Origin of the sequence: Pseudomonas sp. RV120224-01b (genome assembly GCF_003208145.1) — a bacterium.
Lineage (GTDB): Bacteria > Pseudomonadota > Gammaproteobacteria > Pseudomonadales > Pseudomonadaceae > Aquipseudomonas > Aquipseudomonas monteilii.
This window is the reverse complement of sequence record NZ_QKMQ01000019.1, coordinates 1-57,303: the sequence shown is the minus strand read 5'-3', so window position 1 is coordinate 57,303 and position 57,303 is coordinate 1. Positions and strand designations below refer to the sequence as shown.

At 62.8% G+C, this 57,303-nt stretch carries 50 protein-coding genes, 1 pseudogene and 1 riboswitch (1 of these 52 only partly in view); of the genes and pseudogenes, 26 read left to right on the top strand and 25 right to left on the bottom strand.

Features of this window, described 5'->3' with window-relative positions:
* The 4 genes from N436_RS23815 to gspG form a co-directional block, all read right to left on the bottom strand.
* Positions 1-1,170, bottom strand: the start of a protein-coding gene (locus N436_RS23815) for an efflux RND transporter permease subunit (RefSeq protein WP_105947621.1). 2,010 nt of this gene lie to the left of the window's left edge; 1,170 of the gene's 3,180 nt are visible here — the first part of the coding sequence; it begins with the start codon at positions 1,168-1,170; the stop codon falls past the left edge of the window.
* 12 nt (positions 1,171-1,182) lie between these two features.
* On the bottom strand, positions 1,183-2,424 hold the full coding sequence (mexE, locus tag N436_RS23810; protein ID WP_105947622.1) for a multidrug efflux RND transporter periplasmic adaptor subunit MexE: 1,242 nt from the start codon (positions 2,422-2,424) through the stop codon (positions 1,183-1,185).
* Positions 2,425-2,655: 231 nt separating this feature from the next.
* Complete coding sequence (locus N436_RS23805; RefSeq protein ID WP_110742094.1) at positions 2,656-3,846, bottom strand: type II secretion system F family protein; 1,191 nt, start codon at positions 3,844-3,846, stop codon at positions 2,656-2,658.
* Between the two features lie 11 nt (positions 3,847-3,857).
* Complete coding sequence (gene gspG / locus N436_RS23800) at positions 3,858-4,283, bottom strand: type II secretion system major pseudopilin GspG (RefSeq protein WP_003253843.1); 426 nt, start codon at positions 4,281-4,283, stop codon at positions 3,858-3,860.
* Positions 4,284-4,468: 185 nt separating this feature from the next.
* On the opposite strand from gspG, the gene N436_RS23795 reads away from it, so the two are divergent.
* From N436_RS23795 to N436_RS23775, 4 genes are all read left to right on the top strand, one after another.
* Entirely contained in the window at positions 4,469-5,062 is a 594-nt protein-coding gene (locus N436_RS23795) for a lytic transglycosylase domain-containing protein (protein ID WP_105947673.1), read from the top strand.
* Positions 5,063-5,294: 232 nt separating this feature from the next.
* Positions 5,295-6,755 carry a HAMP domain-containing sensor histidine kinase gene (locus N436_RS23785; RefSeq protein WP_105947625.1) on the top strand — a complete coding sequence of 487 codons (1,461 nt, stop codon included), beginning with the start codon at positions 5,295-5,297 and terminating at the stop codon, positions 6,753-6,755.
* A gap of 284 nt (positions 6,756-7,039) precedes the next feature.
* Complete coding sequence (locus N436_RS23780; RefSeq protein WP_110742093.1) at positions 7,040-8,533, top strand: HAMP domain-containing sensor histidine kinase; 1,494 nt, start codon at positions 7,040-7,042, stop codon at positions 8,531-8,533.
* Positions 8,502-9,929: a sigma-54 dependent transcriptional regulator gene (locus tag N436_RS23775; RefSeq protein ID WP_105947626.1), complete on the top strand. Its 1,428-nt coding sequence runs from the start codon at positions 8,502-8,504 to the stop codon at positions 9,927-9,929. The genes N436_RS23780 and N436_RS23775 overlap by 32 nt, the downstream gene beginning before the upstream one ends.
* Before the next feature lie 75 nt (positions 9,930-10,004).
* On the opposite strand, the gene N436_RS23770 is transcribed toward N436_RS23775, so the two are convergent.
* Both N436_RS23770 and N436_RS23765 read right to left on the bottom strand, forming a co-directional pair.
* The gene (locus N436_RS23770; protein WP_028698893.1) at positions 10,005-11,357 is read right to left on the bottom strand and encodes a GntP family permease; all 1,353 of its coding nucleotides are present in this window, start codon (positions 11,355-11,357) and stop codon (positions 10,005-10,007) included.
* Between the two features lie 110 nt (positions 11,358-11,467).
* Entirely contained in the window at positions 11,468-12,007 is a 540-nt protein-coding gene (locus tag N436_RS23765) for a gluconokinase (RefSeq protein ID WP_060499881.1), read from the bottom strand.
* A 207-nt stretch (positions 12,008-12,214) separates the two neighbouring features.
* Between N436_RS23765 and N436_RS23760 the strand changes: the two genes are divergently transcribed.
* The 3 genes and pseudogenes from N436_RS23760 (at position 12,215) to N436_RS29025 (ending at position 14,689) form a co-directional block, all read left to right on the top strand.
* Positions 12,215-13,234: a LacI family DNA-binding transcriptional regulator gene (locus N436_RS23760; protein WP_105947627.1), complete on the top strand. Its 1,020-nt coding sequence runs from the start codon at positions 12,215-12,217 to the stop codon at positions 13,232-13,234.
* A 99-nt stretch (positions 13,235-13,333) separates the two neighbouring features.
* Positions 13,334-14,155, top strand: a pseudogene (locus N436_RS29030) (PAS domain-containing protein); the annotation flags it as partial.
* Between the two features lie 39 nt (positions 14,156-14,194).
* Complete coding sequence (locus N436_RS29025; protein WP_371105382.1) at positions 14,195-14,689, top strand: methyl-accepting chemotaxis protein; 495 nt, start codon at positions 14,195-14,197, stop codon at positions 14,687-14,689.
* Here N436_RS29025 and N436_RS23750 read toward each other — a convergent pair.
* The 8 genes from N436_RS23750 to N436_RS23715 all read right to left on the bottom strand — a co-directional run bounded on the left by N436_RS23750 (position 14,664) and on the right by N436_RS23715 (position 22,571).
* Positions 14,664-17,939 carry a transporter substrate-binding domain-containing protein gene (locus tag N436_RS23750; RefSeq protein ID WP_110742092.1) on the bottom strand — a complete coding sequence of 1,092 codons (3,276 nt, stop codon included), beginning with the start codon at positions 17,937-17,939 and terminating at the stop codon, positions 14,664-14,666. The two genes, N436_RS29025 and N436_RS23750, sit on opposite strands and share 26 nt — an antisense overlap.
* A gap of 13 nt (positions 17,940-17,952) precedes the next feature.
* Complete coding sequence (locus N436_RS23745) at positions 17,953-18,567, bottom strand: response regulator transcription factor (protein ID WP_060499885.1); 615 nt, start codon at positions 18,565-18,567, stop codon at positions 17,953-17,955.
* Positions 18,568-18,788: 221 nt separating this feature from the next.
* Positions 18,789-19,031, bottom strand: coding sequence for a DUF1272 domain-containing protein (locus tag N436_RS23740; protein ID WP_105947629.1), 243 nt, complete (start codon positions 19,029-19,031; stop codon positions 18,789-18,791).
* 66 nt (positions 19,032-19,097) lie between these two features.
* A complete protein-coding gene (gene cobM, locus N436_RS23735; RefSeq protein WP_110742091.1) occupies positions 19,098-19,850 on the bottom strand; it encodes a precorrin-4 C(11)-methyltransferase in 753 nt (250 codons plus the stop codon).
* Positions 19,851-19,882: 32 nt separating this feature from the next.
* On the bottom strand, positions 19,883-20,269 hold the full coding sequence (locus N436_RS23730; RefSeq protein WP_110742090.1) for a cobalamin biosynthesis protein: 387 nt from the start codon (positions 20,267-20,269) through the stop codon (positions 19,883-19,885).
* Positions 20,269-20,955, bottom strand: a complete 687-nt coding sequence (locus N436_RS23725) for a CbtA family protein (protein WP_060499889.1) — start codon at positions 20,953-20,955, stop codon at positions 20,269-20,271. The genes N436_RS23730 and N436_RS23725 overlap by 1 nt, the downstream gene beginning before the upstream one ends.
* A gap of 9 nt (positions 20,956-20,964) precedes the next feature.
* On the bottom strand, positions 20,965-21,153 hold the full coding sequence (locus N436_RS23720) for a CbtB domain-containing protein (RefSeq protein WP_105947632.1): 189 nt from the start codon (positions 21,151-21,153) through the stop codon (positions 20,965-20,967).
* 92 nt (positions 21,154-21,245) lie between these two features.
* Positions 21,246-21,471, bottom strand: a riboswitch (cobalamin riboswitch).
* A gap of 53 nt (positions 21,472-21,524) precedes the next feature.
* Complete coding sequence (locus N436_RS23715) at positions 21,525-22,571, bottom strand: LacI family DNA-binding transcriptional regulator (protein WP_110742089.1); 1,047 nt, start codon at positions 22,569-22,571, stop codon at positions 21,525-21,527.
* 261 nt (positions 22,572-22,832) lie between these two features.
* Here N436_RS23715 and N436_RS23710 point away from each other — a divergent pair, with 261 nt between their 5' ends.
* From N436_RS23710 to N436_RS23685, 6 genes are all read left to right on the top strand, one after another.
* Positions 22,833-25,049, top strand: coding sequence for a TonB-dependent receptor (locus N436_RS23710; RefSeq protein ID WP_110742088.1), 2,217 nt, complete (start codon positions 22,833-22,835; stop codon positions 25,047-25,049).
* Between the two features lie 167 nt (positions 25,050-25,216).
* Entirely contained in the window at positions 25,217-26,551 is a 1,335-nt protein-coding gene (locus N436_RS23705; protein WP_110742087.1) for an LLM class flavin-dependent oxidoreductase, read from the top strand.
* Positions 26,548-27,591 (top strand): L-glyceraldehyde 3-phosphate reductase, encoded by a 1,044-nt coding sequence (gene mgrA, locus N436_RS23700; RefSeq protein WP_110742086.1) that lies wholly within the window; start codon positions 26,548-26,550, stop codon positions 27,589-27,591. Before N436_RS23705 ends, mgrA begins: the two co-directional genes overlap by 4 nt.
* Positions 27,592-27,594: 3 nt before the next feature.
* On the top strand, positions 27,595-28,524 hold the full coding sequence (locus N436_RS23695) for an aliphatic sulfonate ABC transporter substrate-binding protein (RefSeq protein WP_105947639.1): 930 nt from the start codon (positions 27,595-27,597) through the stop codon (positions 28,522-28,524).
* 157 nt (positions 28,525-28,681) lie between these two features.
* Entirely contained in the window at positions 28,682-29,809 is a 1,128-nt protein-coding gene (locus N436_RS23690) for a hypothetical protein (protein WP_110742085.1), read from the top strand.
* Between the two features lie 126 nt (positions 29,810-29,935).
* On the top strand, positions 29,936-30,319 hold the full coding sequence (locus tag N436_RS23685; RefSeq protein WP_025753817.1) for a YkgJ family cysteine cluster protein: 384 nt from the start codon (positions 29,936-29,938) through the stop codon (positions 30,317-30,319).
* Positions 30,320-30,413: 94 nt separating this feature from the next.
* Here the strand turns inward: N436_RS23685 and N436_RS23680 are convergent, their stop codons facing one another.
* Positions 30,414-30,893: a GNAT family N-acetyltransferase gene (locus N436_RS23680; protein ID WP_110742084.1), complete on the bottom strand. Its 480-nt coding sequence runs from the start codon at positions 30,891-30,893 to the stop codon at positions 30,414-30,416.
* Between the two features lie 124 nt (positions 30,894-31,017).
* Between N436_RS23680 and N436_RS23675 the strand changes: the two genes are divergently transcribed.
* The 4 genes from N436_RS23675 (at position 31,018) to N436_RS23660 (ending at position 34,018) form a co-directional block, all read left to right on the top strand.
* Positions 31,018-31,647, top strand: coding sequence for a LysE family translocator (locus tag N436_RS23675; protein ID WP_177410297.1), 630 nt, complete (start codon positions 31,018-31,020; stop codon positions 31,645-31,647).
* Positions 31,648-31,668: 21 nt separating this feature from the next.
* Positions 31,669-32,541, top strand: coding sequence for an alpha/beta fold hydrolase (locus tag N436_RS23670; protein WP_110742083.1), 873 nt, complete (start codon positions 31,669-31,671; stop codon positions 32,539-32,541).
* 96 nt (positions 32,542-32,637) lie between these two features.
* Positions 32,638-33,525: a pirin family protein gene (locus tag N436_RS23665; protein ID WP_105947643.1), complete on the top strand. Its 888-nt coding sequence runs from the start codon at positions 32,638-32,640 to the stop codon at positions 33,523-33,525.
* 232 nt (positions 33,526-33,757) lie between these two features.
* Entirely contained in the window at positions 33,758-34,018 is a 261-nt protein-coding gene (locus tag N436_RS23660) for a DUF1652 domain-containing protein (RefSeq protein WP_016714039.1), read from the top strand.
* Between the two features lie 59 nt (positions 34,019-34,077).
* On the opposite strand, the gene N436_RS23655 is transcribed toward N436_RS23660, so the two are convergent.
* The 6 genes from N436_RS23655 to N436_RS23630 all read right to left on the bottom strand — a co-directional run bounded on the left by N436_RS23655 (position 34,078) and on the right by N436_RS23630 (position 40,812).
* Positions 34,078-34,365 (bottom strand): hypothetical protein, encoded by a 288-nt coding sequence (locus N436_RS23655; RefSeq protein ID WP_016714040.1) that lies wholly within the window; start codon positions 34,363-34,365, stop codon positions 34,078-34,080.
* 146 nt (positions 34,366-34,511) lie between these two features.
* Entirely contained in the window at positions 34,512-35,159 is a 648-nt protein-coding gene (gene alkB, locus N436_RS23650) for a DNA oxidative demethylase AlkB (RefSeq protein WP_110742131.1), read from the bottom strand.
* Positions 35,160-35,268: 109 nt separating this feature from the next.
* A complete protein-coding gene (locus tag N436_RS23645) occupies positions 35,269-36,714 on the bottom strand; it encodes a curlin (RefSeq protein WP_105947644.1) in 1,446 nt (481 codons plus the stop codon).
* Between the two features lie 16 nt (positions 36,715-36,730).
* Positions 36,731-37,204, bottom strand: coding sequence for a curlin (locus N436_RS23640; RefSeq protein WP_105947645.1), 474 nt, complete (start codon positions 37,202-37,204; stop codon positions 36,731-36,733).
* Positions 37,205-37,219: 15 nt separating this feature from the next.
* On the bottom strand, positions 37,220-39,451 hold the full coding sequence (locus tag N436_RS23635; RefSeq protein WP_105947646.1) for an Ig-like domain-containing protein: 2,232 nt from the start codon (positions 39,449-39,451) through the stop codon (positions 37,220-37,222).
* 32 nt (positions 39,452-39,483) lie between these two features.
* Complete coding sequence (locus N436_RS23630; protein WP_110742082.1) at positions 39,484-40,812, bottom strand: hypothetical protein; 1,329 nt, start codon at positions 40,810-40,812, stop codon at positions 39,484-39,486.
* A 294-nt stretch (positions 40,813-41,106) separates the two neighbouring features.
* Between N436_RS23630 and N436_RS23625 the strand changes: the two genes are divergently transcribed.
* The 9 genes from N436_RS23625 to N436_RS23585 all read left to right on the top strand — a co-directional run bounded on the left by N436_RS23625 (position 41,107) and on the right by N436_RS23585 (position 51,721).
* On the top strand, positions 41,107-41,634 hold the full coding sequence (locus N436_RS23625; protein WP_105947648.1) for a sigma-70 family RNA polymerase sigma factor: 528 nt from the start codon (positions 41,107-41,109) through the stop codon (positions 41,632-41,634).
* A complete protein-coding gene (locus tag N436_RS23620; RefSeq protein ID WP_256589726.1) occupies positions 41,631-42,599 on the top strand; it encodes a FecR domain-containing protein in 969 nt (322 codons plus the stop codon). The genes N436_RS23625 and N436_RS23620 overlap by 4 nt, the downstream gene beginning before the upstream one ends.
* A gap of 95 nt (positions 42,600-42,694) precedes the next feature.
* Entirely contained in the window at positions 42,695-45,118 is a 2,424-nt protein-coding gene (locus N436_RS23615; RefSeq protein WP_105947649.1) for a TonB-dependent siderophore receptor, read from the top strand.
* 204 nt (positions 45,119-45,322) lie between these two features.
* A complete protein-coding gene (locus N436_RS23610) occupies positions 45,323-46,234 on the top strand; it encodes a LysR family transcriptional regulator (protein ID WP_110742130.1) in 912 nt (303 codons plus the stop codon).
* Positions 46,235-46,332: 98 nt separating this feature from the next.
* Positions 46,333-47,262, top strand: coding sequence for a hydroxymethylglutaryl-CoA lyase (locus N436_RS23605; protein WP_110742081.1), 930 nt, complete (start codon positions 46,333-46,335; stop codon positions 47,260-47,262).
* A gap of 24 nt (positions 47,263-47,286) precedes the next feature.
* Positions 47,287-48,477 carry a CaiB/BaiF CoA-transferase family protein gene (locus N436_RS23600; RefSeq protein WP_105947651.1) on the top strand — a complete coding sequence of 397 codons (1,191 nt, stop codon included), beginning with the start codon at positions 47,287-47,289 and terminating at the stop codon, positions 48,475-48,477.
* 12 nt (positions 48,478-48,489) lie between these two features.
* A complete protein-coding gene (locus tag N436_RS23595) occupies positions 48,490-49,014 on the top strand; it encodes a gamma carbonic anhydrase family protein (RefSeq protein ID WP_105947652.1) in 525 nt (174 codons plus the stop codon).
* 66 nt (positions 49,015-49,080) lie between these two features.
* The gene (locus N436_RS23590) at positions 49,081-50,397 is read left to right on the top strand and encodes an MFS transporter (RefSeq protein ID WP_105947653.1); all 1,317 of its coding nucleotides are present in this window, start codon (positions 49,081-49,083) and stop codon (positions 50,395-50,397) included.
* 43 nt (positions 50,398-50,440) lie between these two features.
* Complete coding sequence (locus N436_RS23585) at positions 50,441-51,721, top strand: OprD family porin (protein ID WP_110742080.1); 1,281 nt, start codon at positions 50,441-50,443, stop codon at positions 51,719-51,721.
* Between the two features lie 3 nt (positions 51,722-51,724).
* On the opposite strand, the gene N436_RS23580 is transcribed toward N436_RS23585, so the two are convergent.
* The 4 genes from N436_RS23580 to N436_RS23565 form a co-directional block, all read right to left on the bottom strand.
* A complete protein-coding gene (locus N436_RS23580; protein ID WP_110742079.1) occupies positions 51,725-52,864 on the bottom strand; it encodes a DUF6708 domain-containing protein in 1,140 nt (379 codons plus the stop codon).
* On the bottom strand, positions 52,864-55,542 hold the full coding sequence (locus N436_RS23575; RefSeq protein ID WP_110742078.1) for a T6SS effector BTH_I2691 family protein: 2,679 nt from the start codon (positions 55,540-55,542) through the stop codon (positions 52,864-52,866). Before N436_RS23575 ends, N436_RS23580 begins: the two co-directional genes overlap by 1 nt.
* 10 nt (positions 55,543-55,552) lie before the next feature.
* Positions 55,553-56,431, bottom strand: coding sequence for a DUF4123 domain-containing protein (locus N436_RS23570; protein WP_110742077.1), 879 nt, complete (start codon positions 56,429-56,431; stop codon positions 55,553-55,555).
* Positions 56,431-57,303 (bottom strand): type VI secretion system Vgr family protein (locus N436_RS23565; RefSeq protein ID WP_256590021.1); only part of this gene is annotated, 873 nt, incomplete at its 5' end. The genes N436_RS23565 and N436_RS23570, both read right to left, overlap by 1 nt.

Sequence of the window (57,303 nt, the reverse complement as noted above, 5' to 3'; positions counted from 1 at the left end):
GCCGAACAGGTGCATGACTGCAAAGGTACCGATCAGCGACACCGGCACAGCCAGCAGCGGGATGATCGAGGCACGCCAGGTTTGCAGGAACAGGATCACCACCAGTACCACCAGCACCAGTGCTTCGAACAGGGTGTGTACCACTGCTTCGATGGAACCGCGCACGAAGATGGTCGGGTCATAGACGATGCTGTAGTCCATCCCTTCCGGGAAGTCCTTCTTCAGCTCGGCCATTTTTGCCCGCACTTCGTCGGAGATCTCGATGGCGTTGGAACCGGGGCGCTGGAAGATCGGGATGGCCACGGCCGGCTGGTTGTTCAGCAGCGAACGCAGGGCGTACTGGCTGGAGCCGAGTTCGACCCGGGCGATGTCCTTCAGGCGTGTGATTTCGCCATCGGCACCGGCACGGATGATGATGTTTTCGAACTCTTCCTCGTTGACCAGACGGCCCTGGGTGTTGATCGACAGCTGGAAGCTGGTGGAGCCGGGGGCGGGCGGTGCACCCAGCTGGCCTGCGGCCACCTGGCGGTTCTGCTCGCGGATTGCAGCGACCACATCACTGGCGGTGAGGTTGCGCGAAGCGGTCTTGTTCGGGTCCAGCCACACGCGCAGCGAGTAGTCGCCCATGCCGAACAGCTGCACATCGCCCACGCCGCCCAGGCGCGCCAGCTCGTCCTTGATGTTGAGGATGGCGTAGTTGGACAGGTAGAGCATGTCGTAGCGGTTGTCCGGCGAGGTCAGGTGCACGACCATGGTCAGGTCGGGCGAGGCCTTGTCGACGGTGATACCGATGCGGGTCACTTCCTCGGGCAGCTTGGGCTGGGTGCGGGTGACGCGGTTCTGCACCTGTACCTGAGCGTTGTCCAGGTCGGTGCCCAGGGCGAAGGTGATGGTCAGCGTCAGCTTGCCGTCAGCGGTGGACTGGGAGGACATGTACAGCATGTTCTCCACACCGGTAATGGCCTGCTCCAGCGGCGCGGCGACGGTTTCGCCGATGACCTTGGGGTTGGCACCGGGGAAGTTGGCGCGCACCACCACGGTGGGTGGCACCACTTCGGGGTATTCGCTGATCGGCAGCTGGAACAGCGAGATGGAGCCCGCGATCAGCAGCACCAGCGACAGCACCGCGGCGAAGATTGGCCGAGTAATGAAGAATTTCGAGAAGTTCATCGGTGTGGTCCCTTAACCGCGTGGCGCCTGGGCGCTGGCGACTTTCACGTTATTGCCCGCCACCTTCGGCGCCGGGTTGCTGGCCTCCAGGGCCTGGCGCTGCTGGGCGAGGGCGGCGAGGGTCTGTTCGCTGGCCATCTGGGTATCGATAGGGGTGACCGGCGAACCAGGGCGTACGCGTTGCAGGCCCTTGACCACGATGCGGTCGTCCTTGCCCAGGCCGCTGCGCACGATGCGCAGGCCTTCCAGCTTCGGCCCCAGCTCCACGGCGCGGTAGGCAGCCTTGTTGTCCTTGTCCATGACCAGCACGAACTTCTTGCCAAGGTCGGTGCCCACGGCTTCGTCGTTGATCAGCACGGCGTCGTACTGGGCGCTGCCCACCAGCTTCAGGCGTGCATACAGACCCGGGGTGAACTGGCCGTTGCTGTTGTCGAACACCGCACGGCCACGGATGGTGCCGGTGCGCGGGTTGACCTGGTTGTCGACGAAGTTCATCTGGCCCAGATGCGGGTTGCCGCTTTCGTTGGTCAGGCCCAGGTACACCGGGGTGCTCTGGCCACGCTGGCCTTCGCGTGCCAGCTGGGTGTACTTGAGGTACACGCGCTCGTCGGCGTCGAAGTAGGCGTAGACCTTGTCGGTGGACACCACGCTGGTCAGCGGGGTGACATCGGCGCTGACGATGTTGCCGGCGGTGAACTCGGCGCGGCTGACACGGCCACTGATAGGCGCGGTGACGCGGGTAAAGCTGAGGTTAAGGCGTGCCAGGTCGAGCTGGGCCTGAATGGCATCGACCCCGGCACGGGCTTCGGCGGCAGCGCTGCTGCGCGACTCGGCCAGCTCGGCGGAGATGGCGTTGCTATCACGCAGGCGTTCGCCACGGCGGGCCTCGTTGGCACTGCGAATGGCAGTGGCCTTGGCCTGTTGCAGCTGGGCTTCAAGGCGGCGGACTTCAGCCTGGAACGGGCGTGGGTCGATCTGGAACAGCAGGTCGCCTTTCTTGACCTGAGCGCCTTCGGTGAAGGCCACCTGATCGATCTGGCCGGAAACCCGTGGGCGTACTTCGACGGTTTCCGGGGCTTCGAGGCGGCCGGTGAACTCGTCCCATTCGTTGATCGGTTGCTCGATCACCTTGGCCACACTGACCTTTGGCGCGGCGGGAGCCTGCACGGCGTCTGGGGTTCGACCGCAAGCGCTGATCACCACCACTGCCAGGGCAGCGAGGGGAAAGCGCAAGGGTTTGAGTGATTGTTCCATGGAGAACTCCGCCAATGTATTAGTAGTGGGCGGAGTGTGAGTGTGTTGCGCGTGAGGCACGAATCGAACGGGGCGAAGGTTATTATCACGCTGAATGATATGTGTGGGGCATTCATCGATTTGCGGCATGGTTGGGGGCAGTGGGTGCTTGTCACGACATTTTCGGCGCCTGTGAGACCGAGCGCCAAAAATGTCGTGACAAGCGCGGCAGCCTAGCCTGGGCTTGGTGTCTCAATGAATGCTTGAAGCCAACTCGAAGATCGGCATGTACATAAGAATCACGATCAGGCCGATCAGCAGGCCGATGAACGTCATCAGCAGCGGTTCGAACAGTTTGACGAACCATTCCACCCAGCGGCCGATTTCCTGGTCGTGGAAATCGGCGCAGCGCTCCAGCATCTCGCCCAGGTTGCCGGACTGTTCGCCGGCCCGCAGCAAGCGCAGCGACACCGGGGTAACCAGGTGTCCGGCCTCCAGCGCATCGGACAGTGGCAGCCCTTCGCCCACCCGCTGGCTGGCCTGTGCCAGGCCTTGGCCTGCGGCACTGCCGAGCAGGCCGCGCGCCATGCCCATGGCGGTGAGGATGGGAATGCCACCTTGCAGCAGAATGCCCAGCGAGCGATAGAAGCGCGCCAGTTCGTACATCATCAAACGTTGATGCAGCGCTGGCAGCCGGCGCAACTGACAGGATGCCCAGCGTCGTACCCGAGGGTGGCGGCGCAGCAGCCACAGCGCGGTGAAGCCACCTGCAGTGCCCAGCGCCAGTGGCAGTTGCTGCGCGTGCAGGAACAGACCGACCTGCATCAATACCCGTGACAGCCAGGGCAACTCGGTGCCCATGCCTTCGAACACCTGGCTGAAACGTGGCACCACGTAGCCGAGCAGGAACAGCACCACGCCGCCGCCTACCAGCAACAGCAGCAAGGGGTAAACCGATGCGCCCACCAGCTTTTGCCGGACCAGGTCCAGGCGCTGGCGATAGCTGATGTAGCGGGCGAGGGCGTCGCCCAGCGCACCGGTGCGTTCGCTGGACTGCACCAGCGCCACATACAGTGGCGGGAACACCCGGGGTTGCTGGCCCAGCGCCTGGGACAGCGAGCGGCCTTCGTACAGCTGGCGCACCAGCTCGCCCAGCACCTTGCGTGTGGCCGCAGCGGGGGCTTTTTCGGCCAGGCTTTCCAGTGCATCGATCAACGGCAGGCCGGCATTGAGCAGGGTCGACAGCTCCTGGCTGAACAGCACCAGGTCAAACGCCGCCTCGCGGCGCCAGGCCATGCCGCGCAAGGCGCCACCGTTGCTGCGCAGGCTGAGCACGCGCAGGCCTTGGTCCTCGGCCTGGCGGCGGGCCTGGTCGGCGTCCTCGGCGTCGATCTGCAACTGCACCACACCCTGTCTGCCCAGGGCCTTGAGGCTGTAGCGCATGGCCGCTCTCCTTACTGCCAGCTGGTAATTTCGGCGTTTTCCCCGTCACCACCCGGCTGGCCGTCCTTGCCCATCGACAGCAGGTCGTATTCACCGCCGTTCTCGCCGGGCTGCCGGTAGATGTATGGGCGGCCCCATGGGTCTTGCGGCACGGCCTTTTGCAGATACGGGCCGGTCCAGCGAGCCTCGCCACTGGGGGCGACCACCAGCGCCTGCAAGCCTTGCTCACTGTTGGGGTAGTGGCCGACTTCCAGGCGGTACAGGTCCAGGGCCTTGCTCAGCCCCTCTATCTGCGCCCGTGCCACCTTGGCCTCGGAGCGGCCGAGCTGGCTGAAGTACTTGGGCGCGACGATGCCGGCCAACAGGCCGAGCACCACCAGTACCACCAGGAGTTCAAGCAGGGTGAAGCCACGTTGCGGGTTGGTTCTGCGCTGCATGGTGAAGCCCTCCACTGCATGGGAACACGCGTTGACAGGCACCATGCAACAGCCATGCACGTCTGCCTCGGGGCCTTGCGCCATGCGGCACAGGAAGCGGCACAGTGCTTGCGTCGTGGTCATTGACCTCGGGTTTTCCGGGGCATTTCCCCCACATCGGGGGCCACGACGAAGAGGCGACCGACATGCGTGGACTCATCCTCGGTTTGATCTGGCTGACGGCAGGGGCTGCCCAGGCTGATGTGTACATCTCAATCGATGCCAAGGGTGGCTACGTACTGACCAACGTTCATCGGCCCGGACGCCACTATGAAAAGGTGATCAACGAACCGCTGGCCCAGGCTGGCCCGGCCAACGCGCAGATGATCACTGGCCGCCCCTATGCCGAGGTGGTCGCCACTGCGGCACGCATCCACAATGTGCCCCCGGCGTTGTTGCACGCGCTGATCAAGGCCGAGTCCGGCTATAACCCCAAGGCCCGGTCGCCGGCGGGTGCGGTGGGGTTGATGCAATTGATGCCCGATACCGCTCGCGAAATGGGCGTGGAAGACCGCCTGGACCCGGAAGACAACGTGCAGGGCGGGGCCCGCTACCTGAAGCGCATGCTGACCCTGTTTGACAACGACATCACCCTGGCCGTGGCGGCTTACAACGCGGGTCCGGATGCCGTGTTGCGGCGCGGTGCGGTGCCGCCGTATGCCGAAACCCGCCGTTATGTACCTGCGGTGCTGCGCGAATACCGCAAATTGCAAGGGTTGGCAGATGATTCACCTTTCTAGAGCTGCCTTTCAGGTCCATGCGATCTCTGTGGGAGCGGGCAAGCCCGCGAAGCAGGCGACGCGGTAGATGGCACCGGCTTCGCCGGTGTTCGCGGGCATGCCCGCTCCCACAGGGACCGCGTGTACGAAGTGAAAAAAACGTTACCCTTCGGCGGATGCCATCAATTTAACACTATGGTTTCCCCAACTCTGGGCTATAACCTTCTGAAGGTGCCCAGATGTGGAGTCCGCCATGGACATCGCCCCTCGTTCCGACGCCATCGAAGTGCCTGCCGGTAACGAGCTGGCTGCTCCACGCAAGCCGTTCAACCTTTTACGCTGGTATGCCTGGGTCAGCCTGGCCATCATCCTGTCGGTGGCTGCCGGGCTGGGGCTGATTTCCAGCCGTTTCATCATCGATGAGAGCGTGGAGCGCGATGCCTTGCTCACCGCGCAGTTCATCACCTCCATCGCCGACGCCGAAGTACGCCATGTGTCGATCCCCAACGTGCGCACCATGGGCGAGTTGCTAGACCCGCGCACCGACCGCAGCAACCTGCCCGATGTCGACCCGGATGCCCGGCGCAAGGCGCGCGGCGAGTTTCTCGACCATATCGCCCACCTGCCCGACATGCTGCTGGCCAATATCTATGCCCCGGACCGTACGGTGATCTGGTCCAGCAACCCGGCGCTGATCGGCAAGCTGATCAATGGCGACGACGACCTGGAGCGGGCCTTCGAGTACAAGATGCGGGTCTCGGCCAGCTACCATAACTTCGAACAGGCCCGCGCCGAGCAGAAATTCGTTACCCCGCCCGAGCAGTTGTTCATCGAGAACTACATTCCGCTGTTCGATGCCGATGGCGAGAACGTCACGGCGATGGTCGAAATCTACAAAGAGCCCCATGACCTGATCGTGCGCATCGAGCATGGCCTGATCCTGATATGGCTGGCTATTACCGTGGGGGCCGCGCTGGTCTACATCGGCCTGTACGGCATCATGCACCGTGCCGCGCGGTTGCTGGCAGTGCAGCAGAAGCGGCTGATCAACAACGAGACCTATGTTGCACTGGGCGAGGTGTCGTCGGCGGTGGCCCACAGCCTGCGCAACCCGCTGGCGAGTATCCGCTCAAGTGCCGAACTGGCCCAGGCGTTCGACGACGGCCCGGCGCAACGCCAGGTCAACGATATCATCAGCCAGGTCGATCGCATGTCGCAATGGATCCGCCAGATGCTGCAGTCATTGCGCCCGCTGAACGACGAGGCCGTGGCGGTGGACTTGCCACAGGCGTTGCAGGAAAGCTTGCAGACCTATGCCGTACCGTTGGCACGCAGTGGGGTAAGCCTTGACCTGCAACCGTTACCGGCAGTGCAGGTATTGGGGCACCCGGCGTTACTGCGGCAGGTGTTCAGCAGCCTGGTTGCTAATGCCCTGGAGTCGATGGAGCAGGGCGGGCGTCTGCGTATCGAGGTGGTGCGCCAGAACCGGCGCTGCCTGACACTGCGCCTGTCCGACAATGGCAAGGGCATGAGCGAAGAGCAGCAGCGCATGGCCTTCCGGCCGTTCTTCACCACCAAACAGGGTGGGCTAGGGGTGGGGCTGGTGCTGGTGAAACGCATCATGGAGCGCTTCGGCGGTTCGGTTCGGCTCAGCAGCAGCGAGGGCCATGGTACGCGGGTATCGTTGACGTTCCGCTTGGTAGCAAGCTTATAAAAAGCATTAGGTAAAATCTTTAACTTATTGATATTTAAATTTTTTATAAGGTTTGGGTGATAATTACCCAAATGTGGGGGTTTTTCCTTAGGCCGTATTTGTAAATGCGTTCTAAATTATTGATTTTTATTGATTTGTTTTTGGCTGGCTGAGTTCTTGCTACGTGATTTGCAGAGCGCAACACGCAACACAAGGCAGCTATCAGGCTGCCCAGGCGGGGTGCTTTCAATTGGCTGTTGGCCTTGAGGCATTTCTGAACGGACGCCCTGTGCGGGAACCACGCGATGCAGATGCTGGAAAACGAAGTTCGCGACAAGCCCGGTGCGACCGCCAGCGGTCTGGCTGTGCCATTGCGTGAGTTCAACCTGCTGCGGTGGTTTTCGGTCATCAGCCTGTTGATCATCACCGCCGTGGCGGGCGGGTTGGGTTATGTGTCAACGCGGTTTGTGGTTCGCGACAGCGTGCAGCGCGATGCCATGCTTACCGCGCAGTTCATTCAGGCCATGGCCCAGGCCGAGGTGCGCCATTCGCAGTTGCCGCCAGGCACCACCATGGGTGAGCTGCTTGACCCGCGTCTGGACCTGCAGCACCTGCAGTTCACCCCCGCACTGGCCGAGTCGACCCGGGTCGAGTTCCTGGACCATGTCGAGCACTTGCCAGATACCTTGCTGGCCAATGTCTACGCTCGCGACCGCACCATCGTCTGGTCCACCAACGTCGAGCTGATCGGCAAGCGGATAGAAGCCGATGGCGACCTCGACCGTGCCTTCCGGTCGCGCAAGGCAGTGTCGGCCAGCTACCACAAGGCCGAGGAAGATCGCGAAGAACAGAAGTTTCAGCGTGAACCGCGCTACCTGTTTATCGAGAACTACATTCCGCTGTTCGACAGCCAGGGCGAGCAGGTATTGGCCATGGTGGAAATCTACAAAGAGCCACAAGACCTGGTGCGGCGCATCCAGCGGGGTTATGTGCTGATCTGGGCCTCGACGCTGGTGGGCGGGGCGCTCATCTATTTCGGGCTGTTCTGGATCGTGCGCCGGGCGGCGCAGATGCTGCATCTGCAACAGGACCGGCTGGTGGCCAGCGAAACCTACGTGGCACTGGGCGAAATGTCGTCGGCGGTAGCCCACAGCTTGCGCAACCCACTGGCCAACATCCGCTCAAGCGCCGAGCTGGCCCAGGAAACCGCCAACGCTGCCGCGCAGAAGAACATCACCGATATCATCGGCCAGGTCGACCGTATGTCGCGCTGGGTACGCGACCTGCTGGTGTCGTTGCGCCCAACCAGCGACGAACCCGAAGCCGTGGACCTGGTGGCAGCCATCGAAGACACCCACCTGGCTTTCGCCCAGCAGATTGAACGAAACGGCGTGCGCTTTCATTTCGAGGGGCCTGACGTGCAGTGGGTAGTCAGCCAGCCGTTGCAGCTGACGCAAATTCTCAACAGCCTGTTTTCCAACGCCTTGGAGGCCATGCCCTCCGGCGGTATGTTGAATGCCCAGGTCAATGTGCAGGGTGGCCTGCGTGCCGAATTCGTGCTCACCGACACAGGCAAGGGCATGAGCCAACAGCAGGAACGGATGGTGTTCAAGCCGTTCTTCACGACCAAACAGGGTGGCCTCGGTGTAGGCCTGGCCCTGGTCAAACGCATCATGGAACGTTTTGGCGGCTCGGTCAGCCTGAGCAGCCGCGAAGAGGAAGGAACCCGCGTCAGCCTTACATTCAATATCGCAGCGGGAGGGGACCATGGAGCACAGCATCCTGGTAGTCGAGGATGATGAAATTCTCGCCGACAACATTCGCACCTACCTCAGCCTCAAGGGCTACGAGGTCACCGTATGCCATAGCGCGGAGCTGGCGCTGGAGCAGATCAAGCGGGCCCAGCCCGACGCGGTGCTGACCGACAACTCGCTGCCTGGCATGAGCGGGCACGACCTGCTGCGGACCTTGGTGGCACAGGTGCCGGACCTGAAAGTGATCATGATGACCGGCTATGGCAATGTCGAAGATGCCGTGCAGGCGATGAAGGAGGGCGCCTTCCATTACCTGAGCAAGCCCGTGGTGCTGGCCGAACTCAAACTGACCCTGGACAAGGCCCTGGCTGCCGAGCGCATGGAGCGCACGCTGTCGTTCTACCAGGAGCGAGAGGCGCAGAAGTCCGGGTTGCAGGCGTTGATCGGCGAGTCGCCAACGATGCTGACCCTCAAGCACACCCTGCGCCAGGTGCTGGATGCCGAACGGCGGATGGCCAGTGACGACCTGCCACCAGTGCTGGTCGAAGGCGAAACCGGCACCGGCAAGGAACTGGTGGCCCGCGCCCTGCATTTCGATGGCACGCGCAGCAAGGGGCCGTTCATCGAGTTCAACTGCGCCTCGATCCCGGCCAACCTGCTGGAGGCCGAACTGTTCGGCCACGAGAAGGGTGCATTCACCGACGCCAAGGAGCGCCGGGTAGGCTTGGTGGAGGCGGCCGATGGCGGCACCTTGTTCCTCGACGAGATTGGCGAGATGGACCTGGTGCTGCAGGCCAAGCTGCTCAAGCTGCTGGAAGACCGCAGCATCCGCCGGATTGGTGCGGTGAAGGAGCGCAAGGTTGACCTGCGGGTGATCAGTGCCACCAACTGCAACCTGGAGCAGATGGTGCAGCAGGGCAAGTTCCGCCGCGACCTGTTCTTCCGCCTGCGCATCATTGCCCTGAAGGTGCCGCGCCTGTATGCCCGTGGGCAGGACATTCTGCTGCTGGCCCGGCATTTCCTGGCCCACCATGGCCGGCGTTATGGCAAACCGAACCTGCGTTTTTCAGCCGAAGCCGAGAGCCTGATGTTGGGCTACAGCTGGCCAGGCAATGTGCGCGAACTGCGTAACATGCTGGAGCAGACCGTGCTGCTGGCACCGAACGAAGTGGTGCAGGCGCACCAGCTGAACCTGTGCATGACGTTGATCGACGAGCCATTGGCCGCTCAGCAGGCGCCGGCAATGTTCGAGATGCCACGGCACGAGCCGGAGCCGGGCACCAGCCTGCCCGACATGGAACGCGACCTGGTGTGCAAGACCCTGGACCGGACGGACTGGAACGTGACCAAGTCGGCGCGGATGCTGGGGCTGTCGCGGGACATGCTGCGGTACCGCATCGAAAAGCTGGGGCTGACGCGGCCAGACAAGCGCCAGTGGTGACCTTCGGCCATATGGGCGTGAGCCGGTCAGGGTTGCCAATGCGGGTTTCGCGTTGGCAACCCACGCCCACGGCAGTTACACCACCAGCGACAACAACATGATGAAGATGATGCCGACCACCGAGAGAATGGTCTCCATCATGCTCCAGGTCTTGAAGGTTTCTGCCACGGTCATGTTGAAGTATTGCTTCACCAGCCAGAAGCCGGCGTCGTTCACATGCGACAGGATCAGCGAGCCGGCACCGGTGGCCAGTACCAACAGCTCACGGTTCACCCCCGGCACCAGGTCGATCACCGGCGCAACGATGCCCGCACCGGTAATGGTGGCCACCGTGGCGGACCCGGTAGCGATGCGGATCACCGCAGCCACCAGCCAGGCCAGCATGATGGGTGAAATTTCCGCCTGCACGGCCATCTGCCCGATCACGTTGCCCACGCCGGTATCCACCAGCATCTGCTTGAAGCCACCGCCGGCACCGACGATCAGCACGATGGCTGCGGTGGGGGCCAGGCTCTGGTCGAGCATCTTCATGATCTGCTGGCGGTTGAAGCCGCGAGCCGAACCAAAGGTGTAGAAGGCCAGCAGCAGGGCGGCGAGCAGGGCGGTGATCGGGTGGCCGATCAGGTCCATCCACTGGCGCACGATGTGCTCGGCCGGCAGCACCACGTCGGCGAAGGTTTTCAGCAGCATCAACGCGACTGGCAGCAGTACGGTGATGAGGGTGATGCTGAAACTGGGCAGGTTGCCCTGGTCGGACTCCTTGGCGATCTGGTCCATCAGTTCCTGCGACGGGTTGCCCGGGATGTAGCGGGAAATGAAGTTACCAAACAGAGGGCCAGCGATGATTGCGGTGGGCAGTGCGACGATCAGGCCGTAGAAGATGGTCTTGCCGATGTCAGCGTGGAAAATGCCGATCGCCAGCAGCGGGCCCGGGTGTGGCGGGACCAGGCCGTGCACCACGGAAAGGCCGGCCAGCAGCGGAATGCCGATCTTCACCAGCGACACCCCGGAGCGGCGGGCAACGATGAACACCAGCGGAATCAGCAACACGAAGCCGATTTCGAAGAACAGCGGTATGCCCACCAGGAACGCGGCGAACATCATGGCCCAGTGCACGTTCTTCTTGCCGAAGGCGCGGATGAGGGTTTGCGCGATCTGGTCGGCGCCCCCGGAGTCGGCCATCAGCTTGCCGAGCATGGTGCCCAGGGCAAGCACGATACCGACAAAGCCCAGCACGCCGCCAAAACCGTCCTGGAACGATTTCATGACCTTGGCCACCGGCATGCCGGAGGTCAGGCCCAGGAAGCCGGCCGCGAGGGTAAGGGCGACGAAGGGGTGCACTTTGAAGTGGGTGATCAGCAGGATCAGCCCGACGATGGTAACCAGCGCGTCGAGCAGCAGGAAGGTATCAGTAGCCAGTCCGAACATGGTTTGAAGGCCTCGGTCTTATCGTTGTTTTGGGCGTAGCTTTTTGGAACTTTTCCCGCGTTTGCGGGTTGGGGTAGCGCTGTCTTTGGTGAGCCGGAAAACCGCCAGGGTCAGGCGGTTTGCGCCAGCCCCTGCTCACCGCAGCGCTTTAGCCAGCGGTCCACCGCTTCGGCCAGCGCTTCGACGGGTTGGGTCGCATCCAGTGGCAGGGTCAGTGGCTCGCCGCGTGGCGACTCCAGGGCAGCGAACTGGCTGTCGATCAGGCTGGCCGGCATGAAGTGACCGGGGCGGGCCCGCACGCGTTTTTCCGCTTCGGCAGGTGACAGTTCGAGGAACACGAACACCAGCCCGGGCATGGCATCGCGCAGGGTGTCGCGGTAGCGGCGCTTGAGTGCCGAGCAGGTCAGGATCGGGCGCTCCCCAGCCTGGGTGGTGGCCTGCAGCTCCTGACCGAGGCGTACCAGCCAGCCGGCGCGGTCGCCATCGTCCAGCGGGATGCCAGCGCTCATCTTGCGGATGTTTTCGGCAGGGTGGAAAGCGTCGCCTTCGATCAGGCGGCCGCCGCTTCTGGCAGCGATGGCGGCGCCGATGCAGCTTTTGCCGCAACCGGCCACGCCCATCACCACGATGGCGGACAGGGGAGAATTCATCAGTACCTCCTGCGGGGTGAGATAGCGCTGTCTCGTCATCGACGAACAGCCACCTCCCCGGTGTTATTGGTCTTGTCCCTACGCAGTATGGACGCCTGGTGGCGAGCGCGTGATGGCTGCTACCAAAGATTACATTGCCTGCGTCCTGAGACAGCGCTACCTTAGTGGCCGTTCCCTCTCCTTGCAAGTAGTAAAATTACAACATCCATGTCCCGCACCGGCTCCCGCACTACAGGTCGTCCCACCCTGGCAGAAGTTGCCAGGCTTTCCGGGGTTTCCCCGATTACCGCTTCGCGTGCCTTGCGCGGGGTCAGCACGGTTGCGCCGGAGCTGGTGGAAAAGGTTGTCGCCGCAGCGGCAACCCTTGGCTATGTCGCCAACCCGGCGGCCCGGGCGCTGGCCTCGGCGCGTAGCCAGTCGGTGGTGGTGTTGATCCCGTCACTGTCCAACCAGCTGTTCATCGATACCCTGGAAGCCATCCACGAGGTCATGCGCCCGCGTGGGCTTGAGGTGTTGATCGGCAACTATCACTACGACCTTGCCGAAGAAGAGAACCTGATCCGCAACTACCTGGCCTATCAGCCTTGCGGCATGCTGCTGACCGGCTTCGAGCGCAGCGATGCGGCGCGCCAGATGCTGGCCGCCAGTGGTGTGCCTTGTGTGCACATGATGGAGCTCAATGGCGAGCCTGGGGCATTGTCGGTTGGTTTCTCGCAACAGCAGGCCGGGCGTGCTGCTGCCCGGCACCTGATCGAGCGCGGGCGCAAGCGCCTGGCATTCATTGCCGCGCAGCTTGACCCACGGGTGATGCAGCGGGCCGAAGGTTTCCGCCAGGCGCTGGCCGAGGCCGGTTTGCAGGCGACCGAGCTGGAGGTACTGGCGCCGGAACCTTCATCGATTGCACTGGGCAGTGCACTGTTCAGCCAACTGATGCAACAGGCGCCGGATGTCGACGGTATTTTCTTCTGCAACGACGACCTGGCTCAGGGGGCGGTGCTGCAGGCCTTGCGCCAGGGGGTGGAGGTACCACGCCAGGTGGCAATGGTCGGGTTCAACGATTTGCCAGCCTCGGCGCACATGGTGCCGCGGCTGACATCGATTCGCACGCCCCGGGCTGCCGTGGGGCGTGGGGCGGCGCAGGCATTGCTGGCGTTGCTCGATGGCAAGCGGGTGCCGAACGCGCAGCAGGACTTGGGCTTCGAGTTGATGGTGCGGGAGAGCTCCTGAGTTTCACGCTAGGGCGGTAGGCGTGTCAGGACGCTGGTAATGAAAATGCAGTAATTACAAAGTGATAGCATTGTGCTTGCATGCTAATGATGGCGATCTATGCTCATGAAACCGCGCATAAAGGAGCCCGGCGTCATGTTCGATTTCCACCGCAAGTCCGATTTGGTCGAGATCCAGCGCAGCCAACAGGCTTTGGCCACCGCACAGGCCAAACTCGCCGCTATCAGCCGCTCCATGGCGATGATCGAATTCGCTCCCGATGGCACCATTCTCGATGCCAATGAGCGTTTCTGCCAGGCCATGGGTTACAGCGTTGACGAGTTGCGTGGCAAGCACCACCGGTTGTTCTGCGAGCCAGACTACGCAAAAAGTGCCGAATACCAACAGCTGTGGCGTGAACTGGGGCAGGGCAAGGCTATCAGCGGTACCTTCGAGCGCCTCGACAAGGCCGGGCGCGAGGTGTGGCTGGAGGCCAGCTACATGCCGGTGCTGGACGAGCAGCGTCAGGTCACCAGCGTGATCAAGGTGGCCGCCGACATCAGCCAGCGGGTGGTGCAGGAGCATGAAAGCGAAAACCTGCTCAAGGCCATCAGCCGCTCCATGGCGGTGATCGAATTCACCCCCCAGGGCCGGGTGATCAAAGCCAACCAGAACTTCCTCGACACCATGGGCTATCGCCTCGACGAGGTGGTGGGCCGGCATCATGGCCTGTTCTGCCTGCCGCATGAGCGCGAGTCGGCCGAGTACCGAGAGTTCTGGGCTTCGCTTAACCGTGGCGAATACCATTCGCACCGTTTCGAGCGTATCAACAAGCAGGGGCAAATGGTCTATCTGGAAGCCTCCTACAACCCCATTTTCGACAGCAAGGGGCGCTTGAACAAGGTCGTGAAGTTCGCCAGTGACATTACCCGCCAGGTCTGCACCCAGCAGAACGCCGCCGATGCCGCCCATGCCAGTTCCATGCAGACCGACGCCTGCGCGCGCAAGGGCACAGAAGTGGTGCAGCAGACGGTGCAGGTGATCGAACAGATTTCCCAGGAGCTTAACGACGCCGCACGCAGCATCGATGCGGTCAGCAAGCAATCGGATGTGATCGGGCAGATCGTGCTGACCATTCGCGGCATCGCCGACCAGACCAACCTGCTGGCCCTGAATGCCGCGATCGAAGCCGCCCGTGCCGGCGAGCACGGGCGAGGCTTTGCGGTGGTGGCCGATGAGGTGCGTAACCTGGCGGCGCGAACCAGTAAGGCCACCCTGGAGATTGTCGATGTGGTGCGGCAAAACCACGACCTGTCGCTACTGGCGGTAGCCAGCATGCAGTCGAGCCTGAACCGCACCGGTCACGGCGTGGCGCTGGCCAACGAAGCGGGTACGGTGATCATGGAAATCCAGCAAGGCTCACGGCATGTGGTGGATGCCATCAGCCAGATCAGCTCGACGCTGCAATTGCATTGAGCGCATCGCGCATTTCGTCAAGCAGGGCTTGCAGGCTGGTTTGCAGCAGCGCGCGCTGCTCGACCGTCGGCAGCCCCTGTGCGTGAGCCAGCTCGATGGCTTCGCAGTCCTTGACCACGGCGCGCACCCTGATCATCTTGGCGCCACCCTTGATGCGATGGGCCAGGGCCCGCACGGCCTCGTCGGCGGCGTCTGGTGCCAGGGCACGCAAGGCGGCCAGGTCTTCGGCGACGCTTACCGACAGTTGTTCGAGCAAATGCCGCGTCAGCTGTTCGTCGTCCTGGGTCAGGTGGCGCAGTTCAGCCAGGTCGAACCCGCTATGGCGTGTTGTCGGTGTTTTCTGTTTCTGAGGGCGGACCTGGGGCAGATGGGCCTTTAGCGAACGTAGGCCAATCGGCTTGAACAGGCATTCGTCCATGCCGCTGGCCAGGCAGCGGGCGCGTTCCTCGGCCTGGGCATTGGCGGTCACGCCGAGAATCCTGCACGCTGGCAGGCCGCGCTCACTCTCCAGGCTGCGAATGCGCCGGGTCAGTTCGTGGCCGTCCATGACCGGCATGCTGCAATCGGTAATCACCAGGTCGAAGCGCGCTGCCTGCCAGCGTGCCAGGGCGACTTCGCCATTTTCCGCCAGGGTCACGCGGTGCTCCAGGGTATGCAGTTGCCGCTCCAGCAACAACAGGTTGGCGGGGTAGTCGTCGACCACCAGAATGTTGAGCGGGCCGCTACTGCTTTCATGTGCTGGCGGGTCCTGCTCGGCCTGTACCGGTGCCGCACAGGTGGGCAGCTGCAGGCAGACTTGCACCCGGGTGCCGACGCCTTCCACGCTCTGCAGGCTCAAGGCGCCGCCCATCAATTCGGCGAGGGTACGGCTGATGACCAACCCCAGGCCTGCACCTTGGCGGGCCCTTGGGCCATCGGCCTGAACAAATGCATTGAACAGCCGGGCCTGGTCGGCAGGGCTGATGCCGATACCGGTGTCGCGCACATTCAGCTCGATTGCCAGAATGCCCTGGCCGGCAACCTTGGGCAGCAGCAGGCTCGCCTGCACTTCACCACGGTCGGTGAACTTGATGGCGTTGCTGACCAGGTTGGACAGAATTTGCTTGCATCGCAGCGGGTCAGCCAGCACCCAGACCGGTTCTGCCGGCAGTTCGCCGTGCAGGTGCAGGCCTTTGGCCCGTGCATTGCCCTCGAATACCCGCAGAGTGGCGCGCACCAGCTCTACCAGGTCGGTGGGCACTGGCTGCAGGCTGATGTGGCCGGATTCTATGCGGGAAATGTCGAGAATGTCGCCAATCAGCTCAAGCAGGCCGATTGCCGAGTCGTAAGCGGTCTGCAGGGTCTGGGTGTCGCAGCGGCCACCACGGCTGTCCTCCAGTGCCAGTTCCAGCAGGCCGATCACGGCATTCATCGGGGTACGGATTTCGTGGCTCATGGTGGCCAGGAACGTGCTTTTGGTCTGGCTGGCCTGTTCGGCGTCGTCCTTGGCCTGGCGCAATTGCTCAAGCAGCCCACGGCTCAACGCCAACTGTGCCTGCAGCGCGTGCTGCGCCTCTGTACGCTGGTTGATCAGCTTGCGCAGGTAGCTGTTCCAGAAAATGACGCCAGCCAGCAGCAGGGCCGACAGCACCAGCACCTGCAAGGCCAAGGTGCGGTAGTCGCGCCAGGGGCTGTCGCTGACCAGCGTGCTGGTACGCCAGCGGTTGATCAGTTGATCGAGCTCTTCGGGCGGAATGCTCAGTAGCGCCTTGTCGAGAATGGCCTGTAGCTGGGGCTGGTCGGCGGCCACGGCGAAGGCGGCGACGGCCGGTTCGTCGTCGAGCACGCTGGCGATGCGCAAGCGGTCCTTGAACACATGGCTGATGTAGTAGGCGGCATTGATATGGCTGCTAAGGGCAACGTCGGCGGTACCGTTGGCCACGGCCTCCATCTGACCGAGCGGGTTGTCCACTTCGACTATCTTCGCCTGCGGGTAGCGCTGTTGCAGCAGGGCCCGTTGCGGAGAACCACGCACCAGGGCGATGCGCTTGCCGTTCATGGCCTTGGCTTGTGCGGGAGATTCGACGTCGCTGCGGGTGACAAACACGCGCGGGCTGACCAGATAGGGGCGGGTGAAGCGCAGCTGCTTCAAACGGTCAGCACCATAGCCCAGGGCCCCGATCATTTGTGCCTCACCGCGGGCCAGGCGGTCCACCATGGCCTGTGCTGAGGCACTTTCGACGGGGGTGAACTGCAGCCCCGTGCGCAGCGAGATCTGCTTGAGCAGGTCGAGGGTTATGCCACTGGGGCGATGCTGAGCGTCGTTGAAGGTCAAGGGGGCCAGCGAGGTATTGACCAGCACGCGGATGGTGGGGTTGGCGGCGATCCAGGCCTCTTCTTCTGCGCTCAAGGCAGTGAGATGGCGCTGCAGCAGCAGGCTGGTGTTACCACTGCTCCAGCGGCGCAGGATGTTCAGGCGTTCGCTTTCGCTGATGCGCGCCAGCGCTTTGTCGACCAGCCGATGCATCCGTGGGTTGTCATCGGCCAGGGCAAAGGCGAAAGCCCCGGGGGCTACCTGGCAGAAGTGGTCAATCTTGAGCGTGCCCTGGTAACTCCTGCCAATCAGGAAGTCAGTGCTGATGGCATCGCCCAGGTACGCATCCGCCTCACCCAGCTCGACGGCTGCCAGCCCGGCTTGGGTCGAGCGGTACAGGCTCAGTTGCGCTTTGGGGTACAGCGTTCGAACGGCAGCGGCGGGCAGATAATGATCGACCATGGCCAGGCGCAGGCCGGCGAGGTCAGGTGTGCCCTTCAGGCTGTGCCCCTTGCGGGTGACGATGACCGGGAGGTCGTCAGCATAGGGGGTGCTGAGGCTAAGCTGAGCGTCAGCCGCCTCGAAGGCATTGGAACTGCCCAGCAGGTCGATGCTGCCCTCACGCAAGGCGGTGATCGCCTCGTGGCGGCTGTCGTAGCGCCGTACCTCGACGGGAATGCCCAATTGCTCGGCGATTATCCCGGCGTAATCGGCGCTAAGGCCTTCGTATTCGTGCTGACTGACGTTGATTTCAAACGGTGGATAGTCGGGCCGAGAGCTGCCCAGTACCAGGTGCTGGCGGCGCTGCAGCCATTGCCGGTCTTCGCTGGACAACGCCAGGGGGGCGGCGGCACTGGCCGAGCGCGCCAGCAACTGGCGAGGTTCGCTGCTGGCCAACAGATCGGCCGAGGCGAGTAAGCCGGTAGCCAGAAAGACGCTCGCCAGCAGGCGCTTCATGGTGTGCAAACGCTCAATACACGCTGTTGCGTTTGGCCAGGTCGACCATTTCCACCAGTGATTCAGTCTTGAGTTTTTCCATGATACGGCCCCGGTAGGTGCTGATGGTCTTGGCGCTGAGGTTCATGCAAGTGCCGATATTCTTGTTGTTCTCGCCGCGCGCCAGGCGTCGCAGTACCTCCATCTCCCGGTTGGAGAGGCTGGCCAGGCGCACGGGCTCGCTTTCCAGCGAATTGCTGTTGACCGACATCTGCGGAAAGGTCGAATAACCTTTGGTCAGGGCCTTGAGGGCAAACAGCAGCGCCTCGTGGTCTTCTTCTTTGGTGACGAAAGCGCCGATACCGGCATCCAGGCAGCGACGCACGTACAGGTCGGTGGCCTGGCCGGTCAATACCATGATCTTCGGCACCGGTTCCAGGCACTGCAGGCGCTTGATGACTTCCATGCCGTCCAGCCCCGGCAGGCCGATGTCGAGTATGACCACGTCCGGGCGCAGGTCGCGGGCCACCTGCGCCACTTCACTGCCATTGCCGACTTCGCCGACGACGTGGAAGCGCTCGCGTTCGAGCAGCATGCGCAAGGACAGCCGGACGATAGGGTGGTCGTCGACGATCAGCACGGTTGTCATGAGAAAAACTCCTGTCAGGATGTGGTCCGCTTCCTGGATCACTCAGGAATACGTCTGCAAGTGGGTTAATCGGAAGCGCTGCAAGATACGACCAATCCCGAAGTTTGGTAATGGCGAGTATAGAAGTGTTGAAAGTCCCTGCTCTTGTTGTTGAAAAATCCTACAAAAAACAGGAAAGACATCACCCTGTCCAAGCGGTGATGCCGGTTTTCTCCGGTCGGTCAGGCGCAGGCAGTGTGCGCTTTGTTCACGCGCTTGGCCGAGGCGGGGTTGTTGGCCAATGCCTTGCCGACCCGCGTCGGGCGGGCTACCAGCTGGCCCGAGCAGTTCGGGCAAAGGCCCTGCAAGCGGGTTTCGGCACAGGCGCGGCAGAAGGTGCATTCAAAGGAGCAGATCAGCGCATCGGGGCTGTCGCCGGGCAGGTCGGTATCGCAGCACTCGCAGTTGGGGCGTAATTCCAGCATGGGCGTAACTCCTGTTCGCAGGCGGGAACCTGGAGTCTGCTACGCCCACGGCAAGGCTGGCAATGCTCAGTCGGCAGGGCGATACAGGTGGGCGTGCCCAGCACGGTACAAGGCCGACTCGGCGAATGGCGTATCCCCCAGCACATGACCCACCAGGATCAGTGCCGTGCGCCGGAAATCCTTGGCCGCGACGCGTTCGACAATGTTGCCGAGGTTGCCACGTACCCAGTCCTGGTCAGGCCAGGTGGCCCGGTGTACCACCGCTACCGGGCAGTGCGCGCCGTAGTGCGGCAGCAGCTCTTCGACAATGCGCGAGAGGTGCTTGACCCCCAGGTGAATCGCCAAGGTGCTGCCATGGCGCGCCAGGTCACCCAGTTGCTCGCCGGGCGGCATGGGCGAGCTGTCGCCGTAACGGGTGAGGATCACCGTTTGCGCCACCTGCGGCAGGGTCAGTTCGCAGCCGAGCAGGGCGGCGCTGGCTGCTGTGGCGGTGACCCCAGGGATGATCTGGTAATCGATGCCCAGCGCCTGCAGGTGGCGAATCTGCTCGCCGATGGCGCCGTATAGGCCAGGGTCGCCGCTGTGCACACGGGCTACATCCTTACCTTGTTCGTGGGCGGTGCGCATGGCGCTGACAATCTGTTCCAGATGCAGTTCGGCGCTGTTGATCACGGTCTCGGCCTGGTGGCCTTCGAGTACGGCGGCGGGTACCAGTGAGCCGGCATAGATAATCACCGGGCACTGGCGAATCAGCCGTTGGCCCTTGACCGTGATCAGTTCCGGGTCGCCGGGACCGGCGCCGATGAAATAGACCGTCATGGAAAGTCCTTGCAGGAAAGAGGGGGAAGCGCTCAGCCGGCCAGGGCGAGGGTCGCCGGGCCCAGTACCTGGCGGGTCAGCAGCAACCTGGCCGTGCCAAGGTGCTGGCTGGCCATGGCCAGTGCTGCGCTCTCGGCCACACCCCAGCAGCCGCTGTGGGCATGGGCGGCGGCGGAGCGGTGGCTGAGCTGAGGTTCGTAAGGTTGCAGTTGCACGCTATGGTACAGCACCAAGGGCAAACCGAGGCGATCGGCCAGCTGTAGCAAGCCAGGTTCGTCGGCCTTCAGGCTGATGCTGGCGATACCGCGCAGGTCGGCCAATGCCAGGCCCTGGTTGTCCAGGGCCTGGTCCAGCAAGCGTTGCAGGGTATCCGCCGGGCAACCCCGGCGGCAGCCGAAGCCGGCGTAGAAGGGCGGCATCAGGCCCGGCTGGAACGGCGGAACAGCCAGGCGCTGAGCAGGCCCAAGGCCAGCCAGAAGGCGGCGTTGGTCAGCCAGGAGGCCACTTTGAACTGGGTTTCCAGTGCTTCGGGGGCCAGGCTTTCATGCACGTCGGGTTGTGGTGCGCCAATCACATGGGGGATTACCAGCAGCACGGCGCCCAGCGCTTTCAGCAGCCAGTGACGAGCGAACACCAGCAAGGCCAGGCCCAGTGCGGTGGCACTGGCTGTGCCGATCCACCAGGCCTGGCGTTGCCCCAGGTCGGCGGCTGCCGTACCGGGCAGTTCGGGTGGCAGGCCCAAGGTCGGGGCAAGGCAGAACACGGCGAAGCCGGCCAGCCCCCACCATGCACCCGTGCCGGCGCGCGTCGGTTCACGCAGGCTGTACAGGGCGGCGAGGATCAGGGCGAAGCCGACCGCGACCACCAGGTTGCCGCCCGTAGTGGACAGCACACGTTGCCAGCCGTCTTCCGGTGACCAGGCTTCGGCGCTGTGCTCATGGGCGGGCACATCGCTGCCATGCTCGTGGTGGGCGGCAGGGGCCGAGGACTCGTAGGTTTCCGCCTCAAGAATCAGCGGGGCGACCCAGAAACTTTGCAGCAAAGTCAGCAACAGGGCCGCAAGCAGCCCGCTGAAGCCCGCGGTACGGGCAATGCGCGTGATCATCAGGCGTACTCAGTGGCAGGGGAAGGCGGCGCTGTGGCGGGTGTCGTGGGCGGCGTTATGCACGGCCTCGATGTGCGAGAAGCCGGCAAAGTACACCAGGCACAGGCCCAGCAGGCTGGCGCCGACGGCGGTGACGATACGTTGGCTGAGGGTGACAGGAGTGGCAAGGCTGTGTTGCTTGGCGCTGGTGACGGGCATGACGCGTTCCTCTGCTTTTTGTGGGCAATGGGCAAGCGCGGCAGCCCCGAGCGTAGTCGCCCAGGGGAATGCAACAGCGCCCGCCCACCGCGGGGTGTTCATGAACGCCAGGCCGGTCTCCGGGCTTGCGAGGAAGAGCAGGGCTCCTGGAAAGCGTCACCTTCCCATGCCGCATTACAAGGGCACAGTGGTACAGACGCTTCGCTCGCTTACCGTTGCGGGGGCAGCACCGGGATTGTCCGGCCCTGTTGGAGGGCCTGCGACGCACCGGTTTCCCGTTTCACCCCCCAAGGGGGCACCTGAACGTGAGGCATAAGGAGAGCATGGGGCGGCCTTGGCGTCAATGCCACCCTCAGTGGCCGCACCCTGAATCACGCGCTCTCGCGGGCAATCAGCTCGCACGCCAACAGGTTCAGCCGCTGGACCTCACCGTCACACGCCAGCACACCCAGGTGCTGCAGCACCCGCAGCGCCGCGACTTCGCCAATCTCCCGGGAGGGCGGGCGCAGGGTGGTGAGGCTGGGCAGCAGCATGTCGGCAAAGGGGTAGTCTCCAAAGCCGACAATGGCCATGTCTTCAGGCAGGCGCAAGCCGGCACGCTGGCCGGCCAACAAGGCGCCGGCCGCCAGGTTGTCATTGGCGAAGATGATCGCCTCGGGCCGTAGATTGCGGCGGATCAATGCTTCCATCGCCTGCTTGCCCGCCTCGAACGGCGCGCAGTCTGCCGATGGCACGAACACCCAAGGCTCCAGCCCGGCTTCACCCAGTGCCTCGACATAGCCGTCGCGCCGCTCCAGCGCGCTCAGGTCGCCGGCTGCACTGTTTTGCACGAACGCGATGCGCCGATGGCCCTTGTCCAGCAGGTATCGGCAGGCCTGTACACCCACTTGGTGATGAAGGAAGCCCACCTGCAAGGGCACCCGCTCCGGGCGGTAATCCCAGATTTCCACCACAGGCACATCTGCGTCGGCCAGCATCTTTTCCGTGGTCGGGCTGTGGAAATGGCTGGTCACCACCAACGCTGCCGGCGACCAGCCAAGAAACGCCCGCACCGCGCTTTCTTCCTGCGCTTCGCTGAAGTAGCTGGACGCCAACAGCAATTGGTAACCATGCCGGCTGAGGGTATCGCTGAAGGCCTGGATGGTCTGGGCGAAGATCGGCCCGGAAATGTTCGGGATCACCATGCCCACGATGCGCCCGCGCGCCGAGGCCAACCCCCCGGCGACCAGATTGGGAACATAGCCCAGCGCCTGTACAGCGGCCTCGATACGTTCACGCAACGGCGGTGAAACCTGGTCTGGCTGGTTGAAGTAGCGCGACACGCTGATGGCTGAAACCTCAGCAGCCCGCGCCACCTCGGCGAGGGTGACACGGCCTGCGCCGCGTCGCTTGCGGGGGGGATCCTTGGCCTGGCTCACCGGGCTGCCTCCTGTGGAAATGGCGCGATGGTAGCGCTAACGGATGAGCGATTGGCAAATAGCTTTATTGCATATAAATCTGACTTTTAAGTATTTGACGTGCTAAGCGATGGCCGCAGATACTTGCTCATGTTAGCGCTAACAAGCGCTGCTGTTGGCAAGCGCCTGCCACTCGCACGAGCGAGACCAGACAACCACAGCAACTTCGTGTCGGCCCCGTCAAATGGGGGCCTGGTCTGGTTTCCCGAGGCAGTGAGCACCATGCAGAAAAACCGTACACCTTTTCCCGCTACGCAACGTCGGCCGCTGGCCGCAGCCATCCTGTTGGCCGCTTTTGGCCAGGGCGCCCAAGCAGCCGAGCCTGCTGAAACAGGAGCTGCGCAGGCCACTGCACTGGGGGCGGTTACCGTGACAGCCACACGCCGCGAAGTCACATTGCAGGAAGTGCCGGTGGCAGTGTCGGTGATCGATGGCGAGCAGCTGGAGCGAGACAACCGCAACAACGTGGCCAGCATCGTCCAGCAGGTGCCTACCCTCAATTACCGCGCCGGGGCCTCGAACAAGGACACCTCGCTGTTCATCCGTGGCGTGGGCACCATTTCCACCTCGCCGGGCGTCGAGCCAACCGTGGCCACGGTGGTCGATGGCGTGGTATTCGGCCGCCCGGGCCAGTCGACCCTCGACCTGCTCGACCTGGAACGTATCGAGGTGCTGCGCGGGCCGCAGGGCACACTGTTCGGCAAAAACGCCTCGGCCGGCGTACTGAACGTGGTCAGCAAGGCCATCCCTGAACAGACCCAGGGCTATGTGGACTATTCGCACTTTGATGGTGGCGACGAGAACCGCCTGCGCTTTGGCATCGGCGGGCGCCTGAGCGAGCAGTTCAAGGGGTCGTTAAGCACCCTGTGGGGCGACTATGACGGCAATGTCGAGAACGTTGCCAATGGCCACGACGTCAATGGCTACGAGCGCAAAGGCGCCCGCGGCAAACTGGAGTTCGAGCCCAACGAAGACCTGCGCCTGACCCTGATCGCCGACTACATGAAAGGCGAAGACACACTGCCCAGCGGTGTGATCACCAGCGCCAGCGGTGCCTTCGCCAGCCAGTTGCGTCCGGTGACGCCAAGCGCCCACAACCGCGACATCAACAGCGACTTCAAGACCCACGTCGAGGACGAGAACCAGGGGCTGTCGGCGCAACTGGACTGGCAGCTGGGCGACTACACCCTGACGTCGATCAGCGCCTGGCGCGGCTGGGACAACACCCAGTACCAGGACGGCGACCGCCGCGCCGTGCTGCCACTGACCGCGTCCCACGACAAAGGCACGGTGGACTATGACCAGTACAGCCAGGAGTTTCGCCTGACCTCGCCCAAAGGGCAGTTCAACGAATATGTGCTGGGTGCCTTCTACATGCATGGCACGTCCAAAGAGACCTACCAACGCCTGTCGGTCAACGGCGGTGTGGCCAACAATGGCCGTGCCGACTACTCCACCACCAACGACAGTGTCGCGCTGTTCGGCGAGAACACGTTCAATTTCACTGACGACTTGCGTGCCATTTTTGGCCTGCGCTGGACCCACGACGACCTCGAATACGACCACCGCCGCGCCTCCACCTCGGCCACTGCTGTGACCGGTATTCAGCCCTCTACCGCCAGCTCGGGTTCGGTGGATGAGGACGGCTGGAGCGGGCGGACCGGCCTGCAATACGACTTCAACGACAACCTGACCGGTTACGTCACCTATTCGCGCGGCTACAAAGGCCCGGCCTACAACGTGTTCTTCAACATGCAGCCGCGCGATACCGAGGCGCTCAAGCCCGAGACCTCCGATGCCTATGAAGTCGGTTTGAAAAGCACGGCGCTGGACAATCGCCTGACCGCCAACCTGGCCGTATTCCACACCGACTACGACAACTATCAGGCCAACTTCTACGACACCGTGGCCAACCAGGTGGTGACCCGCCTGGTCAACGCCGGCAAGGTCAAGACCCAGGGGGTGGAGCTGGATGCCAGCTTCCAGGCCACCTCGCGTCTGAAGCTGTCGACCGCCGTGGCTTACACCAAGGCTCGCGTCGATCACTTCAACTGCCCGGCGGGTGCGGCGGCCAGTTGCAACATCGATGGCGGCCGTTTGCCGTTCACGCCGGACTGGAAAACCTACCTGCGCGCCGACTACGTGATCCCGCTGGACAACGGCCTGGATGTGGAACTGAGCAGCGATTACAGCTGGCAGGACGCGGTGCAATTCAGCCTCGACCAGAACCCGGACACCGTGCAGGGCGCCTACGGCATCTGGAACGCCAGCATCGCCCTGGCCGACTACAACGACGGCTGGCGCGTGGCGCTGCTGGGCAAGAACCTGGGCGACAAGTCGTATGCGCAGATGCTGGCCAGTGGCGGTGACTACATCTACCGCTCGGTACCACGGGATGACGGGCGCTACTTCGGCGTGCAGCTGCGCAAGGACTTTTGAAACGGCGCGGCTTTTTTTGTGGGAGCGGCCTTGTGTCGCGAAAGGGCCGCAAAGCGGCCCCAGCAATATTTGCACCGACGCTGAAACTCTGGGGCTGCTACGCAGCCCTTTCGCGACACAAGGCCGCTCCCACAGGGATCGCGGCCTTTTCAGACAAGGAGAACAACATGCCCCGCCAAATGAACCTGGGTGCCTTCCTCATGGCCACCGGTCACCATGTGGCTGCCTGGCGCCACCCGGACGTACCCGCCGACCCGCTGGATTTCGCCACCTACAAGCGCACCGCACAAATCGCCGAAGCGGCCTGCTTCGATGCCTTGTTCGTCGCCGACAGCGTTGCCGCGCCCAGTGACCCGCTGGCCAGCCACAGCGCCCGCTCGGTGTACTTCGAGCCACTGACCCTGCTGTCGGCGCTGAGCGCGGTCACAGAACGCATCGGCCTGATCGCCACTGCCACCACCAGCTACAACGAGCCGTATCACGTGGCACGCAAATTCGCCTCGCTGGATCACCTGTCCGCAGGCCGTGCCGGTTGGAACATGGTTACCTCCGACGCCGCCGCCGAAGCCGGCAACTTCGGCCGCCAGGCGCATATCCCGCATGCCGAACGCTATGCCCGTGCCGGGGAATTCCAGCAAGTGGTGCAAGGCCTGTGGGACAGCTGGGCCGATGATGCGTTTGTGCGTGACAAGGCCAGCGGCCTGTTCCACGACCCGCAAGCCGTGCGGGCCATCGACCATGTCGGCGAACACTTTCGTGTCAAAGGCCCGCTCAATGTCGCCCGCTCGCCACAGGGGCGACCGGTGCTGGTGCAGGCCGGTTCGTCCGAAACCGGCCGCGAGCTGGCGGCCAAAAGCGCTGAAGTGGTGTTCACCGCCCAGCCCAGCCTGGCACGCGCACAGGCCTTTTACGCCGACCTCAAGGGCCGCCTGGCCCGCCATGGGCGGGATGAGCAATCGCTGAAGATCATGCCCGGCGTGTTCGTGGTAGTGGGGCAAAGCCAGGCGCAGGCCGAGGACAAGTACGAACAGTTCCAGGCGCTGGTCGACCCGCGTGTCGGGGTTGGCCTGCTTGGGCGCATGCTCGGCAACTTCGACCTTTCCGGCTACCCGCTGGATGGCCCGCTGCCCGAGTTGCCGCCGACCGAAGACGGCCAGCGCAGCCGCCAGCAGTTGCTCACCGAACTGGCCGGCAACGAGCAGCTGACCCTGGCCCAACTGGGACGGCGCATTGCCGGTGGGCGAGGGCACTACAGCCTGGTCGGTACCCCGGTACAGATTGCCGATGAATTGCAAGCCTGGTTCGAAGGCAGCGCCGCCGATGGCTTCAACGTACTCGTGCCGCACCTGCCCCTGGGCCTGGAAGACTTCGCCCGCCATGTGGTGCCCGAGCTGCAGCAGCGTGGGCTGTTCCGCCGCCAGTACCAGGGCCACACCCTGCGCGAACACCTGGGCTTGCAGCGCCCAGCCAACCCTTACTTTGCCGAACGAGGCCAACCATGAGCTACACCGCCAACCCCGAGCGCTATGCGCGCATGCCTTACCGACGTGTAGGCCGCAGCGGCCTGGTGCTGCCGGCCCTGTCCCTGGGCTTGTGGCACAACTTTGGCGATGCCACGCCTATCACCACGCAGCGTGCCTTGTTGCACACCGCCTTCGATGCCGGCATCAACCACTTCGACCTGGCCAACAACTATGGCCCGCCCTATGGCAGCGCCGAGATCAACTTCGGCCGGCTGCTGCGTGAAGACCTGCGCAGCTACCGCGACGAGCTGATCATTTCCAGCAAGGCCGGCTGGGACATGTGGCCAGGGCCATACGGGCAGGGCGGCAGCTCGCGCAAATACCTGATTTCCAGCCTGGACCAGAGCCTGGCGAGGCTGGGGCTGGAGTACGTCGACATCTTCTATTCGCACCGCTTCGATGCCGACACGCCGCTGGAAGAAACGGCCATCGCGCTGGCCGACATCGTGCGCCAGGGCAAGGCGCTGTACATCGGCATCTCGTCCTATTCAGCCGGCAAAACCGCAGAAATTGCCGCATTGCTCGATGAGCTGAAGGTGCCGCTGCTGATCCACCAGCCGTCGTACAACCTGTTCAACCGCTGGATCGAGCGCGACCTGCTCGACACCACGGATGCCTTGGGTGCCGGGGTAATCGTATTCACAGCGCTGGCGCAGGGCCTGCTCAGCGACAAATACCTGAATGGCATCCCGGCTGACGCCCGGGTGAACCGCGCGGGTGGTGGTTCTTTGCTACCCCAGCACTTGTCGGAAGCCAACATCGCCCGTGCACGCGCCCTGAACGACATCGCCCGCCAGCGTGGCCAGAGCCTGGCCCAACTGGCCCTGGCCTGGACACTACGTGACCCACGGGTGACCTCTGCCTTGATCGGTGCCAGCCGGCCCGAGCAGATCACCGAGAACGTTGCGGCGCTCGACAACCTGGCGTTCACCGCCGAAGAGTTGGCTGCCATCGACCAGTACGCCGTGGAAGGCGGGATCAACCTGTGGGAAAAACCCTCGACCGACTGGAAGGAGTGACCGATGCGCGTGCTACGCCTTGCCATGCTGTTGTGGGTGGCCCTGGCCGGAGCGGCCCAGGCTGCAGACCCGGCGACCTTGCGAATTGGCTACCAGAAGGGCTCGATCAGCCTGGTGCTGGCCAAGCAGCACCGTCTGCTGGAGCAGCGATTTGCCAATACCCGCGTTGAGTGGATCGAGTTCCCGGCCGGCCCGCAGATGCTGGAGGCATTGAACATCGGCAGCCTCGACATCGGCTCGACCGGTGATATCCCGCCGATCTTCGCCCAGGCTGCCGGTGCCGACCTGTTGTACATCGGTGCCGAGCCGGCCAAGCCCCAGGCCGAGGTGATTCTGGTGCCGAAAGACAGCCCGATCAGCGCGGTGGGCGAGCTCAAGGGCAAGCGCATTGCCCTGCAGAAGGGTTCCAGCGCGCACAACCTGCTGCTGCGTGCCTTGGCCAAGGCGGGGCTTGGAATTCGCGATGTTCAGCCGGTGTACCTGGCGCCTGCCGATGCCCGGGCGGCCTTCGAGCGGGGCAGTGTGGATGCCTGGGCGATCTGGGACCCGTTCTACTCGGCCATCGACCTGGAGGGTAAGGCGCGGCTGTTGGCCGACGGCCAAGGGTTGGGGCTGATCGGGCCGTTCATGCTGGGCTCACGGGCCTATGTTGAAGCCCATGGCGCCTTTGTCGGCCAGTTGCTCGATGAAATCAGCCGGGCCGAGGCGCTGACCCGCAGCGATGAGGCTGGAAGCATCCGCTTGCTGGCGCAGTTCATGGGCTTGCCAGAGGCGGTGGTGCAGCGCAGTTTCAGCCACCGGCCGCCATCACCGGTGCTGCCGGTGAGTGATGAAATCGTGGCGGCGCAGCAGCGCACTGCAGCGTTGTTCTTCGACAACAAGATCCTGCCCAAACGGGTCGACATTGCCGGGGCAGTGTGGCAACGGGAGTAACTTGCCTGATTTGCACTGGCCACTATGGGAGCGGCCTTGCGTCGCGAAGGGGCTGCAAAGCAGCCCCCGACAACCTCACAGGCTACCTTTCCGCCTGCGTTCTTCCCGATCTACCCCTCTATCTTCAGCACTCATTTCTCACTTCAGAGATTCACAAATGAGTGTATTCACCGCCTATTTCTGCGGCACCGGCTCCCACCGCTTCGACGACGCCAACCCCGATTTCTGGAACGGCGAACTGGTCTCGACCCTGGCCAGCAACGATCAGGGCCGCGAATTCGCCCACTGGATCGCCGTCGACGGTCCCGGCAGCGGTAACCTTCAGGATGACAACCTGTTCGTCGAACCCGGCGGCTATTTCAACTGGACCGGCCAGTTGTTTGGCCGTGGTTGGGAAGAAAACGTCAACCATGTGTTGCAGGTGATCAAAGGCGAAAGTAACTGGCAGCGCACCCGATTGAGCGAAGAAGGGTACGAGCGACTGAAATACGCTGGCGTACCTATCCCGGATGCTTGCGCCACGGCCTCCTGGTTCTGGCGTACCTACGAGTACGGTGACCGCCATCCGACACCGCAGGAACTGCAAGCGCGCATCATCAGCATGTTCCGCAAACCGCGCCTTCCGCTTCAGGTCAACCTGGTGGGCTGGAGCCGGGGAGGGATCAGTTGCCACATGCTGGCCAACGCCATGGCGCAAGACCCGGTGCTGCGGGACATACCGGTGAACATATTTGCCATCGACCCGGTACCCGGGATTGGCAATGTGCAAACCGAACGCACCACACTGGCGGCAAACGTGCGTGAATATATCGGCTTCTATTCGCGGGATGAGCGTTCCAAAGGGTTTGCCTGCGTGATCCCGTCCGTGGACAGCAGTACGCAGATCTGCATTTATCCGATGCCGGGTCGCCATGCCACGCTGGTGGGCAACGCGTCGGCCGATGGTGCGAGCGGCGGCGAGGCGCTCAAGGAACCCGGGCTGGTCGTTCGTCATTTCGCTGAAGTCTGCCTTTCCCGCTGGGGTGTTGCGCTGGACAAGCGACTGGCCTTGAGCGATAGGCAGCTCATGGAGTATCACCGGGCGATGACCGCTGCCGAAAGGCAGTACCACGCCATGCGCAGCGAGTCTTACACGGTGCTGACCGAGGGTGAGCGAGATGATCGGTTGGTGCATTGCGGCGAGGCTTGCACGCACTTCAGCAAGGTGTGCGGTGATGACTATGATCCGACCGAAGGCCTGGCTTTGACGCGTTGGGACGCGACTACCTACAAGGCGCTGCGGTAGCCGATGCGGGCGGCCGGATCAGCGGAAAAATATTTTGCATGGACCCTCTATCCAACCGCCCCGGGTTCGATTGAAAATGGCGCCGCGGGCCAGCCCCGATAACAACAACCTTCCCTCCGTGACATCATGTCTGAATATAACCCTTGCCTTGACTGCGGCGCCTGCTGCGGGTACTTCCGTGTGTCCTTCTTCTGGGGCGAATGCCAGTCTGCCGGGGGCCTCGTGCCAGACGACCTGGTGGTGCAGATCAACCCCACCCGCGTTGCCATGATCGGCACCGATGCCAAGCCATGCCGCTGTGTCAGCCTTGAAGGCGAGATCGGCAAAGAGGTGGCTTGTACCATTTATGCCAACCGTTCCAGCCCTTGTCGCGAGTTCGAGGCGTCGTGGGAGGGTGGGGTGCACAACCCCAGCTGTGACGACGCGCGGGCGGCGTATGGGCTGCCGCCGCTGACGCCGCCAGGGGCGAATGAACCGCATTGGCCGGATGATGGGGCTGAGGTGGCCTGATCGGCTGCATCGGCCCCCGACAGCGTTCGGGGCCGCTTTGCGGCCCATCGCGACACAAGACTGCTGCTGCAATTGACCGCGTAAACCCGAGGGATCACCCTTGGGCAAACGCCGTCAGCTTCTCGCCATCCAGCCGGTAGCGCACCCACTCATCCTGCGCCTCGGCACCGAGCTTCTCATAGAAGCCTATCGCCGGCTCGTTCCAGTCCAGCACGCTCCATTCCAGGCGGCCACAGTTGTTTGCCACCGCTTCGCGGGCAATGTGCCGCAGCAGTTGCCGCCCGGCACCGTCGCCTCGCTGCTCAGGCGTCACGTACAGGTCTTCCAGGTAAATGCCGTTGCGCCCGAGCCAGGTCGAGTAGCTGTAGAAGTACACGGCAAAGCCGACTGCCTGGCCATCGCGCTCGCACATGAGGCTGTGCACCGTGCTGCCCTCGCCAAACAGGCTGTGCTCGATGTCGGCGAGGGTGGCGACCACCTCGTCGCGGGCGCGTTCGTATTCGGCCAGCTCGGTGATAAAGGCCAGAATCTGCCCGGCATCGGAACGAACGGCAGGGCGAATGGTGAGGCTCATGGTAACGGCTTCCTTGATCCGGGTTTGCAGTACAGTGATGTGTATTCACCAAATTTAATGCAACTGTACAGGTCGCAGGGAAGGGCGACTCCGCTAGTGTGACAGCACCTATAACGAAAGTGGAATGCCCGCCATGCTTGCCTCTGCCGACCTGCTGACCGCCTTCGTGCTGTTTGCCTTTGTGTCTTCCATCACCCCTGGCCCCAACAACACCATGTTGCTGGCCTCGGGGGTGAATTTTGGTGTGCGCCGCTCTATCCCTCACGCCTTGGGCATAAGCGTCGGCTTCATGGTGATGGTGCTGGCAGTCGGCCTGGGCCTGGGTGAGGTGTTCAAGGCCTGGCCGCCGCTGTACACGGTGCTGCGCTACACCGGCGCCGCCTACCTGCTTTACCTTGCCTGGAAAATCGCCACCTCCGGGCCGGTCGGCACGGCCTCGTCCAGCGCCCGGAAACCGCTGGGTTTCTGGGGTGCGGCGGCGTTCCAGTGGGTCAACCCCAAGGCCTGGGTAATGGCAGTGGGGGCGATCACCACCTACACACCTGCGCAAGGCTATGTGACGAACGTGATTGTGATCGCGGCGTTGTTCGCCTTGGTCAACCTGCCCAGCGTCGGCGTGTGGGTGATGTTTGGCAGCGCCTTGCGCACTCTGTTGCAGAACCCCCGCTGGCTGATGCTGTTCAATGTCCTGATGGCCTTGTTGCTGGTGATTTCACTGTACCCGCTGCTGTTTGTAGAATCAGCGTTTTCGTAGCCCCGCGAGTACAGCAAACCGATGCAGTTGATTCCCTGGTCCCACGAATGCGCCGAAGGTTTCACCCTGCGTGGCTGGCGAACCCCGGCCAGTGGCAAGCCGCTGCTGCATTTCTTGCACGGCAACGGTTTTTGTTGCCTGGCCTACCAGCCATTGCTGATGGGCCTTGGCGAGCATTTCGACCTGTGGCTTTGCGACGTTCAGGGGCATGGCGACAGCGATCACGGCGGGGTGTTTCGGGGGTGGAACCGTACAGCCGAGCTGGCAGTGGAAGCTTTTCAGGCCGGGCGTGGCGAGTATGGCGATGTTCCCCGGTTTGCCGTGGGCCACAGCTTTGGTGGCGTGCTCACCGGGCTGATCCTGGCCAGTGAGCCGCAACTGTTTACCCGTGCGGTGCTGCTTGACCCGGTACTGTTCAGCCGACGCATGATCGGTGTGATGGGGGCGGCTGCTCTGGTTGGCCTGCACCAACGCCATGCCCTGGCGCGCAAGGCTGCCAGCCGCCGTAGCCACTGGCCCGATCGCGAGGCAGCTATGGCCTCGCTGAAAGGGCGGGGCATTTTCAAGGGCTGGGCCGATGCGGCGCTGCTGGCCTATGTCGAACATGCCATCGGCGATTGCGGTGATGCCGTGGTACTCAAGTGCCGGCCTAGCCGGGAAGTGGAAATTTTCAGTTCGTTCCCCAAGCGCATGTGGGCAAACCTGGCCGCAATCAGCACGCCGACGCGGGTGTTGTATGGCGAGCAGACTTATCCCTTCGTGCCGCACTCAGTGAACCGTCTGGCGGCGCTCAACCGCAGCGTGACTGCACAGCAAGTTGCGGGTGGGCATTGTTTCATGCAGGAAGATCCGGCTGCGGCGGCTCAGCAGGTGCTCGCCTTCTTGCAGGGCTAACTGTTCCATGCATGGAACGATGCATGCCAATTCAGCTGGCTACCGCCTGATTGTCATCATTGGTAAGGTTAACTCAGCCAAGAGAGGAGCCTTCTCATGAAACAGATTCTGGGTATCCACCGCAGCCCGCACGCCCATTGGGTGGGTGACGGCTTCCCGGTGCGCAGCCTGTTCACCTACGACAACCTGGCCAGCCGAATCAGCCCATTCCTGCTGCTGGACTACGCCGGTCCCCATGACTTCCCCCCCACCAACGCACGGCGCGGCGTTGGCCAGCACCCGCACCGCGGCTTCGAGACGGTCACCATCGTCTACCAGGGCGAGCTGGAGCACCGTGACTCCACGGGCGCTGGCGGCCTGATCGGCCCTGGCGACGTGCAGTGGATGACCGCAGCCAACGGCATCATCCATGAAGAGTTCCATTCCCCGGGCTTTGCCCGCAGTGGCGGTACGCTGGAGATGGTGCAGCTGTGGGTCAACCTGCCGGCGCGAGACAAGCGTGCAGCGGCCGGTTACCAGACGTTGCTGGCGCAGGACATCCCTGAAGTCACGCTGGACGGCGAGGGCGGTAGCTTACGGGTAATTGCCGGTAGCTACCGTGGGCATGCCGGCCCTGCGCGGACGTTTACCCGCATGGATGTATGGGACCTGCGGCTGAACGCCGGTGTAGCCCTGCAACTGCCGGTGGCCGCCGGGTGCAACGCGGCGCTGGTGGTGTTGCGCGGTAGCGTGCAGGTCAACGGTGAGCGCGAAGCCGGGCCATCAAGCCTGGTGCTGCTGGACCGGGGTGGCGAGGATGTAACGGTTGAAGCGCTGGAAGGTGCCAGCGTGCTGCTGCTCAGTGGCGAGCCTATCGATGAGCCGATCGTCGGTTATGGCCCGTTCGTGATGAACAGCCAGGCGGAAATCGCCGAGTCGTTCGACGATTTCCATGCCGGGCGGTTTGGGCAGATGCAGGATGAACGTGGTGGTGCGGCGCACTGAGCGGTAGCCCGCCATACTGAACGCTGCCAAGACCACTCGTCGCCAAGTGTGCGATTGCGACCGAACACACGGCCCCTGCTGGCAATCTTCCACTAAGGTGCTAAAGGATTCCCCGCATCATCATTGCCCCGGCGCATGGACGCCTGTCTGGGCATGCGCAATATCAATTGGCGCCCCGCCTCACAAAGGCGTAATTCCACACAACAGGCCATCCCACAGAGAGGGTCGTACCATGTCGTTGATTGGAGTTTCGATGCTAGAGATGCGGCAGTTGATCGAGCAGGCCTGCTTGCCTGATCGCTGTGAAGTCAGCTGCCTGGATGGCACCAACCTGACCATCCGCCTGGGTCAGGGTCAGAGTCTCGACGAGGGCGTGACCCTGAGCGGGGTCCCGCTGCAAAGCCTCAACAGCTGCCGTGACCTGGTCCACCTGGTGGGGCAGCTGCACGCGCTGCGTGACAGCCACCCGGTGCCACTCAAGGCCATTGCCTGAGTGAGCCAATGTTATACCCGGCCGGCTTGAGCTGGCCGGGTGTATTTGCGTTATCCGGCTTACTGCAGTTCCAGCAACAGGTTCAAACCACCATCCCCGCACTTGCCTTGGTCACGTACGACACCGTGGTAACTGCGCCCGTCCCAAACGAATGCCACGCTGTGGGCCCGGTCGACCTTATCGGGCAGTGGCGGACAAATGTGCAAACGCAACGCTGGCCGGCCCTGCAGGTTGAGCGCGGCGAGTTGGCACTGGCACTCCACGCTTTGCGCCACCGGGCCAAACAGGGTGTCGCGCACGTAATCGAGTTGCAGCGACGCATTGGGTGCACGACCGGGCATTTTCATGAGCGCGCGGCTGATGAGTTGTGCGGGCGCATCGGGCAAGGTAAGTACGGCATGGCAGGCTCCTGGGTGTGAGAACGCGGCTTATCGTTTGAAGCTTGCCAGACCAAGATGTTCAACGTGTTTCATGCACGTTCATCGTGTTTGTGTCAGCCACCGGCCTTGCGCAAGGTGAGGTTGATCCGCCGCTCGCCCATGCGCGGATGCACGCCGGGCTTGATGGGCTGCACCCCATGAAAGCGCAAGCGGTCTTCACCGCCCCAGATCAACACATCGCCATGGCTCAGTGGTATGCGCTGGGTCTTGTCGGCGCGTTGCAGGCCCCCAAGCAGGAACACGGCCGGTAACCCCAGCGACAACGACACGATCGGCTGGCCGAAGTCCTGCTCGTTACGGTCCTGGTGCAGGCTCAGGCGGGTGCCGGGCAGATAATGGTTGACCAGGCAGGCGTCGGGGACAAAACCCTCGAAACCGGCTATTGCCGCAGCGCGGGCGGCCAGGTTCAGTATCACCGGGGGCAAGGCGGGCCAGGGCTTGCCGCTGAGCGGGTCGGTGGCGCTGTAGCGATAGCCGTGTTCATCACTTACCCAACCCAGTGCGCCGCAATTGGTCAAGGCGACGGCCATGTGCAGGCCTCCCGGTGTGCGCATGTGCCGGAACGGCGCGGCGCGCAGTACCGGGCGCAAAGCGTCCAGCAGGGGTTCGATTTCGCCCAGCGCGAAGCCGGGCAGCAGCACGGTATGGCTGGCCAGGCGTTGTGGCTGAGGGCCGAACAGGTCGAGGTCGGACTGGATCATGGCACTGCACAGGTTCAAGGGTTACGGCATTGTATCCCGGCATGTGCAATCGAGAAAAAGGAACCGCGGCACCAGGGAGAGGAGCACCGCGGTTCAAGGGGGGAGTCGTTTACTTCTGGGTCACGGTGGCCAGGTTCGCGCTGCCCAGTTGGGTGATGGTGGCGGTTTGGGCGATACCGCTCTGGTCGACGTACGCCTTGTTGCCCTGGCCTCCCTGGGTCACGTAGGCGACGTTGATGCTGTCAGTCTGCTTGATGGTGGCTTCGTTGCCGCTACCGTACAGCTGGTTGGTGTAGCTCTGGTTGCTGTACCCGGACTGGTCCAGCGTGATGGTGTTGCCAGTACCCTGGCTGTTGCCGTAGGCGTAGTTGTCGGTACCGCGTTGGTCGGCGATCAGGATGTTGTCCGTGCCGTTCTGCTCGAAATACAGCTCGTTGTTGCTGTCGGCCTGCTTGGTCTGCATCTGGTTGCCTTTACCCGTCTGGGACAGCGTGGCCAGCTGGTCAGATCCGTTCTGGGTCAGGTTGACGCCGTTGCCGTTACCGTTCTGGTTGATGGTGGCGTTCTGATTGGTGCCGAACTGGCCGCCCATCTTGGCGCCTTTCCAGTTGCTGGCGGTGATGCTGTTGCCATTGCCTTTGGTATTGATGGTGAGGTTGAGGTTTTCACCATTCTGATAGGTGAAATGCAGGTTGTTGTTGCCCGTCTGGGTGATGGTGGTGGTCGAGTTGTTGGTCTCGAACTGGTCCGACCAACTGGCGTTGGCGTTGCCTTGCTGCGACAGGCTGACCTTGTTGTTCATGCCAAAGCTCTGGTCGATATAGCCTTCGTTGGACTGGCCGGTCTGGACCACGGAAGCCTGGCTGCCAATCTGGGTGTCCTGCCACACTTCAACCGAGTTGCCGCCACCGTACTGGCCAATGCCAATGGTGCCTCCGGTACCTTCGCGTTGGTCGCCGTAAGCCCAGTTGTCGTGGCCATCCTGGTAGACCTGGATGTCGCCGTCCACATGGTTCAGGTGCTCGGCGGCGGCGTAGTTGTCCTGGCCGGTCTGGTTGACGGTACTGCGGTTGTTGCTGCCACCGAAGGTCTGTTCGATGAAGGCCTCGTTGCGCTGGCCGGATTGCCAGGTGGTGGCTTTGCTGCCTTCCTGGCTGTCCTGCCACACGGTGGATTTGTTACCGACACCTTGCTGGGTTTGCAGCGATTCGTTGTTCAGCCCTACAGACTGGCTGGCGAACGCATCGTTATAGCTGCCTGCGGCTTGCTGTTTGATCTGGCTGCCATTTTCGAACAACTGCTCGGCATAGCCCGCGTTGTACTGGCCGGTAGCACTCTGCTGGATATCACTGGTGCTTTCGGTTTGCACGGCCAGGTGATTGTGGCCCTTGCCGGTCTGGTTCTGGGTGGCCGAAGCGAAGGACGCCTGGGTCTGGCTGACTTCGGCGATGTTTTCCTTGCCGTCCTGGGTCTGGGACGAGGTGCTGTCAGCAGCCATGGCCTGACCAGCGAGGGCCAGGACGATAGCGGCACTTAACGGAGCGAGCTTGTACATGGTGGTGCCTCCAGGTCTATCGGTATTGGGTGATCTGAACATGCTGGCCATTGCCGGTCTGGGTCACGGAGCTGTTGAGGCCCGAGCCGGACTGCACGATGCTGGCGCTGTTGTCGTTGCCGATCTGCTCGATGGCTGCGCTGTTGCTGCTGCCGCTCTGGCGGATCGATGCGCTGTTGCCATTTCCCTGTTGGCTGATGCTGGCCATCAGGTCACTGCCTTCCTGCAAGATGTACGCTTCCTGCGCACCGCCGGCCTGGACGATGCGGCCCAGCAGGGCCTGGCCGTTCTGGTCGAGGGCGGCGCGGTTGCCCGACCCTTGCTGCTCGATCACCGCAGCCTGACCGGCACCGACCGGTAGCAGGCGGATGATCACCGGGTCACCGAGGTCGTTGCCGGGCGCAAGGTCGGCATTGTCCATCAGGTCGTCGGCCCAGCTGGCCTGGCCCACGAGGGCCAGGCTGAGCAGCAGTGGATACAGGCGTTTCATGGCGTTTCCCCGCCTTTACTGCACAACCACGTTGACGGTGCGGGTAGTACCCGGGCTGGTGGTGATGGTTGCCGTCGGCGCGGCGGTCGGGACTATCGTGGTGCTGTTGCTGACGGCCAGGCGCCAGCGGCCATTAACCGGCACTGTGGCGGTACCTAGCGTCTGTACCCCGGTGGTGGTGGTGACCCGGACCGTGACAACGTTGCCCGTGGTAACCGATGAGGTACCGCTGATATCCCAGTTGTAACGGTTGTTGGAGCGTGCCGTGACGGTGGCTGCCGTGACCGTGAAGGTTTCGGCGGCTGGCCGTGGCGACACGTTGACGGTGACCGTACCCGGGGTGGACAGCGCCCCCAGCGAGTCACGTGCCTGGTAGGTGAAGGTGGTGGTGAAGGCTGCGGTTACCGTGGCCGGTGGGGTGTAGGTCACCGTGGTGCCATCGGTGCTGACGGTGCCTCGGCCTGCCGCCGGTTGGGTGACGGCCGCAACAGCCAACGGCACGTTGCCTTCCGGATCGGTGTCGTTGGCCAGCACGTTGATGGTCAAAGGCACGCCCAGGGTGGCGACGGTTTCCGGGTTGGCGGTTGGTGCCCGGTTCGGTGCAACGTTGATGGTGACCGTGGCCGGTTCCGACTTCAGGCCCTTGGCGTCCACCGCGCGGTAGCTGAAGGTGGCCACCAGTGGTTGCGTAGCCCCGGCTGGCGGGGTGTAGGTCACCGAGGTGGTACCGTTGAGCACCACGCCGCCAAGGCCGGTGCCAGGTTGGGTGAGGTCGCTGATGGTCAGCGGCACGTTGCCGTCCGGGTCGCTGTCGTTTTGCAGCAGGTTAAGGGTGATGGGCACACCGACACTGGTGCTGCCGACATCGGCCTGGGCCAGCGGCGGCTGGTTGGCCGCTTCAACCGGTGCGTTGCCGACCACGATCACCGGTTCTACATCGCTGCCCCCGTGGGCAGACTTGACCGTAACGGTGGCCGGCGGTTGCGCCACGTCGTTGACCGTGATGCTTTGCAGCGTGCCTGCTTTCGACATGCGGCCGTAGCCTTGGGCGAGCATGTCGGGGATGACGACCTCGTCACTGGACCTGGCCTCGATCAGCAGGCGTTTGTTGGCCCAGTCATAGCGTGCAGTGCTGACCTTGACCACGTCGGTCAGCTTGCTCGACAGCGCGGTCGGCTGGGTGCCGCCAGCACTGTTGCTGGCGGTAACCACCACCACCGCAGGCGGTACGGCCTGGCTAAGTTGCTGGCTGAAGAACAGGCCGTTGTTGTCCGCCGTCAGGTTGAACTGGCAAGGCGAAGGGGGCGTGCCGATCAAGGCCAGGCCATTGCGCATGCACAGGCTGGCCTCTCTCGGGGCCTTGGCGAACACTTCTACCCGGGTGCCGCCACCGTTGCGCGAGTAGGTGGCTCGCTCCAGCGTGACCGGCGTTTGCGCGCGTTGGTCCAGCACCTTGCCCGAAACGGTGAACAGTGCGGTCTCGATGCGCCCGGGCGGGCCGTCGATGCGGATGAAGTTGGTGTTGAACGGGCTGCCGACCACGGCTTCCGGGCGATTCGGATCGCCGATGAACGTTTCAGTGGCGCCGGTATCCGGGTTGACCTCGGTATAAGGCCCGCCAACCCCGCGCAACCATGGCCCGAGTGCACCGTTGAGTGCCCCGGTGAAGTTGCCCGGTGCGCCGATGCCGATGTCGCGGGTGATGTTGATCGCCCGCCGGCCTGGCGTGGTGACGTTGACCGTTTCCACACCATAGGGGTGGGTAATGGTGTAGGTACCGGCGCGTGGCACCGAGACGCGGATACGAATGCGGGCGAAGCTCTGCTGGTCGCCGTCTACCGGGTTTTCGGCGGCAAAGGCCGCTTCCAGGCCGGCAACGTAGGCATCCAGTTCATAGCCGCTGTTGCCGACTGCCGGGATGGTGGCCTCGGCCAGGAACCAGAACATCTCTGGCGGCCAGTTGTCGGGGAACACCAACGGCAATGCATCGTCGTAGATGCCAGGCTCTGGCAGCAGGGTACACATGTAGGACGGCGCGGCGGGGGTGCCGGGTACCCGGGTGCTGGTGGCACGCGACTGGCACAGCTCCAGCGACTGGTTGAGGCTGTCCTTGTACCACATGGGGTAGCCGCCCGTGGCAAAAGTGTAGGGCCCCGGGTCGACTTCAGACAGCGCAGCGAAGGCGGCGCTGGTAACGGTGAGGGAAAAACCGGCGGCGAACAGCGCACGGCGCGACCAAGTGTTCATGCGGCCTCCTTGAAGGCTGAGCCTTTGTCTGTTCATGGCACCAGCACCACGTCTTCGGTGTCGCTACCGCCATTGGCACTGGTGACCTGCACCTTGGCCGGCGGGATGGGCGAGAGGGTCATGCTCAACGTTTTCACGGCGCCGGTGCCGCCAAGGTTGCCGATCAACGTGCCGTTGCCGGTGTGTGCGGTAAGCACTGGCGGGGTGGTTTCGTCGCTGGTACTGGCCACCAGGGTCAGTTCGCCCGTGGACAGGCGGTATTGGGCCTGGGTAATGGTTACCAGGTCGGTCAGCGGCACGTTGCGGGTGGCCAGGCTGCTGGTCGGGATCGCCACGCTGTTGTCGGCGGTCAGCGTCAGGATGCTGCCTGCCGCCGGGTTGAGGGCCGACTGTGCATACCAGGCACCGGTGCCGTTGGCCTCGGTGAGGTTCAGGCTGGGTGTTTGACTGGTCAGGGTGACGCTGGCCGGTGGTGGCGGGGCCATCACGAAGATGTCTTGCTGGGCGCGCAGGTTGCCGTTTTCGGTGTGCCGCGAATAGGTACTGCGCTGTGGCATCAACGGGGTTGGCAGGGCGACGGTCGAGAGCTTGCCGGATATCGAGAACAGCTCGGTACGCAGGTCGATGCCACCGGGGCCTTCGATGCGTACGAAGTTGGTGTTGAACGGGCTGCCGGTTACCCGTTCATCCAGGTTCGGGTCACCGATGAAGCGCTCGCTGCCTTCGGTGTAGGGGCCGTTGACACTGCGCAGGAACGGCCCGACATCGCCCTTGAGCGCGCCGGTAAAATCGCCTGCGCCGGCAATGCCGATGTCGCGGGTCATGTTGATCGCCCGGCGCCCGGCGGCGGGCACGTCGAACACTTCGACGCCGTAGGGGTGGGTGACCACGTAGGTGCCAGCGGTAGGTACATCGACCCGGATGCGCACCCGGGCGAAGCTGACCTGGTCACCCTCGACCGGCTCTTCGGCGGCGAATGCCGCTTCGATCGCGGTACCGTAGCTGAGGTCGATGCCGCGGGCGGCGTCGACGATGGCGGCGTCTGCAGTGAACCAGAACGCTTCGTCAGGGAAGTTGGTGGGGAAGACGATGGGTTGCGTATCGTCGAACACGCCCGGCGTGGGCAGCAGCGTACACATGTACGCCGGTGCGCCGGGCGCGCCGGCAACCCTGGAGCTGACCGCCTTGGTCAGGCACAGGTCGAGGGTACGACCGTGACTGTCCTGGTACCAGGCAGGGAAGCCGCCGTTGGCGGGGACGTAGGCGCCTGGATCGACAGCGTTCAGGGCAGCCTGTGCCGGGAGCTGGAGCATGCCGGCGAAAATCGCCACTGCCAGCGGGTGGGGTATCGGTCGGTGCATGAGTCTATTCCTCCTGCAAACGGGCCCATGGACTTGGGGCGTCTGGGAGGAGATCGGCAAGAGCTGTGCCAAAAGCTGGAAAGTGCCTTGCAGGCCTTGCGGCACAAGGGATCCAGTTTTAAACCAGGGCCTTTCACACATCGTTGATGGTGGGCACCGTTCCCCCAGAGTTGGGGATTGGGGCAGGCCCTCGCGACCCAACAGTTGTGCCAGGCTCCAGATACTCCTAATATTGATAACAATTCTTATTTGATGCATGCGTCATGCTTGTCCGCAATGGAGTGCCGTGCCCCGATGCCCCCATCACCCCCACCTTCAGACGTCGGCAGCCTCTACCACCTGCACCACGGCTGGGTCCGCAACCTGTTCCGTCACAAGCTAGGCAATGCGCACGACGCCGCTGAACTGGCTCATGACGTTTTCCTACGCTTGCTCAGCAAACCCCGCACCTTTGCCAGTGACGCTGACGCCAAGGCCTTTCTGGGTGCGATGTCACGCAACATGTGCGTCGACTTCTGGCGCCGCCGTCGGGTGGAGCAGGCGTGGCTGGAAGTAATGGCTGAGCGCCCCGAAGCCTTCCAGCCCAGTGAGGAGCACCGGGCCTTGATGCTGGAAACCCTGTTACAGGTGCAGGCCATGCTCGAACGACTGCCCGCGACCGTGGCCGAGGCGTTCGTCTTGGCCCAGGTGCATGGCCTGGGTTACCGCGCCATTGCCGAACAATTAGGGGTAAGCGAGCGGACCGTGACCAGTTACATGGCGAAGGCCATGTTCCACTGTGCAGTGCTTGAGGCTGAGCTGGCCGGGTTGAAGGTGCTGTGAGTATTCAGGCCTTGGACCACCGCGTGTTGCAGCAGGCCGCCGACTGGTATGCGCGCCTGGCCGGGCACCCAGGCGACCTGGCGCTGCGAATGGCTTTGGAGCAATGGCTGGTGACGGATGAGGCACATCGTCAGGCCTGGGCTTTCGTCGAGCGGGTCAGCGAGCGTTTTGCACCGTTGCAGCCAGAAGCTGACAGCGCCAGTAACGTGCTGAAGCAGATACGCCATGGTGATCAATCGCGGCGAGCCATGCTGCGCGGCGTATTGACCGTAAGCGGTGTCGGTGTGCTTGGCTGGCTAGGCTGGCAAGGTGGGCTGCGTCAATCCTGGCTGGCCTCGCAGGCCAACCTGCACACTGCCATCGGCCAGGTCGAGGAGCGCCTGCTTTCCGATGGGACGCGCCTGTGGCTGAACAGTGGCAGTGCCGTCGATGTGCGTTTCGATGCCCGGCACCGCGCGCTTTACCTGTACCGTGGCGAAGTACTGATCGTTACCGCTGCCGATGCGCGGCCGTTGCAGGTGCATACCCGCCAAGGCAGCCTGCAGCCTTTGGGCACGCGCTTCAGTGTGTTGCAGGATGACGGCCGCACGCAGCTGTCGGTATTTGCCGGCGAAGTTCTGGCACGCTGCGCCGAATCCGGCTTACAGCAGCGCGTAATAGCGGGCCGGGCGGTCAGCTTCGACAGCCAGCGCTTTACCGACCAGCACGAGGCCGCAGCAATGCGCGAAAGCTGGCGGGAAGGTGTACTGCTGGCGCGTGATACCGACCTGCGCAGCCTGGTGGCCGAGCTGGCACGTTACCGCCCCGGCTACATGGGCGTCGCACCCGAGGTGGCTGATTTGCGCATCATGGGTTCCTACCCGCTGCACGACACCGACCAAGCCCTGGAAATGCTGGCGCACACGCTCCCGGTACGCATCGAGCGGCGCCTGCCGTGGTGGGTGAGTGTGGAGCCTGTCGACTGAGCCCTGAAAAAAGTTTTTCTGGCAGCTTCCGGATTTTCTGCGTCATCCGATTACTCCCGGAACCCACTGCCCAGTGATCCTTCAAGGACTTCTCGATGCTGCCTGTTCACCGTATTCAACCCCTTGCCCTGGCCCTGGCGCTCAGCACGCCGTTCACTGTCACGCTTACCCGTGTTGCCCAGGCCAGCCAGACCGACCAGGCGCAAGCCTTCAACCTGGCCGCCGGCCCACTGGACATGCGCCTGACCGAATTTGCCGCGCAGTCCGGGCTTTATCTGAGTGCCGAGCCGCATCTGCTCAGCGGCAAGCGCAGCCAGGCGCTGCAAGGCCGGTATTCTGCCGAGCAGGCCTTGCAGGTTTTGCTGGCCGGCAGTGGCCTTAACGCTGTGGCCATGGGCAATGGCCGCTACCTGGTACAGCCAGCGGCGGCGGCGGGCACGCTTGAACTGGGTGCTACCACCATTGGCGCCAGCCTGAATGAGCCGGCTACCGAAGGCAGTGGCTCGTACACGACGCCTGTTGCCACCATTGGCAAAGGTGTCAAGCGCATCAAGGACATCCCGCAAGCGGTCAGTGTGCTTACCCGCCAGCGCATGGACGAGCAGGACATCACCAGCGTGACCGATGCGCTGGCCAACTCGCCGGGCATTACCGTGGTGCCTTCCTTTACCGGCAGCCAGTTCTATTCCCGAGGGTTTTTCATCAACAGCTTCCAGTACGACGGTGTGCCACTGGAGCGCCAGCTCTATGCCCGAGGTTCCAGTTTTACCGGGCAGACCGCAATCCTGGACCGCGTGGAGATACTGCGTGGCCCGCAAGGCCTGCTGGAAGGTGGCGGCGACCCGTCAGGTGCAGTGAACCTGGTGCGCAAGCGTCCGACGACCGAGGCGCAAACGCACCTCAGTGCCAAGGCCGGCTCGTGGGATCACTACGCCATGCAGGTTGACACCAGCGCGCCGCTGGATGCGCAAGGGCGCCTGCGTGGCCGGCTGGTGATGGACTACGACACCACCCAGTCGTTCGTCGATTACGTGCAGAGCGACAACCAGACCCTGTATGCCGCCCTGGACTACGACCTCACAGACAGTACGCTGCTGGGTCTGGGCTATAGTCACGAACGGGTCGATGCCACGCCGTACATGATGGGTATCCCCAACTACAGCAACGGCAGCATGCCCCATGTAGGCCGTTCCACCTATTTGGGCGCGCGCTGGGACAACTGGGACAAGACCCAGGACACCTACTACCTCGACCTGACCCAGCGCCTGCCCGGTGACTGGACCCTCAAGGGCAGCCTGGTGACCATTCGCGAGTTCAACGACTTCAAGTACCTGCAGCGTCGGGGGCGCATGGGGCCTGGTTATACCCTGGCGGGCGACGCCTATGCCTTCGACTATTTCTCCGAACACTGGGGCGGTGACCTGAATGCCAGTGGTGATGTAACACTGTTCGGCCGACGCCTTGGCCTCACTGTTGGTGGCAATTACTCGCGACTCAAGAGCAATGACATCTGGGGTGCCCGCTACAACTACGTCACGCCGATCAATATCTTTGATTACACCCCGAGCGCAGTCGAGCCCAGAGACGACTCGATCTATGCCGCCAACCAGTGGCTCGACGGCTACACCTCCACGCAGAAGGGGCTGTATGGCGTTGCCGACTACCAGCTGACCGACCGTTTGCAGTTGATTGTGGGCGGGCGGGTATCCACCTTCCGCACCGTCTTCGATTCCGACGGGCCATGGGGTGTCACCCGAAGCACAGCACAAACGCATGGCAAGGTCACACCCTATGCCGGGTTGGTCTATGCCCTGGATGAGCAGTGGAATGCCTACGCCAGCTATACCGAAATTTTCAAGCCGCAGACGCAACGCACTGCCCAGGGGAACCTGCTGGATGCCCGCACTGGGCACAGCTACGAAATCGGCCTGAAAGGCGAACTGGCCGATGGCCGTGTCAACACCACGCTGGCGCTGTACCGCATGGAGCAGGACAACATCCCGCTGCCAGATGCCAGCGTCGGTTCGGACATTGCCGCACGCTGCGGTGGCACCTGCTACAGGCCGGCGGGCACCGTGCGTAGCCAGGGCCTTGAGGCCGAGATCAGCGGCGAGGTACTGACTGGCCTGCAACTGTCTGCCGCCTACACCCTCAACCTGCTCAAATACCTGGATGAAGAGCCTGCCGTAGCCGGCAACATCACGGGCAACACCGAAACGCCCAAACACATCTTCCGGGCCTGGGCCAACTACCGGTTGCCTGCCGCTTGGCGACAGGTCACGGTGGGCACTGGGGTGAATGCCCAGAGCCACGCGGCAGGGTACGGTTATTACGGGCGCGAGCAGGGCGGTTATGCGGTATGGGATGCCCGCCTGGGCTACGACGTGGATGAGCATTTGAGCGTGGCGGTCAACTTCAATAACCTGTTTGACCGGCGCTACTACCGGGCAATCGACTACGACCACAACTTCTTTGGTGACCCGCGCAATGTGTTGCTGAGTGTTGATTACCGGTTGTAAACGGTGGTCCATTCAAGTAGTTGGGGCCGCTTTGCGACCCATCGCCGGCAAGCCAGGCTCCCACAGGTACAGCGCAGTGTTTGAGGTTGCACAGGTCCTGTGGGAGCCTGGCTTGCCGGCGATGGGCTGCAAAGCAGCCCCAAAATCCTTGATTGACAGGCATTATTGCTCAAGCCTTTCCACCTTTTCACGCCGAGCCAAGCCATGCAGCCCCTCGACCACCTGTCCCTGAACCTGTTCATCGTCGTTTGCGAGGAAGGCACCATCGCCCGCGCCGGCGAGCGTGCTTTCATGGCGCCGTCCGCCGTCAGCAAACGCATTTCGGACATCGAGGCGCGCTTTGGCACCGCCTTGCTCAAACGCAGCAAACGCGGCGTAGAGCCCACCCCGGCGGGGCTGGCCCTGTTGCGACATGCCCGGGAAATGACCCGCGCCATGGAGCGCCTGGACAGCGAACTTAGCGAATACGCCGAAGGTGCACGTGGCCATGTGCGGGTACTGGCAAACGTGTCCTCGATCATGGAGTTCCTGCCCGAAGAACTCTCGGCGTTCATGCTGGAAAACCCGCTGATCCAGGCTGACATCGAAGAGCGCTTCAGCCCCGACGTGGTGCGCGGTGTGGCGGAGGGCAATGCGGACCTGGGGATTTGCCGCAAGTCCATGGCGGTGGGGGACCTGGAGTTCGTGCCTTACCGACAGGACCACCTGGCGGTGGTGGTGGGCGCCGAACACCCCTTGGCCGGGCGCAGCCAGGTTGCCTTCGAAGAGACGCTGGCCTACGAACACCTGGGCCTGTCGGCGTTCGCCACCTTGAACAGCTTCATGCGCAAGAGTGCAGAACAGGCCGGCCGGGAGCTGCGCTTTCGTTCGTATGTGTCTTCGTTTGACGCTGCGTATCGTCTGGTGCAATTCGGCCTGGGCCTGGCGGTGTTCCCGCAGGAGGCCGTGGCCCGCTATGCAGCGCTGTTCGACCTGCGGGTGATTCCGCTGACCGACGACTGGGCGCTGGGCGAATTCGTCATCTGCATGCGCGACAGGCACACGCTGTCGCTGTCTGCGCGGCGCCTGCTCGACCACCTGTTACTGCGCGCACCGGCCTGGCAAGTGGCAGGCTGATCCATCGTGGCTGACGATGGATCAGCCCGCGAAACACGTCTTTTCTGCTTGTCATGCAGCTCTTAGTCTGGCGCAACGCTTCAGACAGAGAGACCGTGATGACAACAATAACAATCAACGAAGTCGGCATGCGCGATGGCTTGCAGAGCCTGCAGACAATCATGCCGACGGCCGCCAAGCGCCGCTGGATCGACGCCGCCTACGCCGCTGGCGTGCGCCACATGGAAGTCGCCTCGTTTGTGCCGGCGCGCTTGCTGCCACAAATGGCCGATGCCCGCGAAGTGGTGGCCCATGCCCTCACATACCCGGGCTTGCACGTCACCGTGCTGGCCCCGAACCTGCGTGGTGCCCGGGACGCGCTTGAGTCCGGCGCCCACCGAATCGTCGCCCCGGTATCGGTCAGCAAGGCGCACAGCCTGGCCAACGTGCGGCGCACACCCATGGAAATGGTCGAGGAACTGCGGCGCATGTGCCAGCTGCGTACCGAAATGGGCCTGCATGAGGTGCAGGTCATGGCGGGCATGTCAGTGGCCTTTGGCTGCACCCGCCAGGGTGAAGTGCCGCTGGCCGACCTCTGCGCACTGACCCGCCACGTGCTCGAAGCCGGTAGTGACCTGGTCTCGTTAGGCGACACCACGGGCTACGCCAACCCGGGCCAGGTGACAACGGTGCTGCAGGCTGTGCGTGCGCTTGCCGGTGATCGTCTAAAGGCTGCGCATTTCCATGACACCCGTGGCCTGGCCCTGGCCAACAGCCTGGTTGCGGTGCAACAGGGCATCCGCGAGCTGGACGCCTCGCTGGCTGGCCTGGGGGGCTGCCCGTTTGCCCCTGGCGCGTCTGGTAATACCGTCACCGAAGACCTGGTGTTCATGCTGCAGAGCATGGGCTACGACACGGGTATCGACCTGTCTGCGCTGATCGAGTCGCGCCGGGTACTGAGTGAAGCGCTGCCGGACGAGCCACTTTACGGTTGCATTGCCCGCGCCGGATTGCCGCTCGACTTCGCCAATGCAGCCCACCACGCCTGACCCGCACGCACGAGGAATATCACGATGTCCAGACTTCCCTTGGACGGCATTCGTGTCGTCGAGATTTCGCACATGGTCATGGGCCCGACCTGCGGCATGATCCTCGGTGACCTTGGCGCCGAAGTGATCAAGATCGAACCGGTGCGTGGCGACGGCACGCGCCGGCTGCTGGGTGCAGGGGCGGGTTTTTTCCGCACGTTCAACCGCAACAAGCAATGCATCGCCGTCGACGTCGAAACGCGTGAGGGCCGTGAGGCCGTGCTGCAGCTGATCGACACCGCCGATGTGTTCATCGAGAACTTCAAGCCCGGGCGCATGCGCAAGCTGGGCCTGGACTACGCCGCGCTTCGCCAGCGTAACCCTCGGTTGATCTACGCCTCGCACAAGGGCTTCCTCAGCGGGCCCTATGACAACCGCCTGGCGCTGGACGAGGTGGTGCAGATGATGGCCGGCCTGGCCTACATGACCGGGCCAGTGGGCCGCCCGCTGCGCGCGGGCAGCTCGGTGAACGACATCATGGGCGGCATGTTCGGTGCCATCGGCGTGCTGGCCGCGCTCAACGAGCGCCACACCACCGGCACCGGCCGCGAAGTACAAAGCGCCCTGTACGAGAACTGCGTGCTGCTGGCCGCCCAGCATATGCAGCAGTACGTGGTCACTGGCGAGGCAGCGGCGCCGATGCCCAATCGTATCAGTGCCTGGGCCATCTATGACGTGTTCACGTTCGCCGGTGGCGAGCAGATGTTTGTCGCCGCCACCGGTGAAGGGCAGTGGCATGCGCTGTGCCAGCTGCTGGGGCAGACGGCCTTGCTGGATGACCCTGCGCTGGCCAGCAATAACGACCGCGTGTTGCAACGGCCGCGCTTGCTCGCACACCTGGCCGAGTTATTCGCACCGCTGAACGCCGGGCAATTGGCACTGCAGCTGGAAGCCAATGGCATTCCCTTCGCCCCCATCCGCCGCCCGGAAGAATTGTTCGATGACCCACACCTGCAACAGAGCGGCGGCATGGCCGACTTGCAACTGGAAGACGGCAGCCACACGCCGATGCCGTTGCTGCCGCTGTCGCTGGACGGCCAGCGCCTGCAACCGCGCCGAGCAATTGCGCGGATTGGCGAGCATACCCGGCAGGTGATGCGCGACCTGGGCTATAGCGATGCACACATTGCCGAGCTGTGCGCGGCGGGTGTGTTGAAAACCGACGACGCGGCGTGAGGAGGGCTTGAGATGGCGATCTATCAATACGACACCCTTGCGCCCAGCCTGCACCCGGAAACCTACGTTGCCGAGGATGCCAGCGTGATCGGGGACGTTACCCTCGAACAAGGTGTCAGCATATGGCCACAGGCCGTGCTGCGCGGAGACAACGAACCCATCCGGATTGGCCAGCACAGCAATGTACAGGAAGGCGCGGTGCTGCATGCCGACCCGGGCTTTGCGCTGACCGTGGGGCAGGGCGTCACCATCGGCCACCAGGCCATGCTGCATGGCTGCACCATTGGTGATGGGGCGCTGATTGGCATCCAGGCGGTAGTGCTCAACGGCGCGGTCATCGGCAATAACTGCCTGGTCGGTGCTGGCGCAATCGTCACCGAGGGCAAGGTGTTTCCGGACAACTCGTTGATCCTGGGGGCGCCGGCCAAGCTGGTGCGCGAACTGACACCGGACGCCATCGCCGCCATGCGGCGCAACGCCACCGAATACGTTGGCAAAGGCCAGGCCTTCAAGGAAAAACTGATCCGCATCCGCTGAAAACCTGCAAACGGCGCCCGCCGAGGCGCTGCTGCTCTCCAATAATTACAAGAATGGAGATCCACCATGGTTGCCATGACCGGCGAACTGGCGCGTGAGCGCACCGACAGCCACATCAACGAACTGCTGCTTTACCGCCGCGTGGCCTGGCGCATCATGCCGCTGGCCATCATCTGCTTCCTGTTCTCGTACTTCGACCGTATCAACATCAGTTTCGCCAAAGCCCAGATGCAGCAGGAACTGGGCCTGAGCGATGCCGCCTATGGCCTGGCCGCAAGCATGTTCTTCGTCGGCTATGTATTGTTCGAGGTGCCCAGCAGCCTGGGCCTGAAACGCTACGGTGCGCCGGCCTGGATCTGCCGGATCATGGTGTCGTGGGGCCTGGCCACGGCCGCACTGGTGTTTGCCTATACCCAATACACCCTGTACTTCCTGCGCTTTTTGATCGGGGTGATGGAGGCCGGTTTCGGCCCGGCGATCCTGTTCTACCTGGCGTGCTGGTTCCCCCGCAAACACCTGGCAAAGATGAATGGCTTGTGGTTCCTTGCCGTGCCGCTGGCCGGCGCGGTGGGTGGCCCGGCAGCGGGCTTTTTGCTGGGGACAATGGACGGCGTGCTGGGCCTGGCCGGTTGGCACTGGTTGTTCCTGATGTCTGGCCTGCCGTGCGTGGTGCTGGGCCTGCTGGTGTTGTGGAAGCTGGACCGCGACATCGACGCGGCGAAATGGTTGAGCCGTGAAGAAAAAGACGTGTTGAAGGAAAACCTGGCTCAGGACAAACGCACCGAAAAACCCATCCTCGGCTCGATCTGGCGGGTACTGCTGACCCGTGAAGTCGCGATCATGGCGTTCATCTACTACGTGGTCAAAACCGCGTCCTATGGCCTTAACTTCTGGATGCCACACCTGATCAAGTCATCGGGCGTGCAGGACATGCTCTGGGTCGGCGTGTTGTCGGCGTTACCCTATGCGGTGGCCTGTATCGGCATGGTGCTGCTGACCCGGCGCTCCGACCGTACCGGTGAACGCAAGCGCTACCTGGTGTACTGCCTGCTTGCAGCGGCCATCGGCTATCTGCTGGCGTGCCTGTTTTCCGACTCGTCACTGGCGATGATGGCTGCACTGGTGCTGGCCACCGCAGGCACCTTTATCGCCATCCCGATCTTCTGGACCATTCCCCAGTCGACCTTCTCGGGGCTTGCGATCGCCACCGGCACCGCTGCGATCAACTCGGTGGGGCAACTGAGCGGCATTGTTGCACCGGTGATGGTGGGCAAGATCAATGACCTTACCGGCAGTACCTACATGGGCATGCTTTCGATCGCCCCGCTGATCCTGATCGCCTGCCTGGTGGTGATGCGCTATGTGCGCAACCCCAAAAGCTGATTGGCGCTGAGTCTTCGAACAACAACAAGAACAAGGCACACCCATGATCATTCTTTTCCGGCGAGCATCGCTGATGCTCGCGGCGCTTTGCTGCGCCTGCCAAACCGCCCAGGCTGCCTTCATCGATGACGGCAGCGGTAACCTGGAACTGCGCAATTTCTACTTCGACCGCGACTTTCACGGTGACAGCGCCACGCAATCGCGGCGTGCCGAATGGGCTCAGGGCTTCATGCTGCGCTTGCAGTCCGGCTATACCGACGGCGTGGTTGGCGTCGGCCTGGATGCGGCAGGCATGCTTGGATTCAAGCTCGACTCCTCGCCAGACCGCAGCGGAACGGGGCTGCTGCCCCGAGGCAGTGACAAGCGTGCTGCGGGTGACTACGCCAAGGCTGTGGCCACGTTCAAGGCCAGGCTGGCGCAGACCGAGTTGAAAGCCGGTGGCCTGAGCCCGCAGTTGCCGCTGTTGGCGTCCAACACCAGTCGACTGTTCCCGCAATGGTTCAACGGCGCGCAACTGGTGAGCAAGGATCTGGACCGGTTGGTGTTCACCCTGTTGCAGGTAGATGCCACCAAATTGCGCGACTCCACCGACTTTGAGGACCTGACGGCCATGGCGCAGCAAGGGGCCTATTCGGCAACGGTCACCACTGACCGGCTGTACTACGCCGCTGTCGACTACCTGCCATCGAACAACCTGACCCTCAGCCTGCACACCAGCACGCTCGAAGACCTGTTCCGGCGTGATTTTGCCGGGTTCAAATTCAAGACCCGCCTAGGGCCGGGGGATGTCTTCACCGAGTGGCGCTGGTTCAATGCTCGCCAGCAAGGCCGGGCATTGCTGGGTGAAGTCGACAACCACACCCTCAGCACCAACGTCGGCTACAGCATTCAGGGCCACACGTTCAGCGGTGGTAATCAGAAGGTGAGCGGTGACACGGCGTACGCCTATGTGGGCGGTACCGATACCTACCTGTTCAGTGAGCAGCAGGTCAGCACCTTTGCCCTGGCCAACGAGCGTGCGTGGATGCTGCGCTACGACTACAACTTCGCCGCCTTGGGTATCCCGGGGCTTACGTTCAATGTGCGCTATGTGAAGGGTGACCAGGTGGAGCCGCAGCGTATAACCAGCGCGAAGGGCAGGGCGCTGGCGGCAGGCGATGGAGAAGGGCGGGAGTGGGAGCGCACCACGGATATCACCTACGTGGTGCAGTCGGGGCCACTCAGGAATGTGTCGCTACGTTGGCGAAATGCGAGCATGCGCTCGAACTTTGCCGATGCGGCGGATGAGAACCGGGTGCTTGTGGGGTACACGGTCGAATTTTGAACATCATGGGGTCGGCGCACCCTTCGATTTCGGCGTACGCGGTTTGCGTGGTTTTTTCTCCGGACGCTTGCCAGGCTTGAGCTGCCAGAGATCGGCGTTGGCAAGCAGGCGCTCTTGAATGGCGGGCGGGTAGTCGCTGAGGATCGTCACCGGTGGGACGGGTTTGCCAGGCATACCCGCCTCGCGGATCACCTTTGGCCAGCGCGGTCGCCAGCACAGCAGCAGGCTGAGCCAATGGCCGGTACCTACGATGACGAAGGCGGGCCAGATCATGAGCAGGACGACTTTGAACAGCCAACTGCTTTTGCGGAAGAAGCGGCCAAGGCCTTCGAACTGGGCGCCGAAGGCCTGGATGGGTGAGGGTAGCTGGGTACTCAGGCGAGGGCGGGGGACGGCGTGCGGACCTTCCTCCATGTAGCGGCGGATGAACTCCCACTCGTCGCGGAGTTCACTGCCGCCTTGGCCTTGTTTGCCGATCTGGGCTATTTCCATGTGCGGGAGGCCGGTACGGCTCGGGTGCCAGATTAGGGCAAGTCGTATTCCGGTGCTAAGCCAATCGTCTTCCGAACTGATGCCCGTGCTCCACGTTGCCTTCCATGGGAAGGTTACTATCCCCCCACAATAGCTGGGGCGATGAAGATGGACCTGTTGAGTCTTTCGATTGAAGCGAATCAGCAAATGGCGGCTGGTCAGCATTTCCAGCCTGGTTAGATGTATTCCATATTTTGAGTAAAGGTAGAGTATGGCTGATGTAACTGAGAACATTATAACTGTGGTCAGAAGCGTGACTGCGGATCGCCCTTCAGGATCCGTGATATCCATCCATAGAAAACCAGTGGTTGTGATGAGTGCGGCAGCGATGGCAGGAGCGATAGCCCCGAGCATTGCGAGTGTGATAAGGCCACGCTTTTCTTCTGAACCTCCGCAGCGCATTTCTAAAAAGGTGTCGTTAAAAGCAAAAACAGGTCCTCTAGAAATTGGTGTGTCACTGACGGATCGGAAGTGCATTTCTTCTTCTATCTCGTTTTCATATAAATCCTGGCTATCGCGCTTTTCTTTGGGTGTCAGTTCCGCTTCGTATGCTTTACGTGCGGCCTCGGATTCAGTGGCCATTTTCCAGAACCCCCATTCGACCAAGTACATTAAAGGACCTCACTGAAAGCTGAGTATAGTTCTGCCAGTTCTTCTTCGTCCGAATAGGGCTTAGAGCTTTTTATTAAGCGGTAAGTGCTGCGTTTGCACCATTTTTCCAGTGCGTCGTCTTCGAATATGTAGATTATTATCGTCAAGGCCAGACCTACCCAAAATGCTCCTAGTATTAAGCGCGCAAGCAATAGGCGAGCGGCTTGCGTTCCAAGGTTTTTTGCTAAAATACTCATAGACTTGGAAAGCGCACGCACGGCTTTTGTTTTAGCGTTCTGAGACAGGTAGTCGAAGAGAGGTTTTGCAATCGCAATGGCCGTTCCTAACTCAGCCAACGAAAGGGTTATTGTCGCCATCCCTCTTACAAGGTACGTAGTGGCTAAAATCCTCGATCTTTTTTGAGTCTGTTTGGTGCGTCCAACGTGACTATTGTTGAAATGTTCATACCAATCTGTGAAATCCCACCACGCGAGCAGCGAACCTCCGATACCCGCCAATCCAGCGCCCCACAGTTTCAACCTTCCCAAAGTCGCTGCTGCCCCTTTCCCGGTCACACTCTTAGCGCCGTATCGAGCTACCACTTGGTCCACATAGCTGGCGCCAATTTCAAAGCCCGCCGCCGCCGTGGTCATCGCGGCCGCCAAAAGTTCGGTTTTCACCCGCGCATCGCTCTCGGGCAGCTCCCGCGCTTTGAACGCCATCAGCATGCCTTCCAGCAGGCAGACCAAGCTGGCGGCACGCACTTTATAGAAGTCACTCTTCTTGCCGTCTGCTTGCATCAAGCTTTCAGCCCAGGCCTGGTCCAGAAAGCGTGCAATCTGGCCACCGCTGCGTTGAGAACTGAGCGATTGTCCATTTCGAGCGGCTTCGCTCAGACGAATGTCGAGCGCGGCCTCATGCACCGACGCAAACAACGTCAGTCGCAAGCCATGGTGCAGCGCCCGGTCCGCACTGCTGGGGGCGCCGGTGCGCAGTACCTGTCGCCCCAGCACAACATACCAGGCATGCAGGCCGATGCTGGCGGTGTTGTTCTGCTTTTGCAGTTCCTCGTACAGCGAGTTGATACGCCCAAAGGCGTTCGCGGCGATGTGCGCCTGTCGGGCGAGCGCTTCGCGCAGCACGAAGGATGACTCTGCCGGTGGTTCAGCTTTGGCAGCCGCCAGCAGCGCCGCCAGCTCTTCCCGGATGTCGTCCTGGTTGTAGCTGATGCCGCGCATCGCCAGGTTGCCCCGGTCCGCCACGTCACTGCGCCACCAATGGTCCAGCACTTTCGTGCCCCAGTCGCTCAGCTCCATGCCGATCACGCACTGGCCGGTCTGCTCGGCAAAGGCCAGGCCGCTGATCAGGTCGGCGTTGTCGTAGCGGTCCAGCGCTTGCAGCAGGCGTTCGCTGATCACCCAGCGGGCATGGTCCTTGGCGCGGTCTTCGGCGGCTTGCTGGGCCTGTTGCATGGCCTGCTCGAACGCGTCGAGCTGATCGTGCATGGCCTGGCGGTCGACCAGGTGGCCGTATTTCTGATCGAACTTCTTGCTGAATTCGCCGGCGTCCTGGCGTGCCTGGACCTTGGCGCGGATGTCGCGCTCGAACTGCGCCATGTGCGGCTTCATGCGTTCGTCATGGGCGTCGGCTTGCTGCCTGGCCCGTTCGGAAAAAGCGTAGATCTCCGCATGCAGGTGAGGCTGGTTGCGCACTTGCTCGGCCATGACTTCGCGCTTGACGATCTGCTCGGTCACCATCTGCGGGTAGAGCTTTTCGATCTCCAGAAACGATTGCGCCACCAGCAGCTTGCGCTCGTTGTCCACGCCGGGTTCCACGGTGCGTTCCAGCCATTTCGTTTTCACATCATCGACCGCGGCATTGCGCCAGGCGTTGAGCTCCTGGGTAATGCCGATGGCGTCTTCGATCACGATGGCGGCGCCACGGGGTTTGGTCTGGTTCACTGGCGGCGCCAGGGCCTGGCGTGAGGCGTGGGGCGAGACGATCTGGTCGTTGTTGAAGGGTTGCAGGTCCAGCAGCGCTTGCAGGTCGGCATCGTCCCGGGCCTTGAAGTCGGCTACCCAGTTCAGTTGGTCGTGCTTGAGCACGTGGGGCTGCGGCGGGGCGTCGGAGGGCTGGATGAAGCGGGCGATATCGATGGCGGGCAGGCTGTTGCGGTATTCGTCTTCGAGCAGGCGGTAGTTGTCGAGCAGGCGCGGGGTGAGGGGGGAAGGGCTGAACAGCGGACGCAGTTCCTGGATGTCGTCGAGATCGTAGAGGGTGATGGTCCAGCCGAAGCTGCGGATGATGTCATCCAGATTGCCAGTGAGGGGGGCGGGCTCCCACGGCGCGTCGGCGCTGATGTACTGCAGTGACCCGTTGGGTGCCACACGATACTGGCTGTGCCATTCGTAGGCATCTGCGCTGTGGCGCTTGATCAGCAGGTAAAGAAAGCCCTCACGCAGGGGGCGGATGGCGTAACCGGAGTGGGTCATCTCGCCCACGTCCTGGAACGGGCTGAGATAACCCGGCAGTTTGGGCAGGCGGGCGCGTTGTGCCGGGTTGCCGCCGACAGCGGCGTAGCGCAGGGGTAGCAGCTCGAAGCGGCGGGTGCAGTCGGCGACCGGGCTGTTGCGCAGGGCAGGGCGGTAGCCGGTGGTGATGCGCCGGCAAAGTTCGAGGGTTTCGGTAAGCGAGTCCATGTTGTGTACCTCAGTCCTTGGCGTGCAAGCATCGCTGCACGTTGTCGATCAGGGGTGTTTGCTGCGTGCGGGTAGCCGCGATTGCGTCTTGCCAGGCAGGCGTTTCAGATAGTTGTTCACCGTTGCGGGCCATCATCAGCACATAGCTGATCAAGTCCTGCTCGCGGTCCAGCCCTTGTTCACGGGCCTGATTCAGGTGGTGCTGGATCAGGCCAACCCGCGTACCGTGGCAGACAGCCGTAAAGGCCGCGCAGGACGGCTCGTGCTTCAGCATTTCGGCAAGTTGATAGCTCAGCGGGTCGCCGGCCAAGGCTGCCCAGCAGTCTTCGCTCAGGGTGATGGGCGGGACATGGATCATGCGAGGCTGGTCGCCGCCAGCGATTTGCACCCACAACCTCTTGTGCGGATGCGCCACCGGGGCCCACCAGCAATGAATGGGCGCCAACCACTCGGTCACGCCAGGCAACTCGCGGCAGGTATCCAACACTTGCAGGACGGCTGCGGTGTGGTAGCGCAACAGGTAAGCGTGGCCATCCGGCCCGGTAACGGAGTTGGCCTGGCTCAAGTGCTGTACAAGCTGGGCGGCTGGCAGCGCGCTGACTATCCAGCCACTCACCGCACCCGTTGCACCTTGCTCCAGCTGCCACTGGAAATCGTACTGGCCTGAGACATCGGAACCTGGCCTGGAGCCGAACAACCAGGGGCCTACCGCGCGTAAATTGCTGAATTGGGCCTGTTGTAACAAAGGCCAGCAGCGCCCCGTGTAATGTTGGGTCAGCGTTTCCCGGGCCCGGGGTGAAAGGTTGGCCATTTCAACGACGGCACTCAGGCGATAGCGGTCGGATGTGCGTAGCACTTCTACCATTGCTCTGATGAATGGGCTGGGCATCAGCTGGCACCCTCCATGGGAATCATGTTGTGGCCGGCGGCGATGGCTTTGAGCAAGCAACTCAGACAAATCGGCTCCCCAGGCTCAGGTACGCCCGAAGTGGCAGTCATGCGCTGGCTGCCCTTGGCCTGCTGGCTGACCGGCCCCTTGAAGTCCAGCGCAAGGCCGTCCAGCGTGATGCCGGCGCCGTCGATTCGCAGAAGACCTGCCGGGCTTCTGATCGTCAGGCTTTCGCTGACCTGGATGTCGTAAACCTTGGTGGTGTGCCGAATAGCCTCGCCGGTCTGCAATGTGCTGTGACCGGCCACGACCTGTTCGAGATGGCCACCGATCTCTACCGTGTGGTTGGCCTTGGTGAGGTCCTGCCGGTGATTGCCGACGTGTTCGATTCGGTCCTTGCCTGTGGTGATGGTGTGGGTGCGGCCAATGCTCAGGCTGTCGTCATTGCCAACTTCATGTGTCCGGTTCTGGCCGATGCTTACGGTCTCGTTCCGGGCAACGTCTTCAAGACGGTCCTGCCCAATCGAAATCGTTTCGTCCCGTTCGACGCGTTCGGTGCGATCGTTGCCCACTTGCGTGGTATCGTCGTGTTTGACGATGTTGTTCTGGTCCCGCTGGGCATGGATGAACACTTCCTCTTTGCCCAGTTCGTCCTCGAAACGCAGTTCGTTGTAACCATCACCTTTATGGGTCTGGCTCTTGATGGTCATGCGTGTCTTGTGTTCGGGCAGGTCGTAGGGCGGTAACTGATCACCGCAGTAGGTGCGCCCGGTGATCATCGGCTGGTCCGGGTCGCCGTTGACGTACTGGATGATCACGTCCTGGCCGATGCGCGGAATGGCCATCGAGCCCCAACTGCCACCGGCCCAGCC

What these genes read in the sequence shown, in the direction of transcription:
- N436_RS23640 (WP_105947645.1), bottom strand. Translation starts at nt 37,204, where the DNA reads ATGAAACGCCTGTATCCACTGCTGCTCAGCCTGGCCCTCGTGGGCCAG.
- N436_RS23775 (WP_105947626.1), top strand. Translation starts at nt 8,502, where the DNA reads ATGGAGCACAGCATCCTGGTAGTCGAGGATGATGAAATTCTCGCCGAC.
- N436_RS23760 (WP_105947627.1), top strand. Translation starts at nt 12,215, where the DNA reads ATGTCCCGCACCGGCTCCCGCACTACAGGTCGTCCCACCCTGGCAGAA.
- N436_RS23660 (WP_016714039.1), top strand. Translation starts at nt 33,758, where the DNA reads ATGTCGTTGATTGGAGTTTCGATGCTAGAGATGCGGCAGTTGATCGAG.
- N436_RS23675 (WP_177410297.1), top strand. Translation starts at nt 31,018, where the DNA reads ATGCCCGCCATGCTTGCCTCTGCCGACCTGCTGACCGCCTTCGTGCTG.
- N436_RS23685 (WP_025753817.1), top strand. Translation starts at nt 29,936, where the DNA reads ATGTCTGAATATAACCCTTGCCTTGACTGCGGCGCCTGCTGCGGGTAC.
- cobM (WP_110742091.1), bottom strand. Translation starts at nt 19,850, where the DNA reads ATGACGGTCTATTTCATCGGCGCCGGTCCCGGCGACCCGGAACTGATC.
- N436_RS23665 (WP_105947643.1), top strand. Translation starts at nt 32,638, where the DNA reads ATGAAACAGATTCTGGGTATCCACCGCAGCCCGCACGCCCATTGGGTG.
- N436_RS23570 (WP_110742077.1), bottom strand. Translation starts at nt 56,431, where the DNA reads ATGCCCAGCCCATTCATCAGAGCAATGGTAGAAGTGCTACGCACATCC.
- N436_RS23740 (WP_105947629.1), bottom strand. Translation starts at nt 19,031, where the DNA reads ATGCTGGAATTACGCCCCAACTGCGAGTGCTGCGATACCGACCTGCCC.
- N436_RS23730 (WP_110742090.1), bottom strand. Translation starts at nt 20,269, where the DNA reads ATGCCGCCCTTCTACGCCGGCTTCGGCTGCCGCCGGGGTTGCCCGGCG.
- N436_RS23705 (WP_110742087.1), top strand. Translation starts at nt 25,217, where the DNA reads ATGCCCCGCCAAATGAACCTGGGTGCCTTCCTCATGGCCACCGGTCAC.
- N436_RS23770 (WP_028698893.1), bottom strand. Translation starts at nt 11,357, where the DNA reads ATGTTCGGACTGGCTACTGATACCTTCCTGCTGCTCGACGCGCTGGTT.
- N436_RS23710 (WP_110742088.1), top strand. Translation starts at nt 22,833, where the DNA reads ATGCAGAAAAACCGTACACCTTTTCCCGCTACGCAACGTCGGCCGCTG.
- N436_RS23670 (WP_110742083.1), top strand. Translation starts at nt 31,669, where the DNA reads ATGCAGTTGATTCCCTGGTCCCACGAATGCGCCGAAGGTTTCACCCTG.
- N436_RS23590 (WP_105947653.1), top strand. Translation starts at nt 49,081, where the DNA reads ATGGTTGCCATGACCGGCGAACTGGCGCGTGAGCGCACCGACAGCCAC.
- alkB (WP_110742131.1), bottom strand. Translation starts at nt 35,159, where the DNA reads ATGATCCAGTCCGACCTCGACCTGTTCGGCCCTCAGCCACAACGCCTG.
- N436_RS23600 (WP_105947651.1), top strand. Translation starts at nt 47,287, where the DNA reads ATGTCCAGACTTCCCTTGGACGGCATTCGTGTCGTCGAGATTTCGCAC.
- N436_RS23610 (WP_110742130.1), top strand. Translation starts at nt 45,323, where the DNA reads ATGCAGCCCCTCGACCACCTGTCCCTGAACCTGTTCATCGTCGTTTGC.
- N436_RS23750 (WP_110742092.1), bottom strand. Translation starts at nt 17,939, where the DNA reads ATGAAGCGCCTGCTGGCGAGCGTCTTTCTGGCTACCGGCTTACTCGCC.
- N436_RS23575 (WP_110742078.1), bottom strand. Translation starts at nt 55,542, where the DNA reads ATGGACTCGCTTACCGAAACCCTCGAACTTTGCCGGCGCATCACCACC.
- N436_RS23690 (WP_110742085.1), top strand. Translation starts at nt 28,682, where the DNA reads ATGAGTGTATTCACCGCCTATTTCTGCGGCACCGGCTCCCACCGCTTC.
- N436_RS23680 (WP_110742084.1), bottom strand. Translation starts at nt 30,893, where the DNA reads ATGAGCCTCACCATTCGCCCTGCCGTTCGTTCCGATGCCGGGCAGATT.
- N436_RS23655 (WP_016714040.1), bottom strand. Translation starts at nt 34,365, where the DNA reads ATGAAAATGCCCGGTCGTGCACCCAATGCGTCGCTGCAACTCGATTAC.
- mgrA (WP_110742086.1), top strand. Translation starts at nt 26,548, where the DNA reads ATGAGCTACACCGCCAACCCCGAGCGCTATGCGCGCATGCCTTACCGA.
- N436_RS23615 (WP_105947649.1), top strand. Translation starts at nt 42,695, where the DNA reads ATGCTGCCTGTTCACCGTATTCAACCCCTTGCCCTGGCCCTGGCGCTC.
- N436_RS29025 (WP_371105382.1), top strand. Translation starts at nt 14,195, where the DNA reads ATGCAGACCGACGCCTGCGCGCGCAAGGGCACAGAAGTGGTGCAGCAG.
- N436_RS23645 (WP_105947644.1), bottom strand. Translation starts at nt 36,714, where the DNA reads ATGTACAAGCTCGCTCCGTTAAGTGCCGCTATCGTCCTGGCCCTCGCT.
- N436_RS23720 (WP_105947632.1), bottom strand. Translation starts at nt 21,153, where the DNA reads ATGCCCGTCACCAGCGCCAAGCAACACAGCCTTGCCACTCCTGTCACC.
- N436_RS23795 (WP_105947673.1), top strand. Translation starts at nt 4,469, where the DNA reads ATGCGTGGACTCATCCTCGGTTTGATCTGGCTGACGGCAGGGGCTGCC.
- N436_RS23725 (WP_060499889.1), bottom strand. Translation starts at nt 20,955, where the DNA reads ATGATCACGCGCATTGCCCGTACCGCGGGCTTCAGCGGGCTGCTTGCG.
- N436_RS23785 (WP_105947625.1), top strand. Translation starts at nt 5,295, where the DNA reads ATGGACATCGCCCCTCGTTCCGACGCCATCGAAGTGCCTGCCGGTAAC.
- mexE (WP_105947622.1), bottom strand. Translation starts at nt 2,424, where the DNA reads ATGGAACAATCACTCAAACCCTTGCGCTTTCCCCTCGCTGCCCTGGCA.
- N436_RS23585 (WP_110742080.1), top strand. Translation starts at nt 50,441, where the DNA reads ATGATCATTCTTTTCCGGCGAGCATCGCTGATGCTCGCGGCGCTTTGC.
- N436_RS23745 (WP_060499885.1), bottom strand. Translation starts at nt 18,567, where the DNA reads ATGACAACCGTGCTGATCGTCGACGACCACCCTATCGTCCGGCTGTCC.
- N436_RS23765 (WP_060499881.1), bottom strand. Translation starts at nt 12,007, where the DNA reads ATGAATTCTCCCCTGTCCGCCATCGTGGTGATGGGCGTGGCCGGTTGC.
- N436_RS23625 (WP_105947648.1), top strand. Translation starts at nt 41,107, where the DNA reads ATGCCCCCATCACCCCCACCTTCAGACGTCGGCAGCCTCTACCACCTG.
- N436_RS23580 (WP_110742079.1), bottom strand. Translation starts at nt 52,864, where the DNA reads ATGTACTTGGTCGAATGGGGGTTCTGGAAAATGGCCACTGAATCCGAG.
- N436_RS23630 (WP_110742082.1), bottom strand. Translation starts at nt 40,812, where the DNA reads ATGCACCGACCGATACCCCACCCGCTGGCAGTGGCGATTTTCGCCGGC.
- N436_RS23805 (WP_110742094.1), bottom strand. Translation starts at nt 3,846, where the DNA reads ATGCGCTACAGCCTCAAGGCCCTGGGCAGACAGGGTGTGGTGCAGTTG.
- N436_RS23595 (WP_105947652.1), top strand. Translation starts at nt 48,490, where the DNA reads ATGGCGATCTATCAATACGACACCCTTGCGCCCAGCCTGCACCCGGAA.
- N436_RS23605 (WP_110742081.1), top strand. Translation starts at nt 46,333, where the DNA reads ATGACAACAATAACAATCAACGAAGTCGGCATGCGCGATGGCTTGCAG.
- N436_RS23635 (WP_105947646.1), bottom strand. Translation starts at nt 39,451, where the DNA reads ATGAACACTTGGTCGCGCCGTGCGCTGTTCGCCGCCGGTTTTTCCCTC.
- N436_RS23780 (WP_110742093.1), top strand. Translation starts at nt 7,040, where the DNA reads ATGCAGATGCTGGAAAACGAAGTTCGCGACAAGCCCGGTGCGACCGCC.
- gspG (WP_003253843.1), bottom strand. Translation starts at nt 4,283, where the DNA reads ATGCAGCGCAGAACCAACCCGCAACGTGGCTTCACCCTGCTTGAACTC.
- N436_RS23695 (WP_105947639.1), top strand. Translation starts at nt 27,595, where the DNA reads ATGCGCGTGCTACGCCTTGCCATGCTGTTGTGGGTGGCCCTGGCCGGA.